General features: G+C 71.7%; 52 protein-coding genes (2 of these 52 only partly in view). 27 read left to right on the forward strand and 25 right to left on the reverse strand.

Annotated elements, in window-relative coordinates:
* The 3 genes from ACFW3L_RS13475 to ACFW3L_RS13485 form a co-directional block, all read right to left on the reverse strand.
* Positions 1-8, reverse strand: the beginning of a protein-coding gene (locus ACFW3L_RS13475; RefSeq protein ID WP_378739892.1) for a DUF4097 family beta strand repeat-containing protein. 730 nt of this gene lie to the left of the window's left edge; 8 of the gene's 738 nt are visible here — the first part of the coding sequence; the start codon lies at positions 6-8; the stop codon falls past the left edge of the window.
* Positions 5-634, reverse strand: a complete 630-nt coding sequence (locus ACFW3L_RS13480; protein WP_378739894.1) for a TetR/AcrR family transcriptional regulator — start codon at positions 632-634, stop codon at positions 5-7. The genes ACFW3L_RS13475 and ACFW3L_RS13480 overlap by 4 nt, the downstream gene beginning before the upstream one ends.
* A 73-nt stretch (positions 635-707) precedes the next feature.
* On the reverse strand, positions 708-1,592 hold the full coding sequence (locus ACFW3L_RS13485; protein WP_378739896.1) for a family 16 glycosylhydrolase: 885 nt from the start codon (positions 1,590-1,592) through the stop codon (positions 708-710).
* A gap of 471 nt (positions 1,593-2,063) precedes the next feature.
* Between ACFW3L_RS13485 and ACFW3L_RS13490 the strand changes: the two genes are divergently transcribed.
* From ACFW3L_RS13490 to ACFW3L_RS13555, 14 genes are all read left to right on the forward strand, one after another.
* On the forward strand, positions 2,064-3,062 hold the full coding sequence (locus ACFW3L_RS13490) for a substrate-binding domain-containing protein (protein ID WP_378739898.1): 999 nt from the start codon (positions 2,064-2,066) through the stop codon (positions 3,060-3,062).
* Between the two features lie 49 nt (positions 3,063-3,111).
* Positions 3,112-4,641: a sugar ABC transporter ATP-binding protein gene (locus ACFW3L_RS13495; protein WP_378739900.1), complete on the forward strand. Its 1,530-nt coding sequence runs from the start codon at positions 3,112-3,114 to the stop codon at positions 4,639-4,641.
* A gap of 14 nt (positions 4,642-4,655) precedes the next feature.
* On the forward strand, positions 4,656-5,663 hold the full coding sequence (locus ACFW3L_RS13500) for an ABC transporter permease (RefSeq protein ID WP_378739902.1): 1,008 nt from the start codon (positions 4,656-4,658) through the stop codon (positions 5,661-5,663).
* A gap of 21 nt (positions 5,664-5,684) precedes the next feature.
* Complete coding sequence (locus tag ACFW3L_RS13505; protein ID WP_378739904.1) at positions 5,685-6,776, forward strand: zinc-binding dehydrogenase; 1,092 nt, start codon at positions 5,685-5,687, stop codon at positions 6,774-6,776.
* Complete coding sequence (locus tag ACFW3L_RS13510; protein ID WP_378739906.1) at positions 6,773-7,996, forward strand: DUF4380 domain-containing protein; 1,224 nt, start codon at positions 6,773-6,775, stop codon at positions 7,994-7,996. The genes ACFW3L_RS13505 and ACFW3L_RS13510 overlap by 4 nt, the downstream gene beginning before the upstream one ends.
* 62 nt (positions 7,997-8,058) lie before the next feature.
* Complete coding sequence (locus ACFW3L_RS13515; protein ID WP_378739908.1) at positions 8,059-8,814, forward strand: SDR family NAD(P)-dependent oxidoreductase; 756 nt, start codon at positions 8,059-8,061, stop codon at positions 8,812-8,814.
* A 25-nt stretch (positions 8,815-8,839) separates the two neighbouring features.
* Positions 8,840-9,571, forward strand: coding sequence for a FadR/GntR family transcriptional regulator (locus ACFW3L_RS13520; protein WP_378740476.1), 732 nt, complete (start codon positions 8,840-8,842; stop codon positions 9,569-9,571).
* The gene (gene dgoD / locus ACFW3L_RS13525; RefSeq protein ID WP_378739910.1) at positions 9,568-10,713 is read left to right on the forward strand and encodes a galactonate dehydratase; all 1,146 of its coding nucleotides are present in this window, start codon (positions 9,568-9,570) and stop codon (positions 10,711-10,713) included. The genes ACFW3L_RS13520 and dgoD overlap by 4 nt, the downstream gene beginning before the upstream one ends.
* A gap of 17 nt (positions 10,714-10,730) precedes the next feature.
* Entirely contained in the window at positions 10,731-11,600 is an 870-nt protein-coding gene (locus tag ACFW3L_RS13530) for an SMP-30/gluconolactonase/LRE family protein (RefSeq protein WP_378739912.1), read from the forward strand.
* Entirely contained in the window at positions 11,597-12,571 is a 975-nt protein-coding gene (locus ACFW3L_RS13535; protein WP_378739914.1) for a sugar kinase, read from the forward strand. The genes ACFW3L_RS13530 and ACFW3L_RS13535 overlap by 4 nt, the downstream gene beginning before the upstream one ends.
* Positions 12,564-13,160, forward strand: coding sequence for a bifunctional 4-hydroxy-2-oxoglutarate aldolase/2-dehydro-3-deoxy-phosphogluconate aldolase (locus tag ACFW3L_RS13540; protein ID WP_378739916.1), 597 nt, complete (start codon positions 12,564-12,566; stop codon positions 13,158-13,160). Before ACFW3L_RS13535 ends, ACFW3L_RS13540 begins: the two co-directional genes overlap by 8 nt.
* A gap of 159 nt (positions 13,161-13,319) precedes the next feature.
* Entirely contained in the window at positions 13,320-14,018 is a 699-nt protein-coding gene (locus ACFW3L_RS13545; protein WP_378739919.1) for a response regulator transcription factor, read from the forward strand.
* Positions 14,015-18,037: an MMPL family transporter gene (locus ACFW3L_RS13550; RefSeq protein ID WP_378739922.1), complete on the forward strand. Its 4,023-nt coding sequence runs from the start codon at positions 14,015-14,017 to the stop codon at positions 18,035-18,037. The genes ACFW3L_RS13545 and ACFW3L_RS13550 overlap by 4 nt, the downstream gene beginning before the upstream one ends.
* A 130-nt stretch (positions 18,038-18,167) precedes the next feature.
* Positions 18,168-19,016, forward strand: a complete 849-nt coding sequence (locus tag ACFW3L_RS13555; RefSeq protein WP_378739924.1) for a transporter substrate-binding domain-containing protein — start codon at positions 18,168-18,170, stop codon at positions 19,014-19,016.
* A gap of 109 nt (positions 19,017-19,125) precedes the next feature.
* Here ACFW3L_RS13555 and ACFW3L_RS13560 read toward each other — a convergent pair whose 3' ends face one another.
* The 5 genes from ACFW3L_RS13560 to ACFW3L_RS13580 form a co-directional block, all read right to left on the reverse strand.
* Positions 19,126-20,037, reverse strand: a complete 912-nt coding sequence (locus tag ACFW3L_RS13560) for a shikimate dehydrogenase (protein ID WP_378739926.1) — start codon at positions 20,035-20,037, stop codon at positions 19,126-19,128.
* Positions 20,034-21,950, reverse strand: coding sequence for a TIM barrel protein (locus tag ACFW3L_RS13565; protein ID WP_378739928.1), 1,917 nt, complete (start codon positions 21,948-21,950; stop codon positions 20,034-20,036). The genes ACFW3L_RS13560 and ACFW3L_RS13565 overlap by 4 nt, the downstream gene beginning before the upstream one ends.
* 112 nt (positions 21,951-22,062) lie before the next feature.
* Complete coding sequence (locus ACFW3L_RS13570) at positions 22,063-23,055, reverse strand: DctP family TRAP transporter solute-binding subunit (protein WP_378739930.1); 993 nt, start codon at positions 23,053-23,055, stop codon at positions 22,063-22,065.
* Positions 23,056-23,130: 75 nt separating this feature from the next.
* Positions 23,131-24,405 carry a TRAP transporter large permease gene (locus ACFW3L_RS13575; RefSeq protein WP_378739932.1) on the reverse strand — a complete coding sequence of 425 codons (1,275 nt, stop codon included), beginning with the start codon at positions 24,403-24,405 and terminating at the stop codon, positions 23,131-23,133.
* Entirely contained in the window at positions 24,402-24,941 is a 540-nt protein-coding gene (locus tag ACFW3L_RS13580) for a TRAP transporter small permease subunit (RefSeq protein WP_352388438.1), read from the reverse strand. Before ACFW3L_RS13580 ends, ACFW3L_RS13575 begins: the two co-directional genes overlap by 4 nt.
* A gap of 152 nt (positions 24,942-25,093) precedes the next feature.
* Between ACFW3L_RS13580 and ACFW3L_RS13585 the strand changes: the two genes are divergently transcribed.
* Positions 25,094-26,095: a LacI family DNA-binding transcriptional regulator gene (locus ACFW3L_RS13585; RefSeq protein WP_378739935.1), complete on the forward strand. Its 1,002-nt coding sequence runs from the start codon at positions 25,094-25,096 to the stop codon at positions 26,093-26,095.
* Positions 26,096-26,227: 132 nt separating this feature from the next.
* Here ACFW3L_RS13585 and aztD read toward each other — a convergent pair whose 3' ends face one another.
* The 4 genes from aztD to aztB form a co-directional block, all read right to left on the reverse strand.
* Positions 26,228-27,415, reverse strand: coding sequence for a zinc metallochaperone AztD (gene aztD, locus ACFW3L_RS13590; RefSeq protein ID WP_378739937.1), 1,188 nt, complete (start codon positions 27,413-27,415; stop codon positions 26,228-26,230).
* A gap of 70 nt (positions 27,416-27,485) precedes the next feature.
* On the reverse strand, positions 27,486-28,403 hold the full coding sequence (aztC, locus tag ACFW3L_RS13595) for a zinc ABC transporter substrate-binding protein AztC (RefSeq protein WP_378739939.1): 918 nt from the start codon (positions 28,401-28,403) through the stop codon (positions 27,486-27,488).
* 5 nt (positions 28,404-28,408) lie between these two features.
* Positions 28,409-29,593, reverse strand: coding sequence for an ABC transporter (locus ACFW3L_RS13600; RefSeq protein ID WP_378739941.1), 1,185 nt, complete (start codon positions 29,591-29,593; stop codon positions 28,409-28,411).
* Positions 29,590-30,492, reverse strand: coding sequence for a zinc ABC transporter permease AztB (aztB, locus tag ACFW3L_RS13605; RefSeq protein ID WP_378739943.1), 903 nt, complete (start codon positions 30,490-30,492; stop codon positions 29,590-29,592). Before aztB ends, ACFW3L_RS13600 begins: the two co-directional genes overlap by 4 nt.
* 89 nt (positions 30,493-30,581) lie before the next feature.
* On the opposite strand from aztB, the gene aztA reads away from it, so the two are divergent.
* The 9 genes from aztA (at position 30,582) to ACFW3L_RS13650 (ending at position 39,326) form a co-directional block, all read left to right on the forward strand.
* Entirely contained in the window at positions 30,582-31,217 is a 636-nt protein-coding gene (gene aztA / locus ACFW3L_RS13610; protein WP_378739946.1) for a zinc ABC transporter ATP-binding protein AztA, read from the forward strand.
* 214 nt (positions 31,218-31,431) lie between these two features.
* Positions 31,432-32,241: a helix-turn-helix domain-containing protein gene (locus ACFW3L_RS13615; RefSeq protein ID WP_378739948.1), complete on the forward strand. Its 810-nt coding sequence runs from the start codon at positions 31,432-31,434 to the stop codon at positions 32,239-32,241.
* A gap of 130 nt (positions 32,242-32,371) precedes the next feature.
* On the forward strand, positions 32,372-33,397 hold the full coding sequence (locus tag ACFW3L_RS13620) for an iron-siderophore ABC transporter substrate-binding protein (protein ID WP_378739950.1): 1,026 nt from the start codon (positions 32,372-32,374) through the stop codon (positions 33,395-33,397).
* The gene (locus ACFW3L_RS13625; protein WP_378739952.1) at positions 33,394-34,437 is read left to right on the forward strand and encodes a FecCD family ABC transporter permease; all 1,044 of its coding nucleotides are present in this window, start codon (positions 33,394-33,396) and stop codon (positions 34,435-34,437) included. The genes ACFW3L_RS13620 and ACFW3L_RS13625 overlap by 4 nt, the downstream gene beginning before the upstream one ends.
* Positions 34,434-35,468 carry a FecCD family ABC transporter permease gene (locus ACFW3L_RS13630; RefSeq protein ID WP_378739954.1) on the forward strand — a complete coding sequence of 345 codons (1,035 nt, stop codon included), beginning with the start codon at positions 34,434-34,436 and terminating at the stop codon, positions 35,466-35,468. The genes ACFW3L_RS13625 and ACFW3L_RS13630 overlap by 4 nt, the downstream gene beginning before the upstream one ends.
* Complete coding sequence (locus tag ACFW3L_RS13635) at positions 35,465-36,277, forward strand: ABC transporter ATP-binding protein (RefSeq protein WP_378739957.1); 813 nt, start codon at positions 35,465-35,467, stop codon at positions 36,275-36,277. The genes ACFW3L_RS13630 and ACFW3L_RS13635 overlap by 4 nt, the downstream gene beginning before the upstream one ends.
* A 76-nt stretch (positions 36,278-36,353) precedes the next feature.
* On the forward strand, positions 36,354-36,929 hold the full coding sequence (locus ACFW3L_RS13640) for a TetR/AcrR family transcriptional regulator (protein ID WP_378739960.1): 576 nt from the start codon (positions 36,354-36,356) through the stop codon (positions 36,927-36,929).
* A gap of 194 nt (positions 36,930-37,123) precedes the next feature.
* Positions 37,124-37,978, forward strand: coding sequence for a cupredoxin domain-containing protein (locus ACFW3L_RS13645; RefSeq protein ID WP_378739962.1), 855 nt, complete (start codon positions 37,124-37,126; stop codon positions 37,976-37,978).
* A complete protein-coding gene (locus ACFW3L_RS13650; protein WP_378739964.1) occupies positions 37,968-39,326 on the forward strand; it encodes a multicopper oxidase family protein in 1,359 nt (452 codons plus the stop codon). Before ACFW3L_RS13645 ends, ACFW3L_RS13650 begins: the two co-directional genes overlap by 11 nt.
* 39 nt (positions 39,327-39,365) lie before the next feature.
* Here ACFW3L_RS13650 and ACFW3L_RS13655 read toward each other — a convergent pair whose 3' ends face one another.
* From ACFW3L_RS13655 to ACFW3L_RS13665, 3 genes are read right to left on the reverse strand one after another with little or no spacing between them, the layout of a single operon-like run.
* A complete protein-coding gene (locus ACFW3L_RS13655; RefSeq protein WP_378739966.1) occupies positions 39,366-41,756 on the reverse strand; it encodes an ATP-binding cassette domain-containing protein in 2,391 nt (796 codons plus the stop codon).
* A complete protein-coding gene (locus ACFW3L_RS13660; RefSeq protein ID WP_378739970.1) occupies positions 41,753-42,163 on the reverse strand; it encodes a VOC family protein in 411 nt (136 codons plus the stop codon). The genes ACFW3L_RS13655 and ACFW3L_RS13660 overlap by 4 nt, the downstream gene beginning before the upstream one ends.
* Positions 42,164-42,173: 10 nt before the next feature.
* Positions 42,174-42,626: a helix-turn-helix transcriptional regulator gene (locus ACFW3L_RS13665; RefSeq protein WP_378739972.1), complete on the reverse strand. Its 453-nt coding sequence runs from the start codon at positions 42,624-42,626 to the stop codon at positions 42,174-42,176.
* A gap of 164 nt (positions 42,627-42,790) precedes the next feature.
* Between ACFW3L_RS13665 and ACFW3L_RS13670 the strand changes: the two genes are divergently transcribed.
* Positions 42,791-43,813: an alcohol dehydrogenase catalytic domain-containing protein gene (locus ACFW3L_RS13670; protein WP_378739974.1), complete on the forward strand. Its 1,023-nt coding sequence runs from the start codon at positions 42,791-42,793 to the stop codon at positions 43,811-43,813.
* Between the two features lie 84 nt (positions 43,814-43,897).
* Here the strand turns inward: ACFW3L_RS13670 and ACFW3L_RS13675 are convergent, their stop codons facing one another.
* The 6 genes from ACFW3L_RS13675 to ACFW3L_RS13700 form a co-directional block, all read right to left on the reverse strand.
* The gene (locus tag ACFW3L_RS13675) at positions 43,898-44,908 is read right to left on the reverse strand and encodes a 4-hydroxythreonine-4-phosphate dehydrogenase PdxA (RefSeq protein WP_378739976.1); all 1,011 of its coding nucleotides are present in this window, start codon (positions 44,906-44,908) and stop codon (positions 43,898-43,900) included.
* Positions 44,905-46,527, reverse strand: coding sequence for a tripartite tricarboxylate transporter permease (locus tag ACFW3L_RS13680; protein WP_378739978.1), 1,623 nt, complete (start codon positions 46,525-46,527; stop codon positions 44,905-44,907). The genes ACFW3L_RS13675 and ACFW3L_RS13680 overlap by 4 nt, the downstream gene beginning before the upstream one ends.
* Positions 46,524-47,087 (reverse strand): tripartite tricarboxylate transporter TctB family protein, encoded by a 564-nt coding sequence (locus tag ACFW3L_RS13685; protein WP_378739980.1) that lies wholly within the window; start codon positions 47,085-47,087, stop codon positions 46,524-46,526. Before ACFW3L_RS13685 ends, ACFW3L_RS13680 begins: the two co-directional genes overlap by 4 nt.
* Positions 47,084-48,031: a tripartite tricarboxylate transporter substrate binding protein gene (locus ACFW3L_RS13690; protein ID WP_378739982.1), complete on the reverse strand. Its 948-nt coding sequence runs from the start codon at positions 48,029-48,031 to the stop codon at positions 47,084-47,086. Before ACFW3L_RS13690 ends, ACFW3L_RS13685 begins: the two co-directional genes overlap by 4 nt.
* A gap of 398 nt (positions 48,032-48,429) precedes the next feature.
* A complete protein-coding gene (locus ACFW3L_RS13695) occupies positions 48,430-49,236 on the reverse strand; it encodes a peptidoglycan recognition family protein (RefSeq protein WP_378739984.1) in 807 nt (268 codons plus the stop codon).
* 207 nt (positions 49,237-49,443) lie between these two features.
* On the reverse strand, positions 49,444-49,812 hold the full coding sequence (locus ACFW3L_RS13700) for a DUF3817 domain-containing protein (RefSeq protein ID WP_378739986.1): 369 nt from the start codon (positions 49,810-49,812) through the stop codon (positions 49,444-49,446).
* Positions 49,813-50,260: 448 nt separating this feature from the next.
* Between ACFW3L_RS13700 and ACFW3L_RS13705 the strand changes: the two genes are divergently transcribed.
* Together ACFW3L_RS13705 and ACFW3L_RS13710 are read left to right on the forward strand one after the other, a co-directional pair.
* Positions 50,261-50,653, forward strand: coding sequence for a GNAT family N-acetyltransferase (locus tag ACFW3L_RS13705; protein WP_378739989.1), 393 nt, complete (start codon positions 50,261-50,263; stop codon positions 50,651-50,653).
* A 365-nt stretch (positions 50,654-51,018) separates the two neighbouring features.
* Entirely contained in the window at positions 51,019-52,359 is a 1,341-nt protein-coding gene (locus ACFW3L_RS13710) for a DUF222 domain-containing protein (RefSeq protein WP_378739991.1), read from the forward strand.
* Between the two features lie 915 nt (positions 52,360-53,274).
* Here ACFW3L_RS13710 and ACFW3L_RS13715 read toward each other — a convergent pair.
* The 4 genes from ACFW3L_RS13715 to ACFW3L_RS13730 form a co-directional block, all read right to left on the reverse strand.
* Entirely contained in the window at positions 53,275-54,144 is an 870-nt protein-coding gene (locus tag ACFW3L_RS13715) for an aminoglycoside phosphotransferase family protein (protein ID WP_378739993.1), read from the reverse strand.
* A 53-nt stretch (positions 54,145-54,197) separates the two neighbouring features.
* The gene (locus ACFW3L_RS13720) at positions 54,198-55,664 is read right to left on the reverse strand and encodes an MDR family MFS transporter (RefSeq protein ID WP_378739995.1); all 1,467 of its coding nucleotides are present in this window, start codon (positions 55,662-55,664) and stop codon (positions 54,198-54,200) included.
* 234 nt (positions 55,665-55,898) lie between these two features.
* Positions 55,899-56,840 carry an SDR family NAD(P)-dependent oxidoreductase gene (locus tag ACFW3L_RS13725; RefSeq protein ID WP_378739997.1) on the reverse strand — a complete coding sequence of 314 codons (942 nt, stop codon included), beginning with the start codon at positions 56,838-56,840 and terminating at the stop codon, positions 55,899-55,901.
* A gap of 46 nt (positions 56,841-56,886) precedes the next feature.
* Positions 56,887-56,901, reverse strand: partial view of a TetR/AcrR family transcriptional regulator gene (locus ACFW3L_RS13730; protein ID WP_378739999.1) — the final stretch only. It continues 552 nt past the right edge of the window; 15 of the gene's 567 nt are visible here — the last part of the coding sequence; the start codon falls outside the window, past its right edge; the stop codon is at positions 56,887-56,889.

Below are 56,901 nucleotides of genomic sequence, written 5' to 3' on the forward strand. Positions count from 1 at the left end.
GGGTTCATGGGGTCTCCTCGTGTCGGGGGCGGGCCGTGAACCCGGCCAGGGCGGTGATCAGGGTGTCCTCGACGGCCCGCGCGTCCACGGCCTCGGGGTCGGCCAGGTGCTCCATGGACAGGCCGTTGGTCAGGCAGTGCAGGGTCAGGGCGACGGTCTCCGGCCCGGCGGTGAACCGGACTCCGTGCCGCTCGGTGAGTTCGGTGACCAGCGCGGTGACGGTCTCGCGCTGGGCGCGGCGGGTCCGGGTGACGGCGGCGGCCGTGGGGCCGTGCCGGGTGGCGTGCGCGGCGAACTCCAGCGCGAGACGACCGCGCTGGGTGTCCTCGGTGACGTGCAGGGCGATCCCGCGGGCGATCGCCACCACCGCGTCCTCGGGGGTGGCGGACCGTTCCAGGGCGGTGGAGGCGAACCGGTGGTCGGCGCGATCGCCGAGCACGGCGGCGAAGAGGTCCTGCTTGCCGCCGAAGTTGGAGTAGACGGCTCCCTTGGTGAACCCCGCGGCGCGTGCCACGTCGTCCAGACGGCTGTCCGCGTAGCCCCGCTCCGCGAACACGCGCGCGGCGGCGGCGAGCAGTCGGCGGCGCACCTCCGCGCGGGGCACGCGGGGCGTGGGTTCCGGTGGGCCGTCCATGCGGTGAACCTAACATGCCGACCGGTACCGGATACCCGTGGGTATCCGGCGGCCGGCCGGCGTCAGGGGAGGGTCACTCCGTGTCGTAGACGCGGACGTAGTCCACGACCATCTCCTGCGGGAGCTGGGTGGTCTCGTCCGGGTAGCCGGGCCACTCGCCGCCCACGGCGACGTTGAGGATCATGAAGAACTCCTGGTCGAACACCCAGTCGCCGCTCACGTCGGCGGGGGTGACGGTGTTGAAGGGAACGTCGTCGACCGACCAGGTGATGGACTCGGGCGTCCAGTCCACCGCGTACACGTGGAAGTCGTCCGGGAACGCACCGCCGTCCGGGTGGTCGTAGGAGGCGCCCACGCCCCCGCCGCCGGAGTAGCCGGGACCGTGCACGGTGCCGTGGACGGTGCCGGGCTCGCTGCCGATGTGCTCCATGATGTCGATCTCGCCCGAGTCCGGCCACGGGGTGTCCGGGAAGTCGGAGCCGAGCATCCAGAAGGCGGGCCAGACGCCCTGGCTGGTCGGCACCTTGATCCTGGCCTCGATGCGGCCGTAGGCGTGCTCGACGTTGTTCTGGGTGGTCAACCGCGCGGAGGTGTAGCCGCCGTCGGCCTCCTGGCGCGCGGTGATGACGAGGTTGCCCTCGCCGTCCAGGGCGGAGTTGTCCCGGCTGGTGGTGTAGTTCTGGAGCTCCTGGTTGCCCCAACCGTGGTCGCCGGTCTCGTGGTTCCAGTTCGCGGGGTCGGGGGCGTCGCCCGCCGCGCCGTCGAACTCGTCGGACCACACCAGCGCGGCCTGTGAGGCGTCGGTGGAGGTCAGTTCGCTGTTGTCGGTCACGTCGCTTCCGGTCCAGGTCAGGGCGGTGGCGGTGAGAGCGAAGGCGGCTCCGAGGCCAACGGTGGTGGTGACGGTGCGGCGCACGGTGCCGCCGCTCCGGGGTGTCGCGGTCGATCGGTGGCCCATGGTGGTCCTCCGGGGGTCGGGGGGCGGGTCCGGGCCTCGGTACGCGCGGGCCAGCGGGTCTCGCGCGGGTCCGAGGGGCCGGCGCACTCTGCTGAACGAGTGTTAAGCGACTGTACGGTCGCGCTCCGTGGTGTCACAAGGGGGTCTCGGGGGGAAATTGGGAACGCTCCCATCTCTGGGGTCTGCGCGACGGAGGTCGGGCGTCGGGCGTCGGGGGTCCGGCGGGGTCGACTGCGGGTGCGGTCGCGCGCGGAGATCGCCCGCATCCCCCGTTCCCTCCCGCCCCCGGGTCCGCCTGTCAGGCGCCCGGTCCGGTCCGGCTTCGGGGTTCCGTGGCGACCCACCGCCCTCAAAAATAATTAATTAGTATTTATTCTTGACGTTACCTGGATCACTCTGGCATTCTCGACTCCAGTCGAAGTGGCTGTTCACGCAGGTCAAACGCGTGTGCCCAACGCCAAGGAGTAGGCCATGGTCAGGCGACCACCACCCCCGAGGAGCCGAGCGCTCGTCTCCCTCGCCGCCGCCCTGTGTGTGCTGGTTCTCGCCGGATGCGGCGCGCGGCTGGGAGAGGACGGCCGTGTCGGCGTCGTCTACATGGACGCCCAGGGGTTCTACGCGGGAGTCCGGCAGGGCATGCAGAGCCACGCCGAGGACTCCGGACGCGAACTCCAGTTGCTGGAACTCAACGCTCGCGGCGACGCCTCCGAGGAGAGCACCTTCGTCGACGTGGCGGCCTCGGCGGGCGTCGACGTCCTGGTCCTGTCCCCGGTCTCGGCCACCGCCTCGATCCCCGCCCTGCGTCTGGCACACGAGAGCGGGGTGCCCGTCGTCTGCTACAACACCTGCATCGAGGACGAGGCCGCTCGCGAGTACGTGACCGCCTACATCCTCGGCGACCCCCACGAGTTCGGCCGCCAGCTCGGCGACGCCGCCGCGGACCACTTCGAGGGTGAGGGCGTGGACGACCCGCGGATCGCCGTTCTGAACTGCGAGTTCGTCGAGGTCTGCGTCCAGCGCCGCGAGGGGTTCGAGGAAGCGCTCTTCGCCCGCCTGCCCGAAGCCCGGATCGTGGCCAACCAGGAGGGGGCCACCATCGACGAGGCCGTCGACGTGGGCGAACGGCTCCTGACCGCCCACCCCGACCTGGACGCCTTCTACGGCGAGGCGGGCGGCGCCACGATGGGCGCGGTCAGAGCCGTCGGCAACCGGGGCCGCACCGGGGACGTCGTGGTCTTCGGCAGCGACATGTCCACGGACGCGGCCCGCGCCCTGGCCGACCACCGCGTCCTCAAGGCCAACGTCGACATCTCCGGCACCGCGGTCGGACTGCTCGCGGGAGAGACCGTCGAGCGCGTCATCGCGGGGGAGGAGCCCGAGGAGTTCGTCACCCCGGCACCCATCGACCTCTACACCACCCCCGAGCACGGAGAAGAGTGGCTGGAGACGCACCCGGACGGCATCCCGTGACCGCCCGCCCCTTCGCGCCAACTTCCGCCGTCCCACCTGTGGAGCACCCATGAGCGAGACCACCGCCGACGCCGCGGCTCCCGACGCCGAAGTCGTGGCCCGCGTCCGAGGCGCCACCAAGAGCTACCCCGGAGTCACCGCGCTCGACCACGCCGACTTCGAGATCCGCGCCGGAGAGGTCCGGGCGCTCCTCGGGCGGAACGGCGCGGGCAAGTCCACCCTGATCCGTCTGCTGGCCGGTGTCGAGACGCCCGACGAGGGCCGGATCGAACTCGGCGGCGTCCCGTTCGACGGCGGGGGCGTCCGGCGTGCCGCCGAACTCGGAGTCGGGACCGTCTACCAGGAGCTCAGCCTGGTGCCGGAGCTCTCGGCCGCCGAGAACCTCTACCTCGGCACCTGGCCGACGGGCCGCGGGCGCATCGACTACGCCGCGATGCGAGCGGGCGCGAAGGAGATCTTCGGCGAACTCGGCGTCGACATCGCCTCCGAGACCCGGGTCGGGGAACTTCCCCTGGCCCAGCAACAGCTCGTCGAGATCGCGCGTGCCTTCCTGACGCGGCCCCGCCTGCTGATCCTGGACGAGCCGACCAGCGCCCTGGCCGCGGCTGAGGCCGAGGCCGTCCTGGAGGCCGTCACCCGTGTGGCCTCACACGGGGTCGGGGTCATCTACGTCAGCCACCGGCTGGAGGAGATCCGCCGCGTCGCCGACTCCGTCACCGTCATGCGGGACGGCGCGGTCGTGGAGACGGTGCCCGTCCGGGGTGCCACCACCGACCGCATCGTCTCCCTGATGCTCGGGGACGGGAACGGGGACGAGCGGGCGCAGGCCCCGGTGGCGCGCGTCACGGCCGTCAAGGGTCCTCCGTTGCTGTCGGTCCGCGACCTGTCGGTCCCGCCGAAGATCGAGGACGTCTCGTTCGACCTGTGTCAGGGGGAGGTCCTCGGGCTCGGCGGGTTGATGGGGTCGGGCCGCACCGAACTCCTCCGCGCCCTGGCCGGATTCACCCCGGCCCGGGGCGTGATCGAGGTCGAGGGCACCGAGGTGGTCCGTCCGACACGGCACGCGATGCGTCGGCTGGGTGTGGGGATCACTCCCGAGGACCGCAAGGGAGAGGGCGTGGTCCCTCTCCTGGGCGTCTCGGAGAACATGGTCATGAGCTGGTTCGGCGGGGCCTCCAGAGCGGGGACCGTGCTCCCCTCCCGTGTGTCGTCCCTGGGCCGCGCGCTCATCGAGCGCCTGTCCATCAAGACGGCCGCGCCCGACACCCCGATCGTCAACCTGAGCGGCGGCAACCAGCAGAAGGCCGTCATCGGCCGGTGGCTGCACGCGGGGAGCCGCATCCTGCTCCTCGACGAACCCACCCGAGGCGTGGACGTGGAGGCCAAGGCCCAGATCTACGGCATCGTGCGCGAACTCGCCCAGCAGGGCGCGGCGGTCCTGTTCGTCTCCAGCGAGCTGGAGGAGCTGCCGCTGGTGTGCGACCGCGTCCTGGCCCTGCGCGGAGGACGCCTCGAGGGCGAGTTCTCCGGCGACGACATCACCCTGGACAACATCATGGCCGCCGCGATGGCGGCGTGAACGGCGAGGTAGGAATGACCACCACCAAGATCACCGGCGAGGCGGTCCCCGCCCGCGGGGACCTCATCGGCCGCTACGGCCACCGTCTCAACGAGATCGGCCTCCTGGCCGCGATCCTCCTGCTCTACGTCGGTCTCGGCCTCTCGGCCTCCGGCTTCCTGAGCCCGGAGAACCAGCTCGGACTCCTGCGCAACGCGGCGACCATCGGCATCGCCGCGTGGGGCGTCACCCTGGTGATCATCGCCGGGGAGATCGACATCAGCATCGGCCCGGCCGTGGCCTTCGCCTCGGTCATCGTCGCCACGGGTGCGACGGAGTGGAACCTCGGCGTGATCGGCGCCATCCTGCTCACCCTGGCCATGGGCGTGCTCTGGGGCGGTCTCGCCGGGTGGCTCAGGGCCCGGTTCAACGTGCCCTCCTTCATCACCACACTGGGCCTGTGGAGCGTGCTCGGCGGTATGGCGCTCTACATGACCGACGCGCTGCCCGTGCCCCTTCCCGAGAGCGCGCTGCTCGACGTGCTCGGCGGCTCCGTCCTGGGCGTGCCCACGGCCGCGATCGTCATGTTCGTCCTCTTCGCGGTCTTCGCGTACGTCGCCAGGTACACCGCCTACGGGCGCTCCGTCTACGCCACCGGCGGCAACGCCGCCGCCGCGCAGCTCGCGGGCATCAACGTGGCCCGGGTACGCGTCCTGCTGTTCGCCACCACCGGCCTGCTGTCCGCCATCACCGGCGTGCTGCTCGCCGCCCGGCTGGGATCGGGGAACGGCGGTGCCGCCGCAGGGCTGGAGTTCGACGTCATCGCCGCCGTGGTGATCGGTGGGACGGCGCTCGCCGGCGGGCGCGGATCTCTGGTCGGCACCCTCCTCGGGGTCGTCTTCATCACCGTCATCGCCAACGGCCTCGTGCTGCTCGGCGTCAACTCCTTCTTCCAGGACGTGGTCCGCGGCCTCATCATCGTGGGGGCCGTCCTCATCAACGTCATCATCAGCAGGCGCAGCGCCGCCAACCGGCTCGCCTAGCCCGAACAGGGGGACTCCACCATGAACGCCACCGCCCTCGGCGCACAACCGCCCACCACCATGCGCGGGGTGAGGCTTCCCGGCGACTCCACCGCGGTCGTGGACACGCTCCCCGTGCCCGAACCGGGTCCGGGCCAGGTCCTCCTGAGAGTGGGTGCCTCCGGGATCTGCGGCAGCGACATCGGGTTCATCTACCACGAGCACAGGACGCACCGGGGGATCGACGGCCCCGCCTACCGCGGGGTCGTCGCCGGACACGAGCCCTCCGGCACGGTCGTGCAGGCGGGCCCCGGCTGCCGCAGGTTCGGGCCGGGTGACCGGGTCATCGTCTACCACATCGCGGGATGCGGTCTGTGTGACAACTGCCGACGCGGTTACATGATCAGCTGCACCGACCCGGGACGGGCCTCCTACGGCTGGCAGCGCGACGGCGGCCACGCCGAGTACCTGCTGGCGGAGGAGGCCACCTGCGTCCCCCTGCCGGACGAGCTCTCCTTCGTGGACGGCGCGCTCATCGCCTGCGGCTTCGGCACGGCGTACGAGGGGCTGCGACGGATCGGTGTCAACGGAGAGGGAGACCTGCTGGTCGTGGGTCTGGGCCCGGTCGGTCTGGCGGCGGGCGTGATCGGCCGCGGCATGGGCGCGGCCCGCGTCATCGGGGTCGAACCCAACGCCAGGCGCCGGGACTGGGCCTCCACCCTGGACGTGTTCGACGCCCTGGCCTCCCCGGAGGAGGCGGCCGAGGAGATCGGCCGGGTCACCTCCGGCCGGGGCGCGGCGACGGTCATCGACTGCTCGGGGTCGCGCGCGGGACGCTCGCTGGCGCTGGAACACGCGGCGGAGTGGGGCAGGGTCTCGCTGGTCGGTGAGGGAGGCACCTTGGACACCGAGGTCTCCGACACCCTCCTGCACAAGCAGCTCACCCTGTACGCCTCCTGGGTGACCTCGCTGCCCGCCATGGCCGAACTGTCGGTGAACCTGGTCCGGTGGGGGGTCTCGCCCGAGCGCGTGGTCTCCGACCGCTTCGACCTCGCCGACGCCGACACCGCGTACCGCCTGGCCGCGGGGGAGAGCCGGGGCAAGGTGTGCCTGGTGAACCGGGAGCAGGGGTGAGTGCCCTCGTCCGCGTGCGGCGCGAGGGCTCGGGGACACACGAACTGATCCACCTCGACAACGGGGTGGTGCGGGTCGTCGCGGCGCCCGGTCTGGGCGGCCGGGTGCTGTCCGTGCGCCACCGCGACCAGGAACACCTGTACCGGAACGACCGCCTGCTGGGCGAGGACCTGCGTCCGGTGGAGGGCGTCTCGCTCGGGCCGGTGGACGGGCCGATGAGCGCGTGGAACAACGTCGGCGGGGACAAGACCTGGCCCGCGCCGCAGGGGTGGGACGGGCCCGGACAGTGGGCGGGTCCCCCCGATCCCGTCCTGGACTCGGGCGCCTACCGCGTTCGGGTGGAGGACGGCCCGGGCGGGTCCGTCGTGCTCACCCTCACCAGCGAGGACGATCCGAGGACCGGTCTGCGTCTGTCCCGCCGACTCACCATGGAACCCGGGGCCGCCGGCTACCGGCTGGACCTCGAGGCGGTCAACGCCTCCACGACGGACCGCCGGTGGGCGCTGTGGAACGTGACCCAGATCGACGGGGCCCGGTCCTCGGACGGGGCCACCGACGGTGTCTTCGTGGGGGTCAGGGGCGAGGGCCCGCACACGGTGCCCCTCGTCTCGGGCAACGGCCGCCCGCGAGTCGTGGAGCACGTGCCCTCCGTACTGCGGGTGCCGTCACAGGAGGTGGTCGGCAAGGTCGGCTTCCCCACCGCGTCCGGATGGCTGGCCAACGTGGGGGCCGCGGGCACCCTCACCCAGCGCTTCGACGTCACCGAGGGGGCCGACTACCCGGACGCCGGGTCCGTGGCCGAGGTCTGGTTGGAGACTCCGCTGAGCCGTCCACTGGAGCACCTCGGCGGGCTGTGCCCGGTGGACCGCGTGATCGAGGTCGAGGCACTCGGGCCCCTCACCGAACTGGCGCCCGGGCAACGCGTGAGCCTGGCGGTCGACTTCGGCTTCGGTTCGGGCCGGGAACCGGTCTCGGAGGTGACGGCCGACGGATTCTGGAGCGAGCGACCCCGCTGGGAGGGTCACGGGCCCGGCACGGCGCGGTTGGTCGGCTCGTTCACGTCCACACGGCACGGCGCCCTGGTCCACCGCCGATCCGGGCGCACCCTCGCACGGACCGTTCCGGGTGAACCGACCCGGTTCACCGTTCCGGTCCCGGAGGCCGACCCACGTACCGACCCCGACCCCGACCCCGACGTCGTGTTCGCGGCGCGGCCGTGAACGGGACGCCGACCGGCGCCTCCGGAGAGTCCGGGGCGCACCCACCATCCGATGGAAGAGACATGACGAACACCAGGCACGAGGGAACCACGGCCGTGGTCACCGGAGCGGCCCAGGGGATCGGTGAGGCCACCGCCCGACGCCTGGCGGCGCAGGGCGCGTCGGTGGTGCTCACCGACCTGTCACCCCGAGTCGAGGAGGCCGCCGAACGCATCCGCGCTGCGGGGGGAAGCGCCCTGGCGGTCACGGCGGACGCGAGCGACGAGGGCTCGTGGGAGCGGGTGGTGGAACGGGCCCGCACCACCTTCGGTCCCGTGGGGATCCTGGTCTCCAACGCCTACACCTTCGAGCAGGCGCCCGCCCACGAGACGACGCTCGCCTCCTGGGAGCGCCAGATCGCCGTCAACCTCACCGGCGCCTTCCTGGGGGTGCGCGCCTGTCTGGACGACCTGACCGCCGTCGGCGGCAGTGTCGTCATCGCGTCCTCGGTCCATGCCTGGTTCGGGCTTCCGGGCCGACCGGCCTACGCCACCAGCAAGGGCGGTCTGACCGCGCTGACCCGCCAGCTCGCCGTCGAGTACGGCCCGCGCGTGCGGGTCAACTGCGTGCTCCCCGGCCCCGTCCTCACCGCCGCGTGGGAGGACGTGGGCGAGGAGGACCGCCGAGCCAGCGTCGCCCAGACCGCCGCCGGGCGTTTCGGTGACCCCGACGAGGTCGCCTCCGTCATCTCCTTCCTCGCCTCCTCCGAGGCCTCCTACGTCACGGGGGCGAGTCTTCCGGTCGACGGAGGGTGGAGTATCTACAAGGCGTCGTCGTGACCGGGCGCCTGGAACGGAGGACATGATGGCCGCCTATTCGGGGCGCGGCGTGCACGGCCAGACGGTGCGACTGCTCGGGGAACGGGTTCTGGCCGGGGAGTTCGCGGAGGGCCAGACCATCGACCTGGCCGAGCTCAGCGAGGAACTCGACCTGAGCCTGACGGCCCTGCGCGAGGCGATCAAGGTGCTCGCGGCCAAGGGGCTGGTGGGCTCACGCCAGAAGAAGGGCACCTTCGTGCGCCCGCGCGGCGACTGGAACCTGCTCGACCCGGACGTGGTCCGGTGGCAGGTGGCGGCCGGGGCCGGTGACGTCTTCTTCCGTGACCTGGCCGAGCTGCGCGACGCGCTCGAACCCGCCGCCGCCCTGCTCGCGGCGCGGCGGCGTGAGGACGACGACGTCACCGAGCTGCGGGCCGCGCTCGAAGAGATCGCCGACACCGTGGACGGGCAGGCCGAGGACGCCGTCCGGGCCGACCTGCGCTGGCACCGCGCCCTGTTGGCGGCCACCCACAACGAGCTGTTCACCCGTACCGACGTCTTCTTCTCCGCCGGGCTCTCCGAACGCGACCGCCTGGTCCACGGAGGCGACCACGACGACCCGGTGCCCAGCCACGAGGCGGTCACCGAGGCCATCGCCGCCGGGGACCCCCTCGCGGCCGAGGCCGCCATGCGCTCCCTGCTGGCACAGGCCAGGCAGGACCTGCTCCGCGTCACCGAGCACGACGCGTCCGAAGACCGTTGGGAGAAGCCCGAGTGAGAATCACCCGTATTGAGACCTTCCTGGTTCCGCCCCGGTGGCTGATGTGCCGGGTGGAGACCGACGAGGGGATCGTCGGATGGGGCGAGCCGGTCGTCGAGGGGCGGGCGGAGACCGTGCGGGCGGCGGTGGAGGAGCTGTCCGAACTCCTCCTGGGACAGGACCCCGCCCCGATCGAGCACCACTGGCAGCGACTGACCAAGGGCGGCTTCTACCGTGGTGGTCCCGTGCTGTCCAGCGCGGTGGCCGGGCTCGACCAGGCCCTGTGGGACATCGCGGGCAAGAGCCTGGGCGTGCCCGTGCACCGCCTCCTCGGCGGTCCGGTCCGCGACAAGGTCAGGGTCTACGGCTGGGTCGGCGGCGACGACCCGGCCGAACTGGTCGACAGGGTCAGCGCGCGCGTGGAGACCGGTCTCACCGCGGTGAAGATGAACGGCTCCGGAGTGATGGGGCGCTCCGCGACCGTGCGCGAGATCGACGGCATCGTGGACCGTCTGGCGAGCGTGCGCGAGGTACTCGGCCCGGACCGGGACGTGGCGGTGGACTTCCACGGTCGCTTCAACGCGGCCACCGCCCGCAGGGTCCTGCCCCTGTTGGAGCCGCTGCGGCCCATGTTCGTGGAGGAACCCGTCCTCCCCGAGTACGGTCACCTGCTCCAGGACGTCGTGCGGAGCAGTCCCGTGCCCATCGCCACCGGCGAGCGCCTGTTCAGCCGGACCGACTTCCTGCCCGCCCTCCAGGCGGGCATCGCGGTGGCCCAGCCCGACCTCTCCCACGCGGGAGGGATCTCCGAGGTCCGCAGGATCGCCTCCCTGGCCGAGACCTACGACGTCCTGCTCGCCCCGCACTGCCCGCTCGGCCCGCTGGCCCTGGCCGCCAGCCTCCAGGTCGCCTTCGCCACCCCCAACTTCCTCATCCAGGAACAGAGCATCGGCATCCACTACAACCAGGACGCGGAGCTGCTGGACTACGTCCTGGACGCCGAGGTCTTCGCCTTTCCCGACGGGCACATCCACCGGACCGACGCCCCGGGGCTGGGAGTGCGGGTGGACGAGGACGCCGTGCGCCGCGCGGACCGCGGGGGCCACCGCTGGCGGTCGCCCGTGTGGAGCCATGAGGACGGGTCGTTCGCGGAGTGGTGAAGGAGAGGAGGGAGGAGATGACGCGCGTGACGAGCGAACCATGGAGCGCCGAACGCTTCGAACTGGGGGAGGGGCTGCGCCGACACGGTCGGCACCTGCTCATGGTGGACATCCTCACCGGCAGGCTCCTGCGCCTGGACCCGGGCTCGCCCGGTCCGGCCGAGGTCGTCCTGTCCCTGGACACGCCCCTGGGGGCGGTCGCCCCCGTGTCGGGCCGTCCGGGGTCCTACGTGGCGGCGGTCGGGACCGGAGTCGCCGTCGTCTCCAAGGACGGCGGAGTGGTGTGGCTGGCCAGGCCGGAGGACCACGCGGCGGTGCCGATGCGGATGAACGACGGATGCTGCGACCCCGCGGGCAGGTTCTGGGCCGGATCGATGGCCTACGACGGCACCAGGGGTGCCGGTTCCGTCTACCGCGCCGACCCCGACGGCGGATTCTCCCGCGTCCTCGAGGGCTACACCGTTCCCAACGGCCCGGCCTTCACCGAGGACGGTTCCCGCATGTACCTGGCGGACAGCGCCGACGGGCGCATCGACGTCCACGACGTGTCCCCGAGCGGAGAACCCGGGGCCCGGTCGGTCTTCGCCCGTGTCACACAGGGCAGCCCCGACGGTATGCAGGTCGACGACGAGGGGCACCTGTGGGTCGCTGTCTGGGGCGCCGGTCGGGTGCACCGCTACGATCCCGACGGAACCCTGGAGCGCGTGGTCACGGTCCCCGCCGTCCAGCCCACGAGCGTGTGCGTCACCCGTGGCCCGGTGCCACGGTTGTTCGTCACCTCCGCGACGGTCGGCCTCGACCGGCCGGGCCCCGGTGACGGTGCGGTGTTCTCGGTTCCCGTGGAGGTCGGGGGACCGCTGGTCCACCAGTTCGGGGGTGCGGTGTGAGCGCCGAGATCGTCTGCGTCGGTGAGACGATGCTGCTGCTCACCGCGGCCGACCCGACACCGCTGGACCAGGCGCCGCTCCTGACGATGGGGGTCGCTGGAGCCGAGTCCAACGTCGCCTCCGGGCTCGCCGCGCTCGGACACCGGGCCGCCTGGCTCAGTGCCGTGGGGGACGACCCCTTCGGCCGTCTGGTCACGCGCACCCTCCGCGAGAGCGGGGTGGACGTGTCCGGGGTCCGTGTCGACCGGGACCGTCCCACGGGCGTGTTCGCCAAGGATCCCTCGCCCGAGGGAAGCACCGTGCACTACTACAGGACCAGGTCCGCGGCCTCCGGGCTCGGCCCGGAGCTGGTCGGGGATCCACGGGTACGGGCCGCCGGCAGGATCCACCTGTCCGGGATCACCCCCGCGCTGTCCCCGGGTTGCGACGCCCTGACCCAGGGACTCCTGGAGGCACCCGGCCTGACGGTGAGCTTCGACGTGAACCACCGGCCCCGACTGTGGGGGCCGGAGGAGGCGGCTCCGCGTCTGCTCGCGCTGGCCCGGCTCGCCGACATCGTCTTCGTCGGCAGGGACGAGGCCGAGGAGCTGTGGGGCACCTCCACCGACCGCGACGTCCGGGCGCTCCTGCCCGACGTCGAGCGCCTCGTGGTCAAGGACGCCGAACACGGCGCCAGCGAGTTCCACGGTGGCACGCGGGTGTACGTGCCCGCGCCCACCGTGGAGGTCGTCGAGCCGGTCGGGGCGGGGGACGCCTTCGCCGCCGGATACCTGGCGGGGGACCTGCGCGGACTGGGCGGCCGGGAACGCCTGCGTCTCGGGCACCTGTGCGCCGGACGCGTCCTGCGGGTGACGGGGGACCTGGCCGACCCGCCTCCGCCGGACCAGGTGGACGAGCTCCTGGCGGTGGCCGACGAGCACTGGAACGAACGCGCGGCCGGGGCCGCGACGAGAGGAGTCAGCAGTGAGTGACGAGGGTCTGGACGGCCTGTTCGCGGAACACAGCGTGCTCGCCATCCTGAGGGGCATGCCGGTGCGCACCACGGTGGAACTGGCCGAGCGCGCCTGGGACCTGGGGGTGACCGCCATCGAGGTGCCCGCGCGCGACCCCGAGGGGCTGGAGGCGTTGCACGCCACGGTCAGGGCCGGGGCGGAGCGCGGACACCCGGTCGGCGCGGGCACGGTGATCACCCCAGAACAGGTCCGTGCGGTGTCCGAGGCGGGCGCCGCGTTCACCGTCGCGCCGGGCTTCGACGCCGAGGTCATGGCCCTGTCGGAGGCCGCCGGTATGCCCCACCTGCCCGGTGTGGCCACGCCCACCGACATCCAGGGGGTGCTGAGGGCGGGCGGCCACTGGGTGAAGGCCTTCCCCGCCTCGTCGCTCGGCACGGGGTGGTTCCGGGCGATGTCCGGACCCTTCCCGGACGTGCGGATCGTGGCGACCGGCGGCATGGACGCCCACAACGCCCGCCGGTACCTCGACGCCGGGGCACGGATGGTGGCGGTCGGATCCGCGCTGACCGACCCCGAGCAGATCCCCCTCCTGGCCGCGCTGGTCTGAGCCCGTCGCGGGGGCCGGGCGGCCGTGCGGGCGGCCGTGCGGGCGGCCGTCCGGGTGGAGCGGCGGGGTTACCATCGGGCCCGGGGACCGGGGCCAACACACCTCTGTGACCTGGGCTCTCATCGCTCTCTCATCCCTGTCGGCTGTGATGGACGGACCATGCAAGCCAAGATCCTCGTCGTCGACGACGAACCCAACATCCTCGACGTGGTCGCGACCGTGCTGGAGTTCCACGGATTCGACGTGCGCACCGCCGCCACGGCCGCCGAGGCCCACACCGCCGCGCACGCGTTCGGGCCCGACCTGGTCGTCTTGGACGTCATGCTCCCGGACGGCGACGGGTTCGACGTGTGCCGCGCGCTGCGGCGTTCGCGGCCCGACCTCGGCATCGTCTTCCTCACCGCCAAGGACGCCCACAGCGAGCGGATCGCGGGGCTCACCTACGGCGGCGACGACTACGTCACCAAACCGTTCAACACCGACGAACTGGTGGCCCGGGTGCGCGCGGTCCTGCGCAGGACGAGGCCGGGCAACGGGCCGGAAGCGGCGGACGGGATCCTGCGCTTCGCCGACGTGGAACTGGACGAGCGCGCCTGCGTGGTGCGGCGGGCCGGGAACCCGGTGCCGCTCTCGCGCACCGAGTTCGACCTCCTCCGGTACCTCATGCTCAACAGCGGGCGCGTGCTGTCCCGCCCGCAGATCATCGACGAGGTCTGGAGCGACGGCTACGCGGGCGCGTCCAACATCGTCGACACCTACGTCGGCTACCTGCGCCGCAAGCTCGGCGTTCACGGTCCCAACCTCATCGTGACCCAGCGGGGGTTCGGCTACGCGCTGCGCGAGGGCGACCCCGAATGAGGGCCCCCTGGCGCACCCTGCGCGGACGGATGGTGGTGGTCAACGCCGTCCTGATGTTCCTCGCCCTGAGCGTGGTGACGGTGGCCAGCTCCATGTTCCTCGGCACCTACCTGGTCGACCGGCTGGACGAACGCATCGAGACCAGCGCCTCGTTCGTGCGGGCCAACCAGGACGAGATCTTCGCCAAGAGCCCCGACCAGCTGGTCGAGCAGATCCGCGCCCCCAGTGAGTTCGTCGCGGAGTTCGTCACGCGGGTCCCGGGGGACAGCCACCCCAAGGTGCACCGGCTCCAGGGGTCGGGGCCCACCCTGGTCCGCGACATCGACACAGACGGCGCGCCGGAGGGCGTGTTCACGGTCGAGCACGAGGGCGCCGAGTACCGGGTCAAGGTGCTGGAGCTGCCCGAGCAGGACACCGTGGTCCTCCTCGGAGAGCCCCTGCGCCCGGTCACGGCCACCGTCCACCGGCTGATCGCCATCCAGGTCCTGGGCGGCCTGGCGATGCTCGGGATCGCGCTGGTCGCCGGAACCGCCGTCATCCGCCGGGGCCTGCGCCCCCTGGACGACGTCGTGGAGACGGCGGAGGCCATCGCCCGGGGCGACCTGGAACGCCGAGTCCCCGAACCCGCGCCGGGCGCCGCCGACGAGGTCAGCCGCCTGACCCTGTCCATCAACCGCATGCTGGCCCGCCTGCGCGGCGCCCTGCACGCGCACGAGCAGTCCGAGGAACGGCTGCGCCGCTTCGTCTCGGACGCCTCCCACGAACTGCGCACCCCGCTCACCTCGATCCGCGGCTACCTGCAACTCGTGGCCCAGGGGGTGGTCGACGTCGCCCGGCGCCCGGACGTCATCACCCGCTCCCAGCAGGAGTCCGAGCGGATGGCCGCCATCGTGGACAACCTCCTGTACCTGGCCCGCCTGGACGAACGCCCCGCGCCCCGGCACGAGGTGGTCGCCCTCCGCCGGATCGTGGCGGACAGCGTCTCCGACGCCCGCGCCGCCCAGCCCGAACGCGACTGGCGGACCGAGGTCACCGCCGACGGGCTGGTGGTCGGGGACGAACAGGAACTGCGCCAGGCCGTCTCCAACCTGCTGGCCAACGTGCGCGTGCACACTCCGGTCAGCAGCCCGGCGACCGTCCGGCTGCACCGGCGCGACGGCCGCGTGGTCCTGGAGGTCTCCGACGAGGGCCCCGGTGTGGCCGAGGAGAACGCGGCCTTCGTGTTCGAGCGCTTCTACCGGGCCTCCGCGGCGTCCGGGCGACCCGGCAGCGGCCTCGGTCTCCCCATCGTCCGGGCCGTCATGCGGGCCCACGGGGGCGAGGCGGAGTTCACCTCCACCGCCGCCGAGGGAACCCGGGTCACCCTGCGGTTCCCGTCACCGCCGGACTCCGACGCGGGCTCCCTGGCAGGTGGACGTGACGACGATCTCACCAGCGGCGCCGCGTTCTCATCGAACTCTCATGATCCTCGGCAGTTCGCCTCATCGGCGTCGTATGAGCTGGAAGGCAAGCGTAAGTCGGGGTTGAGAGGAATGAGTATGGCTGGGCTGCTCTATCGTCTGGGTGGGTTCGCCTACCGACGACGATGGCTGGTCGTGTTCTCGTGGCTGCTGGTCCTGGTGCTCGCGGGCGGTGCGGCGCTGATGTTCCGCGCCCCGCTCAACGACGCGCTCAGCATCCCCGGCACCGAGTCGGAACAGGCCACCGACCTGATGGAGGCGCGGTTCTCCACCACGGGTGAGTCCGTCACCGCCGTGCTGCGCGCCCCCGACGGCTCCGACGTCATCGAGGAGGCGCAGTACGCCGACGCCGTGCGGGCCACCGCCGACGAGCTGGCGGAGATCCCCGGGGTTGACGAGGTCTTCAGCCCGCACGGCATCCTGGAGGACGCCCGCCAGCAGTACGACGACGGGATCGCGGAGGGCGAGGAACAGGCCCTGGAGACCGCTCGTGAACAGGTCGAGGCGATGGTGCCGCCGGAGACCCCCGGTCGCGATCAGGCCGTCGAGGACCTGATGGTCGAGGCCGAGGCCCAGGCGCTCGCCGCCGTCGCCGAGCAGGCCCCCGACTTCGACGACGACGAGGTCCTCGACCAGGTCCCGCAGCTCTCCGACGACCGTGACAGCGTGATGATCCAGGTCCAGCTGGAGTTCCGTAACGGCGAGGTCCCGTCCGAGACGGTCGAGGCCATCCTCGACACGGGTGACGAGGCACGCGCCGCAGGGATGGACGTCGAGTTCAGCGGTCCCTCCATCACCCAGCAGGTGCCCGCCATCATGGGCCCGAGCGAGGTCGTCGGCCTCGTCGCCGCCCTCGTCGTCCTCATCATCAACTTCGGAGCCCTGGTCACCGCCGGTCTGCCGATCCTGCTCGCCCTGATCGGCGTGGGTGTGGGGATGCTTCTGCTCTACGCCGCGTCCAGCCTGATCGAACTCACCAGCACGGCTCCGATCCTGGCGCTCATGCTGGGGATCGCCGTGGGTATCGACTACTCGCTGTTCGTGCTCTCCCGCCACCGCAAGCAGGTGGCGCAGGGCTGGGATCCGGCGGAGTCGGCCGCCCGCGCGATCGGTACCGCCGGCAGTGCCGTGGTCTTCGCGGGGATCACGGTCGTCATCGCTCTGCTCGGGCTTTCGGTGGTCCAGATCCCTTTCCTGACCCTCATGGGCGTGGCCGCGATGGTCACGGTCGCGGTGGCGGTGCTTATCGCGATCACGCTGCTCCCCGCTCTGCTCGGGTTCATTGGCCACCGGGTCACCGCCGGTCGACTCCCGGTGCTGGGCCGCCGGGCCGAGAGGGCGATGGTCTCCGACCGCACCATGAGCGCGCGGTGGATCGGCATGGTCATCAAGCGCCCGGTCATCGCGATCGTCGGTGTGACCGCCGTCCTCGGTGCGCTCCTGCTCCCCCTGGGCAACATGCACCTGGGCCTGCCCAGCGACGAGACCAGCTCGACGGACACCACGCAGCGTCAGGCCTTCGAGATCATCAGCGAGGAGTTCGGTCCCGGACACACCGCGCAGCTCGCGGTGGTGGCCGACCTGACCGGGCTGCCGGACATGCCCGCCGCCGCCGACGAGGTGGCCGAGCGCATGGAGGACGTCGACGGGGTCGCGGAGGTGTTCCCGCCCCAGCTCAGCGACGTGCGGGACACGGCGATCATCGTGGTCATCCCCGAGACCGGGCCCTCGGACACCGCCACCGAGGACGTGCTGCACGACGTGCGCGGCCTCCAGGGCGAGATCGAGGACGAGATCGGCGCCAAGATCGTGGTGGCCGGTGCCGCCGCCATGGCCATCGACGTCTCCGAACGCCTCGCGGACGCGCTGCCGGTGTTCGCCGCCGTGGTGATCGGCCTGGCCCTGGTCCTCATGACGATCGTGTTCCGCTCGATCCTGGTGCCGGTCAAGGCGGCGCTGGGGTTCGTGCTCAGCGCGGGTGCCTCCCTGGGGCTGACTGTGGTGGTCTTCCAGTGGGGTTACGGCGCCGGGCTGTTCGGTGTGGAACCCGGTCCGCTCCTGGCGTTCATGCCGACCCTGATGATCGGCATCCTCTTCGGCCTGGCCATGGACTACGAGGTGTTCCTGGTCTCCCGCATGCGGGAGGACCACGTCCACGGCGCCGAGCCGATGGCGGCGATCTCCACCGGCTTCACCCAGGGGGCGCGCGTGGTCACCGCCGCCGCGGCCATCATGATCAGTGTCTTCGCGTCGTTCGTCTTCGGCCACGTGGAGATGTTGAAGCCGATCGCGTTCGTCCTCGCCGTGGGCATCCTCATCGACGCCTTCCTGGTCCGGATGACGCTCGGCCCGGCGATCATGGCGCTGTTCGGCCGGGCCACCTGGTGGCTGCCGAAGTGGCTGGACCGCCTGCTCCCCAACGTGGACATCGAGGGCGACCGGCTCGCCCCGGCCGGACCCGTCACGGGGGAGGCGAACGCTGAGGGCGCGGGCTCCGCGCCCGGCACGGAGGACGGTGACCCCCGGGAGGCCGGTGCCCCGGCCGGTTCGTCCCGGTAACGACCGCTCCGACGAACGGCCCCGCCACGCCCGGCGGGGCCGTTCCCGTACCCGGGACCCGGCGGCGACGGGTGCCGTGGGCCGTGGTTAGTATGACCCGGATCACTCGACAGCAGCCGGGAGTCCGCACGTGCCAGCAGCGCAAGCCAAGCCGCGTCTCGTCCTCGCCACCTCCGCCGCCTCGTTGGCCGTGCTCCTCGTCGCCGGTTGCTCGGGGACGGACTCCGAGGGCGCGGCCCACCCCGAGGCCACCGCCACGGAGGGGAGCAGGCTCGACGAGATCCTGGACCGGGGCTCGCTCCAGGTGTGCACGACCGGTGACTACCGGCCCTTCACCTTCCTCGACTCCGATCCGGACGAGTTCACCGGCATCGACGTCGACATGGCCCGTGACCTGGCCGACGACCTCGGCGTGGAGATCGAGTGGACCCGGACCACCTGGGACGACCTCATGGAGGACTTCCTCGCCGGGTGCGACGTCGCGGTCGGCGGCATCTCGGTCAACACCGAACGCGCCCAGCGGGTGTACTTCTCCGCCCCGCTCATGGAGGACGGCAAGACCCCGATCACCCTGTGCGAGAACGTGGACGACTACCGCACCATCGAGCAGATCAACCAGCCCGGGGTGCGTTCCATCATGCCCAGCGGCGGCACCAACCAGGTGTTCGCCGAGGAGCACTACCCGGACGGCGACCTCGTCACGCACGACAACAACACGATCTTCGACGAGATCGTCGCGGGCCGGGCCGATGTGATGACCACCGACGCCTCCGAGGTGCTGTGGGTGGCCAACGAGTACGAGGAGCTGTGCGCCGTCAACCCCGAGGAGCCCTTCGACTTCTTCGAGAAGGCGTTCATGCTGCCCCGGGGTGACGACGTGTTCAAGCACTACGTGGACCAGTGGCTGAACATGGCGCTCAACGACGGCACCTACGACCGCATCGTCGAGCCCTGGTTCGGGGAGGACGTCCAGCTCTGAGTCCGGAGGGCGTCGCGTCCGGGCGCGACGTCGGGGCACCCCCGCTTCCGGGGGTGCCCCGCCTCGGGAAGCCCGCATCCTCGACCGGGACGGGTCCACCGCCCCGGGTTCAGTCCCGCGCGACGGCGGCGAAGTGCGCCGCCATCCGGCCGTGGTCGGGAACCAGTCCCGTGATCAGCTCCAACGCCTGGGCGGCCTGGAACACCGCCATGCCACCGCCGTCCAGGGTGGCGCACCCGATCCGCTCGGCTCCGGCGAGGAGCTCGGTGCGCAACGGCCGGTAGACGACGTCGGCCACCCACAGGTGCGGGCGCAGGAGCTCCGGGGCCACGGGAGGGGCCGGGTGGTGGGCCATCCCGGCCGGGGTGGCGTTCACCAGCCCGTCCGCCCGGGAGAGGAGCGTGTCCACCGCCGAGGGAGGGGCCGCACTGCACCGGGCGCCCGCGAACCGGCCCCGCAGGTCCCGGGTGAGTCCCTCGGCCCGGTCCCGGTCGGTGTCCACCACCGTGAGGTCCCGCGTGCCGGAGGTCATGAGGGCGTGGGCCACCGCCGCACCGGCCCCTCCCGCGCCCAGCAACACCACCCGCTCCCTCGGCACGGTGGGCAGACCCCGTTCCAGGGAGCGGGCGAAGGCCGACCAGTCCGTGTTGTGCCCCACCGCGCGCCCGCCGTCGAACACCACCGTGTTCACCGCGCCCAGCGCGGCGGCGTCGGGGGTGAGCTCGTCCAGGTGGGGCAGGACGAGCTGTTTGCACGGGTGGGTGATGTTCAGTCCGTCGAACCCGTAACGGGGGGCGGAGCGCACGAGCTCACCGACCGACGACGCCGACAGCCCCCAGGTGTCGAGGTCGATGCGACGGTAGACCAGGCGGCGCCCGAGCTCGGCCGCCTCCGTCTCGTGCATGGCCGGGGTCAGGGAGGGACCGATCCCCGAACCGATCAGCCCCACCAGGAAGGAGGGGGCGCCGGGAGGGTGGGCCGGAGTGCGCACGGCCCCGTCGTCGCTGGTCGGGCCCCTCACGTCCACTGCTCCGCGCGGTGCTTCGCGCGGTGCGCCGCCATCCGCACCGCGGTGTTGGACGCACCGTACCCCTCATAGCCGTCCACCCGCTGCACGACTTCGAAGAACAACCGGCCGCCCAGCAGGGGTGTGTAGAGGTGCCAGAAGCCTCCCGTGCCGTCGGTGTCGTAGAGGATGCCCAGATCGCGCATGAGCGCGAGCCGTTCCGGGGACAGATCCGTTCTGGCGGCGAGGTCGTCGTAGTGGTTGTCGGGGACCCGGATCGGAGGCTCCCCGGCGGCGACCATGGCACCGGCGACCGCGACGATGTCGTCACAGGCCAGGGCGACGTGCTGGGACCCGCCGGTGGCGTCGGCCTGGGGGCCGCGCCCCAGCACGGACACGTTGAGCGCGACGCGGAGCCCCGACCCCGACCCCGTGTGTGGCCGGGTCAGGACGCGGCTCCGGACCAGTCCGTCGGGCGAGGACAGGTCGGTGTTCTCCGACGGGGAGAGCCCGAACAGGGCCCGGTAGAAGAGGGAGGCCTCGTCGAAGTGGTCGAAGGGCTGGTGCAGTCCGACGTGGTCGATGCCGGTGACCGGGGTCGACGCCCCGTCGCTCCGGTGGCCCACCGCGGGTGCGGAGAAGTCCTCCGTCCAGTCCACCCCGCCGGACGACCCCGGCGGGCACAGGAAGACGGCGGTCCCGTCGGGCGCGGCGACGGCCGGTATGCGTGCCTCCGACGGGTCCCGGCGACGGGACAGCTCCGGAGCCGAGAGCGCCTCGGCCCTGGCCGCGACCCGGGCCGGATCGGTGACCTCGATGCCCAGAGCCGTCACGGCGGCGTCGCCGGTCCAGGTGTGCCCGAGCCTCGGGTCGGCGGAGTTCAGCAGGATCCGGGTGCGCCCGTGCTCCCACAGCTCGACGGGTTTGGAGCGGTGGTCGCGGGTGTGCGCGAACCCCAGAGCGGACAGCACCGAGCGGGTGCGCCCGGCGGCCGGTTCGGCTGCCGCGACCTCGACGAACGCGAAGTCCTCGGGCGGCACGAGGTCCGGGAGCCGGGTCAGGTGGACGGCGTCCCGGTGCGGTACCGAGGACTGACGGGGGTCGACGGACCCCCGTGCCCGGGCCACGGCGTCCTCCAGGGCGGACAGCGAACGCAGGGCGTCGGCCGCCGTCCGCTCCGGGTCGGAGGCGCGGAAGACGTCGTTGAACACCTCCAGCGACAGGGGGCCCCGGTAGCCCGCGGCGATCACGTGGCCGGTGAAGGCCACCAGGTCGAAACCCCCCTGCCCGGGGAAGCAGCGGTGGTGGCGGCTCCACTGGAGCACGTCCATGTCCATGCGCGGAGCGTCGGCGAGCTGGAGGAAGAGGATGCGGTCCGAGGGGATGTCCCGGATACCCGAGGGGTCATCCCCCCTGGAGAGGATGTGGAAGCTGTCCAGGCACAGGCCCAGCGCGGGGTGGTCGGCCGCTTCCACGATCCACCACGAGTGCTCGTAGGTCGAGACGTGCCGTCCCCAGGCCAGCGCTTCGTAGGCGACGCGCACGCCGTAGGGCTCGGCCGTCTCGGCCAGGGCACGCAGCTGGGCGGCGGCCAGCGCGTCGTCGTCGATAGCCGTGGCGGTCGCGTTGGAGCAGACCAGCAGGGTGTCCACCCCGAGTTCGACCATGAGCGCGAACTTGGCCTCGGCGCGCCGCAGGTTGGCCGCGAGCCGGGTGCCGTCCACGCCCTCGAAGTCCCGGAAGGGCTGGTAGAGGTCGATGGTCAGGCCGAGCTCCCCGGCCAGGGCGCGGATCTCGCGCGGGGTCAGGGGTGAGGCGAGGAGGTCGTTCTCGAAGATCTCCACGCCGTCGAAGCCGACCTTGGCGGCCGCGCTCAGTTTCTCTTCCAGGGTTCCGCTGAGGGAGACCGTGGCGATGGATCGCCGCATGTCCTTCAGGCTCCGTTTCCGTTCTCAGGGTGCTCACGCCGCGCCGGTGTGGGCCGGTGCGGAGGTGGAGTGGGACGGGGCCGACGGTGCCGGTGACCGACGGCCCCCGCGCTCAGGCCGACTCCCGGAAGGCCTCGTAGAGCTCCAGCTCCTCGCCCTGGAGCGTGGACAGGAAGTGCTCGTGGACCTGGGCCCGGAAGGCCTCCACGTCCACGTCGTCGATGACCTCCATGGCGCCGCTGGCCTCCCACTCGGAGAGGACCTCCGCCTCCGCCTCCTCGATGCAGGCACGGTTCTCCTCCCGGACCTGGCTGACCGCCTCCTGGAGCACCTCCCGCTGCGTCGCGGAGAGCCCTTCCCAGGTCTGCCCGGAGACCACGATCATCTGGGAGCCGATCTGGTGCCCGGAGAGGCTGACGTGGGACTGCACCTCGGAGTAGTTGTCGGCGTCGACGGTCGCGATCGGGTTCTCCTGGCCGTCGACGGTTCCCTGCTGGAGGGCCATGTAGACCTCCTCGAAGGCGACCGTCGTGGGGCTGGCCCCCATCGCCTCGGCGTTGGCGAGGTAGATGGGGGAGTCGGGGAACCGCATCCGCAGGCCGGAGAGGTCGGCGGGGGTGCGGATCGGCTGGTTGGCGGTGAAGTGCCGGTCCCCGAAGTACCAGACATCGAGGATCTTCGCCCCGGTGGCCTCCTCGAAGCCCTGCTTGGTGGCCTCGGCGGCCTCCGAGTCGAAGAAGGAGAACATGTGGTCGGCGTCGTCGAAGGCGTACGCGGCGTCGAAGACCCCGATCGGCGGGTGGGCGGAGCCCAGAGCCGCCGATCCCTGCACGTCCATGTCGATGTCGCCGGACATCACGGACGCGAAGGTCTCGGTGTTGTCGCCCAGCTGGCTGCCGGGGAAGGTGTCCACGCGGAAGCCCGCGTCGGCCTCGGCCACGTGCGCGGCCACCAGGTCGATGCCGCAGCGGGTGTGCGGGTGCTCCTCCGTGTAGCTGTTGGAGAAGGTGAGGACGGGCCCGTCGGTGTCGTCGCCCGCACCGCAGGCGGTGAGGACGAGCGCCGCCGCAGGCAGGAGCGCGGCGACGCGGAGACCGGTGTTCATGGTGGGACCTTTCGGTGGGGCGCGGGGAGTGGGTGGGGTCGGGGGTCGTGGGCGGCGAGGTCCGGTGGACGGTCGCTACAGGCCGAGTCGGCCGGGGAGGAAGAGGACGAGTTCGGGGGCCACGGTGAGCAGGCCGAGCACCGCCAGGAGGGGGATCAGGAACGGCGCCGTTCCTCGGAACACCTCGTGCATGGGGGTGCGGGTGGCTGATCCCAGGACGAAGAGCACACCGCCGATGGGCGGGGTGAGCAGGCCGATCATCAGGTTCACGATGGCGATCACCCCGAAGTGGACCGGGTCGACGCCGAACTGCACGGCGATCGGCAGCAGGACGGGCACGGTGATGACCAGGGCGGCGATCGGCTCCAGGATGGTGCCGATGAGGATCAGCGCCACGTTCACCAGCAGCAGGAACACCACGGGGCTGTCCGTGAAGCCCAACAGGAACGAGGCGATCTCCTGCGGGACCCGTTCCCGGGCCAGGACCCAGCCCAACAGCCCCGACGCGGCGAGGATGAGGGTGATCGACGCCGCCGTGGTGGCGGTCTCGACGGCGATGCTCCACAGGGAGCGCGGGGTCAGGCGCCGGTAGCAGAACCCGAGGACGAGGACGTAGGCGACGCCGACGGCGGCGGCCTCGGTCGGTGTGAAGAGGCCGCTGAGGATGCCGCCGAGCAGGAGCACCGGCGCCCCGAGAGGACCGATCACGCGCAGGGCGGCGGTCCGCAACTCGCCCGGCGCCGAGCGCCGTCCGGCGAGCTGGGGCTGCCTGCGGCTCCAGACGAAGACGTACAGCGCGAGGCCACCCGCGATGAGCAGGGCCGGGACCACGGCGGCGGCGAACAGGGCGGCGGTGGAGACCGCGGCCACCGAGGCGTAGACGATCGCGGGGATGCTCGGCGGCATCACCGGGCTGATGAGGCTGGAGGAGGCGGTCAGCCCCAGGGCGAAGCGCCGGGGGTAACCCCGGCTGGTCATGGCAGGGACGAGCATCTTGCCCATGCCCGCGACGTCGGCCAGGGCCGTGCCGCTGATCCACGAGAAGCCGACGCTGACGCCGATGTTCACGTAGCCCAGACTGGCGCGCACGCGGCCGAACAGCACCTGGGCGAAGGCGAAGATGCGGTCCGCGATCCCCGTGTGGTTGGCGACCACCCCCAGCAGGACGAACAGCGGGACCGCGAGCAGTGGGAAGCTGTTGACCTCCTGGGCCGCGGTGCGCAGGCTCAGCCCCGTCGACTGGTCCGTGACGATCATGTAGAGCAGGGTCGGCCCGAGGATCGCGAAGGCCACGGGGACCCGCAGCAGCAGGAGGACGAGGATGCCGGTGACGATCAGTGCGGCGCTCATTCGGCACGCTCCTCGGGAACGCTCTCCATCGCCGGGGGAGCGGGAACCAGGGTGTTGGCCAGGGCGCGCAGCGCGGCCAGGGACAGCCCGACCATGGGGATGACGTAGGTCCAGGACAGGGGGATGTTCAGGGCGGGTGTGGTCTGTGGGGGACCGGTGAAGACGAGCGCGGCGGCCTCGAACACGAAGCCGACGGCGATCGCCGCGACGACGAGGTTGGCCAGGACCCACACCCCGCGCAGGACCCGGCCGCGGGCCACGTGGTCGACGAGTTTCAGGGTGATGTGCTCGTCCCGGCCCACCAGGTAGCCGGCCAGGGAGAAGGTCAGCCACACCAGGCCGAACCGGGCCAGTTCGCCGGTCCAGACCCAGCCCGAGACCGGCAGGTGGCGCTGGGTCGCCTGGACGAGCATGAGGACGAGGATGAGGGTGAGCAGCAGGGCGCCGACGACGAGCTCGGCCCTCTCCAGGCAGCGGACCACCGTCCGCGCGGGACCCGGCGGCCCGGTGTCGTTCGGTTCGGGGGGTTGGGTCATCCCAGTCGGCTCCAGTCGGGAGGACACGGCTTCGCGCTGATCAGCGGCCGTGGGCGTGGCGGGTGTCACATTTTCGTGAACTCTAGGTATCCGTTCACGGTCGTGGCAAGCGATTGCCAAAAGTTGTCGCGAACCGGTAGGAAGGGGGCGAGATGAACACTCCGAGGCGCACGACCATCTACGACGTCGCGACCGAGGCGGGCGTGGCGGCCTCCACGGTCTCCCGGACCTTCGGCAACCCCCGCCGGGTGAACGCGACCACGCGCGAACACGTCCTCCGGGTCGCCGAACGGCTCGGGTACCGGCCGAACCCCCTGGCCACGGCCCTCCAGTCCGGGCACAAGGCGACCATCGCCATGCTGGTCCCCGACATCACCAACCCGCACTTCTTCGGCACGATCCGGGGTGCGGAACGGCGGGCCAGCGAGGCGGGCGTCACCTTCATCCTCGGCAACACCGAGGAGTCGGCGGCCAACGAACGCAACCAGATCGAACGGCTGGACCACTCGGTGGACGGCTTCGTCCTGGCGGCCAGCCGCATGAGCGACGAGACGACCGTGGGGATCGCCCAGAGCCACAACCTGGCGCTGGTCAACCGCGAGGTCGACGGCCTCCCCGGCGTCGTGGTCGACACCGGCCCGGGGAGCTGGCAGATCGTCGAGCACCTGGCCTCGCTGGGCCACCGGTCGATCGTCTACCTCTCCGGACCGCACCAGTCCTGGCTCGCCAACGAACGCTGGAAGGCGCTCAGGGCCGCGGCGGAGCGGCGCGGGCTCTCCGTCGGCCGACTCGGCCCGTTCCCGCCCAGGGTCAGCGGGGGCGGAGCCGCCGCCGACGCCGCCCTGGTCTCCGGGGCGACCGCGCTGGTGGCGCACAACGACCTCCTGGCCATCGGTGTCCTGCGCCGCCTGTCCGAACGCGGAGTGGCGGTCCCCGGGCGGGTCAGCGTGGTCGGCTACGACGACATCTTCGGTGCCGACCTGTGTGTTCCCGCCCTGACCACCCTCGCGGGTCCGGAGGACGAGGCGGGCCGGGTGGCGGTGGAACTCCTGCTGAGGAAGGGGTCGCTCTCCACGGCGCACCCGGCCCCGCAGCGGGTGGTCCTCCCCACCCACCTGGTGATCCGCGACTCCACGGGGCCCGCGGCGCGCTGAGGCGCCAGCCGGCTCCGGTCGGGCCCCAGCGCGCCGTCCCGGACGCGGGAGCGGGGATACGGGAACGGCCCGGGCACCGGCGCGTTCGCGCCTGGGGCACCCGGGCCGTGGGGGTCCGTCCGCCGAGCGGCCCTAGTGGGCGACGCCGCTCAGCTCGTTGGGGGCCTCGTCCAGCGTCACCGAGCCGGTGACCTCACCGGAGGCCAGGTCCACCGCGTGCACCTGGTTGGTGGACGGGTCGCTCACGTAGGCGGTGCCCCCGCGCACGAAGAGCGCGGGTCGGGGATCCTGCCACTCCACCGGCTCCTCCCACGTGTCCATCAGCTCGATGCTCCGGGTGAGCTCGCCCGAGTCGGGGTCGATCTCGTGCAGCGCCCCGTCGGTGCCCAGCACCAGGGCCTCACCAGCCGGGCCCCGGCCCAGGGAACGGAAGGTGTAGCTGGAGGGCAGGTCGACCAGTTCCAGGTCGCCCGTGGCGGTGTCGACCAGGGCGACGCGCTCGGGGCGTTCCAGTTCGGCGTCCGGGTCGGTCTTGTAGTCGCCCAGGATGACCGGCGACGCGTCCGAACCGGCCTGGTTGCCGATCCGTCCGTAGTCGTCCGGGCTCTCGACCTTGGTGAACGCGCCGTCCTGGTAGATCAGCGCGCCGTCCTGGCATCCGATCGCCACGGCCCCGCCCTGGGCCGCGCTCTCACCGTGCACGCCCGGGCAGTCCTCGCTGCGGGCGATCTCCTCCCCGTCGGCGTCCAGGACCAGAGCGCCGACACGCTCCTCCTCGTCGCCGAGGGTGAGCAGCATCTCGCCGTTCTCCAGCTCGACCGCCACCCCGTGGTGGGCCTCCTCGGTGGTGTGGACGTCGGTCTCCTCGGGCAGACCCGAGCCCAGCGCGTCGGTGTCGAAGGCGGTGACCTCCCCGGTGCCGTCCGCGAACAGGACGGTCCGGCCGCCGTGGCGCACCACGTGACCGGGGGTGTCGGCTTCGAAGAGGGTGTCGGTGAGCTCCGCCCCGGCCGCGTCGAGGACCTGGAAGCCCTCGGAGGTGGAGACGAACACGTGGCGGTCGTCCCCGGCGGGGTTGACCCGGTTGAAGCCCTCCATCTCGATGTCGGCCACCACGTCGAGGGACTCCCCGTCGAGGACGTACAGGCCTCCGTCGTAGGTGGTGACGAGGGGTTCCGTGGCCACGGTCTCGGCCGGGGTCCCCTCCTCGTCGGCACTCGCGGCGCCGTCGTCGGTTGCGGTTCCGCAGGCCGTCAGGAGGAGACCGGCGGAGAGCAGGGCGGGCAGGGCCGCCGCTCGGGTGGTGCGGTGCGAACGCATGCTTCTTCTCTCTCAGGGATGGGTGGTGCGGGGTCGGGGGGTGGCTGGGGGGTGGTCCGAAGGGCGGGACTCAGTCGTCGCGGAGTCCCGCGGTGATCGCCTCGGTGTTGGCGCGCATCATCTCCAGGTAGGTCTCGGCGCCGCCGCCCTCCTGACTCAGGGACTCGGTGAAGAGCGGGACCACCTCGATCTCCACCCCGGCCTCCTCGGCCATCACGGTGGCCAGGCGGTCGGGCTGGGAGGAGTCCGCGAAGACGGCGGAGACGCCCGCTTCCGCCACGGCGTCGGAGAGGTCCTTGAGGTCGGAGGTGCTGGGCGAGGCCAGGGTGGTCCCACTGGGGATCACCGCTCCGACGACCTCGAAGTCGTAGCGGTCCGCGAGGTAGCCGAAGACGTGGTGGTTGGTGACGAGCCTGCGGTTCCCGGCGGGCAGGGCGGCGAACTCCTCGCCCATCCACGCGTCGAGCTCGTCCACCTCGGCCGCGTACGACTCGGCGTTGGCGCGCACGGTGTCCGCGTCGACCCCGTCGACCTCCCCGATCACGCGCTCCGCGATCAGGTCGACGGCCAGCCCGACCCGGCCCGGGTCGGTCCAGAAGTGCGGATCGGGCTCGCCCTCGCTCTCGTCCGAGGTGTAGGGCAGCGGGTCGACGCCCGCACCGACCTCCAGGGCGGGTACCCCGGCCTCCTCGGCGGCGGCCACGTTGCGGGCGACCCCCTCCTCCAGGCCGAGGCCGTTGTGCACGACCAGGTCGGCGTTCTCCAGGGTCGCGGCCTCACGGGCGGAGATCGCGAAGGAGTGCGGGTCGGTGTCGGGCGGCATCAGCACGGTCACCGGAGCCTGGTCACCGACGATCCGCGCGGTGACGTCACCGAGGATGTTGGTGGTCACCACGACCCCGGTGCCGTCTCCCTCCGAGGAACAGGAGACCAGGGTGAGGGTGAGCGATGAGGCCGCGAGCACGGCGAGGGGGAGTCGGGGCAGCATGGCGGTCACCGTCCGGTCTGGATCATCAGGTGCGGCGCGATCCCCGGTTCGAGGGTGCGGGCCACACGGAGGTCGTCGGCGTAGTCGATCTCGTGGACGACCCCGGCCCCGGGATCGCTGACGTAGGCGCGGGAGGTGTCGGCCACGAGTGTGGGCGGGTGCTCGGGGTCCACCGCGTCCAGCAGGGGGGTGGCCGCCTCCTCCTCGCCGGTCTCCGGATCGAGCGCGCGCAGGGTTCCGTCGTCGGCCAGGGCCAGGATCGGCCCCTCCTCACCGGTCGCCGTCGCGGCCACGGTGCCGGGCTGGTCGTGGGCGCGCCACTCGGGGACGGCCAGATCCAGGACCCACAGGGTGTCGTCGTCGGGGAGCGCGGCCAGGACGGAGGAGCCGGAGCGGTGGTGGAGGGGGCCGGCGCGTTCCTCACCGGGGTGGGGGAGGGTCGCGGCCTCCAGTTCGCCGTCCTCCTCGGTGACGTGGAGGGTCCCCTCCGCGCAACCGACCACCAGGCCCCGGCGGGTGACGGCGGCACCGTCGGGGTCGGTGCAGGTCGCGTCGGGCGAGGCGAGGGGGGTGCCGTCGCGGTCGAGCACACCGACCGTCCCCTCGGCGTCCACGGTGACCAGGGCCCCCTGGTAGGGGTGGGCCGAGGTCCCCTCGTCGAGGGAGGGCCCGGCGGTGGTGACCGACCCCTCCTCCAGTTCCGTGCGTTCCAGCAGCAGTGACGTCCCCTGCGTGGTGAGGGAGGTCAGAGCGGTGTCGGTGACCACGTGCGCAGGGCCGGGGAGGTCCAGGGAACCGACGTGCCCGGAGCCGGTCCGGTAGTAGTGGTTGTGGTCTCCGTGGTCCACGGTCCACACGCCGCTGTCGAAGACCTCGGTGGTCCCCTCATCGGATGAACTCAGGTACGCGAAGCGGCCGTCGCCCCGGACGCCGTCCACCCCGGGGACCTCGCCCAGCTCCGTGACCTCCTCGGTGAGCAGGTCCAAGAGTCGCACCCGGCCGGTGTCGGTGTCGGCCACGACCAGCCGGAGCTGGGGCTCGGCGGCCTCCTCGGCCCCCTCGACGTAACCGTGCGGCGTCTCCTCCTCCACGGGCTCGGGTTCGGCGGCGGAGTCGCCGCCGGAGCAGCCAGCCAGCAGGATGATCAGGGCGGCCGCTCCCAGGGCGGCGGTGCGGTGTCGGCGGGTCACGGTGTCAGCGTTCCTTCCAGGGTGGTGGGCGGGGGCGCGTGGTCGGCGGGGGGTTCGCCGGTCGGGGGGCGTCGTCGGGCGAATCCGCGCGAGCGCGCGCCGGAGGCCAGGGCCGAGACGAAGAAGAAGGCCACCGCCGTGGCCGCGATGCTGGCCCCGGCCGCCGTCTCCCAGTGCCAGGAGACGAGCAGTCCGACGTAGGTGGCGGCGCCGCCCAGCAGCGCGGCGGTGAGCATGATGCCCGGGATGCTCCTGGCCCAGAGCAGAGCCGTGGCGGGCGGGGCGATGAGCAGACCGAACACCAGCAGGGTGCCGACCACGTGGAACGACGCGACCACGGCGAGCGTGACCAGGCCCAGCAGAGCGGCGTGCGCGACGCGCGGCGCCAGGCCCAGGGTGTGCGCCTTGCGGTGGTCGAAGGCCAGGGCGACGAACGCCCGGTGCCCGACCACCGCGACCACCAGGGCGGCGGCGAGGGAGAGCCCCAGGTGGAGCAGGTCCCGCTCACGCACGCCCAGGACGTCGCCGAAGAGGAACGCGGTGAGGTCGACCGCGAAGGACGCCGAGTGCGAGACCAGGATCACGCCGACCGAGAGCATCCCCACGAACAACAGGCCGATGCTCGTGTCCTGCGACAGCCGGGGTGAGCGGCTCAGCGCGGTGACCCCGGCGGCCATGGCCCCGGCCGCCAGGGCGGCGCCCAGGAACAGGCTCTGTCCGAACAGCGCGGCCAGTGCCACCCCGGGCAGCATGCCGTGCGACATCGCGTCCCCGAGGAAGGCCATGCCCCGCAGGACCACCCAGGTGCCGGCGATCGCGCAGACGGCCGAGACGAGGAGCCCCGCCCAGAGCGCACGCTGGACGAACGTGACCCCGAAGGGTTCGATCAGTGCTTCCATAGTGGGAGACTCTACAACGATAATCGTTTTCGTTTTCACATCGGGTCGGATCAGACCAACCCGACACACCAGGAACGGAGGTCGCGAGGATGAGGGTCGACCACGTGTACGCGGGCTACGACGGCACGGACGTCCTGCGGGGCGTCACCGCCGAGATCCCCGAAGGGGTCGTCACCGCCCTGGTCGGAGCCAACGGCGCGGGCAAGTCCACCCTGCTCGGGGTCCTGGCGGGCACGATCACCCCTCGGAGCGGAAGGGTGGTCCCGGCGCGCGGCGGTCGCCCGGCGTTCGTCGTGCAGCGCAGCGCGGTCCCGGACGCCCTGCCCCTCACCGTGCGCGCCACCGTGGCCATGGGCCGCTGGGCGCACCGGGGGTGGTGGCGCCCGCTCACCCGGAACGACCGCCGGGTGGTCGACCGACGTATGGAACAGGCCGGGGTCGCGGACCTGGCCGACCGCAGGCTGGGGGAGCTCTCCGGGGGGCAGCGCCAACGCGCCCTCATCGCCCAGGGGCTGGCTCAGGAAGCGTACCTGCTGCTGCTGGACGAACCCTCGGCGGGGCTGGACCACCACTCCGTGAACCGTGTTCGGGAGCTGGTCGCCGAGGTCGCCGCCGAGGGCGTCACCGTGGTGCACGCCACCCACTTCGCCGAGGAGGCGCGGGGCGCGGACCACGTCCTGTCCCTGGAGTCGGGCCGCGTGGTCGTCCCCGATCCCGACCGGTGAGTCCCGTGTCGGTCGCGGGTCCGGGTCCGCTCGGTGCCCGGGGCGGTCCCGACGGGCCGGTGGACGCCGGGTCGGGGAACGGCGGAGGAGTGGACCAGGGGATCTGGAGACGGGACCGCCCGGGCGCGGATCCCGTGGTGCTCGTCACTCGCGGGTAAGGGCAGGCTCCCCTTGGTTTGGCCTTCTCGGGGTCGCCCGGCATAGCCTGTGTGACGTGGTCAGACAAGGCAGGGCGGTGCGCGAGCGATCGGGGGCGGTGGAGAACCGCAGGCTTCCCTCGTACGGCGCGGGCGAGATCGACGTCCCCTACGTGGTTCACGGCACCGACGAGGTGATCGCGCGCGACACCTACTGGGAGGAGCACTCGCACCCCACGCACGAGCTGCTCTGGAACCTGCGCGGCGCCTCCACCGCCACGACCGGCGCACGGGTGTGGACCATCACCCCGTCGGTCGGCCTGTGGATTCCGGCCGGGACGCCCCACTCCGGATGGACCCCGGCGGGGACCTGGCACCACGCGGCCCAGTTCAGTGTGCACGCGGTCCCGGCCATCGCGGACACCACCGTCGCGGTGGAGGTCACCCCGCTCCTGCGCCTGTTGCTCGAACGGCTCAACACCGACGGCCTGGACCGGGAGTCGCGTGCCAGGACCGAGGCCGTGGTGCTCGACCTGCTGGCCCCGGCGCCGGTCGAGTTGCTGCTGAGGATCCCCGAGTCCGCGCTGCTGGAGCCGATCGTCGCCGCCGTGCGCGCGGACCCGGCGGACGACACGACCCTGGCCGCGTGGGCCGCGCGGCTCGGTGTCAGCACCCGCACCATCACGCGGGCCTTCCGCGCGCAGACCGGGCTCGGGTTCAGCCAGTGGTCGACGGCCGCGCGGGTGCAGCACGCGATCACGCTGCTGTCGGTGGGGGAGGAGATCGAGGAGGTGGCCGAGCGGGTCGGCTACCACTCCGCGAGCGCGTTCGGCGCGGTCTTCCGGAGGGTGACGGGCATGAGCCCCGGGCGGTTCCGGGTCCAGTGACGGCGGAATGTCCGTTCCGCGAGGTTCGGTGTCCCTTTCGAGCGATTGCGAACCAACTGAGTGCACCCTAAATTCGGTTAGGCAAACCTAACTCCCGGTTTCCGGGGTTGGTCACCACCGGAAGGACACCATGACCCGCGCCCCACGGCTGGCCGCGATCGCCACCGCCGCACTCATCCCCCTCACCCTCGCCGCGTGCTCCTCCTCACCCTCCGGGGAGGGCGACGGCGCCTCCGGCGAGTGGACCCCCGTCACCGTCGAGCACGCCCTCGGAACGACCACCATCGACTCCGAGCCGGAACGGGTCGCCACGGTCAACTGGGCCAACCACGAGGTCCCGCTCGCCCTGGGCGTCGTCCCGGTCGGCATGGCCGCCGCCACCTTCGGTGACGACGACGACAACGGCGTGCTCCCGTGGGTCGAGGAGAAGCTCGAGGAGCTGGACGCCGAGACCCCCGTCCTCTTCGACGAGACCGACGGCATCGACTTCGAGGCCGTCGCCGACACCCGGCCCGACGTCATCCTCGCCGCGTACTCCGGCCTCACGCAGGAGGACTACGACACCCTCAGCGAGATCGCCCCCGTCGTCGCCTACCCGGAGACGGCCTGGGGCACCTCCTGGCGCGACACCATCGAGCTCAACAGCGCCGCCATCGGCAGGGCCGACGAGGGCGCCGAGCTCATCGCCGACCTGGAGGCCGAGATCGACGCCGCGGTCGCCGAGTACCCGCAGATCGAGGGCGCGGCGGCGATGTTCATGACGCACGTGGACACCACCGACCTCAGCGAGGTCAGCTTCTACACGACCCACGACACCCGGGCGCTGTTCTTCGAGGACATCGGCATGGTCACCCCCGAGAGCGTCGCCACCGCCTCCGCCGAGACCGACCAGTTCTCCCTCACCCACAGCGCCGAGCAGGCCGACGCCTTCGACGACGTCGAGATCATCGTCACCTACGGCGGCGAGGAGCTGGTCGAGGCGCTGGAGGGCGACCCGCTGCTGTCGCAGATGCCCGCCGTCGAGAACGCGGCCGTGGTGAACCTGCCCGGTGACAGCCCGCTCGGCACCGCCGCGAACCCGACCCCGCTGTCGATCTCGTGGATCCTCGACGACTACCTGTCGCTCCTGGCCGAGGCCGCTGACGGAGCGCAGTGACCACCCGAACCGCATCCCCTGAGGCGGGGGCCGCCACCGTGCGGTCCCCGCGCCGGGGCAGGCCCCTCTGGCTGCTCCTGGTCCTCGCCGTCCTGCTGGTCCTGATGTTCCTCTCCGTCTCGGTCGGATCCCGCGACGTCCAGTGGGCCGACATCGTGGCGGCCTTCGGCGGATCGGCCGAGGGCTTCGACGAGGCGGCCGTGGCCAAACGCATCCCACGGACCCTGCTCGCCGTGCTCGTGGGCGCGGCGCTCGGGGTCTCGGGCGCGGTCATGCAGGGCGTGACCCGCAACCCGCTGGCCGACCCCGGCATCCTGGGCGTGAACATGGGTGCCTCGCTGGCCGTCGTCATCGGCATGGCCCACCTCGGCCTGGCCACGGCCACCGGCTTCATCTGGGCCGGTATCGTCGGCGCGGCCGTCACGGCCCTGTTCGTGCACGTCATCGGATCCCTGGGTCGGGGAGGCGCGAGCCCGCTGAAGCTGGCGCTGGCCGGTGCGGCCACCTCCGCCGCGCTGTCCTCGTTCATCAGCGCCGTCGTGCTGCCCCGCAACGACATCGCCGACGGGGTCCGCTCCTGGCAGATCGGCGGTGTGGGCGGCGGCACGTTCGCGTCCATCTCCCACGTACTGCCCTTCCTGGTGGTCGGGTTCGTCGTGTGCCTTCTCTCCGCCCGGGGCCTCAACCTCCTGGCGCTGGGCGACGACCTCGCCGCCGGACTGGGCGAGCGCGTCGCGATCTCGCGGGTCACCGCCTCGGTCGGCTCCGTCGTGCTGTGCGGCGCCAGCACCGCCGTCACCGGCCCGATCGGGTTCGTCGGCCTCGTGATCCCGCACGTGTGCCGCCTGCTCGTGGGCGTCGACCACCGCTGGCTGCTGCCGTTCTCGGCCCTGACCGGCGCCGCGCTGCTGACCGCCGCCGACGTGGTCGGCCGCGTGGTGGCCCGCCCCGGACAGATCGATGTGGGGATCGTGACCGCGCTGGTGGGCGCCCCCTTCTTCATCTACATCGTCCGACGTCAGAAGGTTCGTTCCCTGTGAGCATCTCCACCGTCGAGACCGTCACGCGCGGTCGCGCGCGCCGGGCGCGGCGACGGCACACCGTGATCGTCGTCCTCGCCCTCCTGCTCGTGGTCGGCTTCTCCGTCACCCTCATGGTGGGACAGACCTTCTACCCGCCCGGTGACGTCGCCCGGGTGATCCTCGGCCAGGACGTCCCCGGAGCCTCCTTCACGGTCGGACGGCTCCGCCTGCCCCGCGCCGTGCTCGCGATCGCCGCCGGGGCCTGCTTCGGGCTGGCCGGAGTGACCTTCCAGACCATGCTGCGCAACCCCCTGGCCAGCCCGGACATCATCGGTATCAGTGCCGGGGCGAGCGCGGCGGCGACCTTCGCGATCGTGGTGCTCTCCCTGGACGGGGCCGGGGTGTCGGTCTTCGCGATCGTCGCCGGGCTCGGGGTGGCGCTGGTGATCTACCTGCTGTCGTACAAGGACGGGGTCTCGGGCACCCGGCTCATCCTCATCGGCATCGGCGTCGCGGCCATGCTCCACAGCATCACCTCCCACATCCTGGACCGCGCGGCCACCTGGGACCACCAGGAGGCGATGCGCTGGCTCACCGGGAGCCTCAACGGCGCCGGGTGGGGAGCGACGGTGCCGGTCGTCGTCGCGCTGGCGCTCATCACGCCGCTGCTCCTGGGCCAGTCCGGAAACCTCTCGGCCCTCCAACTGGGCGACGACACCGCCTCGGCGCTGGGCGTCCGGGTGGACCGCACCCGGCTCCTGGCGGTGGTCGGGGCGGTCGGGCTCATCGCCTTCGCCACCGCCGCGTCCGGGCCGATCGCCTTCGTGGCCTTCCTTTCCGGGCCGATCGCCGCCCGCCTGGTGGGCTCGGACGGCTCCCTGCTGGTGCCCTCCGCCCTGGTGGGCGCCCTCCTCGTCCTGGTCGCCGACTTCTGCGGTCAGTTCGCCTTCGGGACCCGGTTCCCCGTCGGGGTCGTCACCGGGGTGCTCGGCGCCCCCTACCTCGTCTACCTCATCATCCGCAGCAACCGCGTGGGAGGCTCCCTGTGACCACGGACCACTCGCTCCTCGTCGAGGACCTGACGCTCGGGTACAAGGACCGCGACGTCATCGACTCCCTGGACCTGGCCGTGCCGCCGGGACGGATCACCGCGATCGTCGGCGCCAACGCCTGCGGCAAGTCCACCCTGCTGCGCTCGATGTCGCGGCTGCTGGCGCCGCGCTCCGGCCGGGTCCTGCTGGACGGCAGGGAGGTCCACCGCACGCAGCCGAAGGAGGTCGCGCGGACCCTGGGCCTGCTCCCGCAGTCACCGGTGGCCCCGGAGGGCATCACGGTGAGCGACCTCGTGGGTCGTGGACGCCACCCCCACCAGCGGTTGTTCACCCGCTGGAGCAACGAGGACGACGAAGCGGTCGCGGAGGCCCTGGAGGCGACCGGGACGGTGGAGCTCGCGGACCGGCCCGTGGACGAGCTCTCCGGCGGGCAGCGCCAGAGGGTGTGGATCGCCATGGCGCTGGCCCAGCGCACGGACCTGCTCCTGTTGGACGAACCGACCACGTTCCTGGACGTCAGTCACCAGGTGGAGGTCCTGGACCTGCTCACCGACCTCAACGCGTCGCGCGGGACCACGGTCGTGCTGGTCCTGCACGACCTCAACCTGGCTGCGCGCTACGCCGACCACCTGATCGCGCTCGCCGGGGGCGGGCTGCACGCGGCGGGTCCACCGGAGCGGGTGCTCACCCCGGAGGCGGTGCGGGTGGTGTTCGGCATGGAGAGCCAGATCATCACCGACCCCACGTCGGGGAAGCCGTTGATGCTCCCCATCGGCCGACACCACCGGGCCGTGTCGGTGGACTGAGCGGCCCCGCGCCGTCGGAGGGCGGCGGCCGACTGTGGGGTTGACAGAACTGGATTGTGAGTGTGTACTCACACCCATGAGTCCGAAAGACGGAGGGCGTTCGACGGCGGAGGCGCGCCGGGCCCTGATCCTGAGGCACGCGGTGTCCGCCTTCGCGAAGGGCGGGTACCACGCGACCCCGGTGACCGACATCGCTGACGCCGCCGGGATCTCCCAGGCCTACGTCTTCCGACTGTTCGGGAGCAAGCTGGGGCTGTTCACGGCGACGCTGGAACTGTGCTTCGAGCGCGTGGAACAGGCCCTGCGGGAAGGGGCGGAGGGCTCCCTCGGGGGTTCGGCCGCCCAGGTCCTGGAGGGGATGGGCGACGCCTACGCGGCGCTGATCGCCGACCGGGACCTGCTCATGCTCCAGGTGCACGCCCAGAGCGCCACCGACGTCCCCGAGATCCGCGAGGCGTTCAGGAAGGGCTACGCCTCGGCGGTCACCCTGGCGCACTCGCTCTCGGGGGGTACCCGCGACCAGGTCCAGTACTTCTTCGCCATGGGCCTGATGTGCCACCTGATCACCGCCCTCGACCTGGACGAGGTGGACGCCCCGTGGGCGCGCACCCTGGCCAACGGCATGACCCACCACCCCCGATCCACGGGGTGACGCGGCCGGAGCGGTCCGTCCCCTGACGTCCGCCCGAGTCGCCCCCTCCTCGTTCGTGCCCGCTGAGAGGCGGGCACTTATTCGACCCACGCCTGTGAGTGAGTGCTCACACAATGGCTGTTTTCGACACCGTCGCCTCGCCCCGCAGCGGTCCGCAACCCCGCGAACGACCCCCGACCCTGAGAGGCGACGCCATGACAACGACCCCCGAGACCCGCGCCGACGCACCCGGCGGGACCGGACCCACCACGGGGACGGCCCTCGTCTCCACCCTGGTGCTGACCACCGCGACCCTCGTCGCCGCCCTGGTCATCTCCGGGGGAGTCAACCCGGTGCAGGTCTCGCTGGCCCTCCTGCCCCTGGTCGCCGCCCTGGGCTACTGGCGAGGTGCCCGCTGGGCCCCGGTCACGGCGGTCCTGTCCGTCCTCCTCCTGCTCCCCATGCGCGTGGTGGAGCTCTCCTTCGACCTCTCCCGGCCCGGGGACGCCGTCCCCTTCGCGGTGGCCGTGTTGACCGTCCTCGCCGCCGGAACCGTCCTGACCACCGCCGTGCTGGACCGGTCCGCACGGAGGAGGCCCTCGCCCCGCCGCGCCGTGACCGGTGCCGTCCTCGGCGCGGCACTGGGCGCCGTGCTCGGACTCGGTCTGGTCCTCGCCAGCCCGCAGCCCGACGACACCGGCGGCCTCAGCGACGAGGAGATCGCCGCTCTGCCCACCGTGGACATGGTCAACTTCCGCTTCGAACCCGGCCAGCTCCGGGTGGCGGAGGGCCAGCCCATGGCCTTTCGGTTCACCAACCACACCGACAGGTCGCACAGCTTCGCCGTCGAGGCGCTGGGTATCGACACCACCGTCCCCAGCGGCCGGACCCGCACGGTGGTCGTCGAGGCCGACGCCGGGACCTACCCGTTCGTCTGCACCGTCGGCGACCACGAGGGGAGCGGGATGGTCGGGAGCCTGGTCGTGGTCGGTGACGGACGCGCGGACGCCACCGGTGGTGAGGACACGGCGGACACCGAGCGCACCCCGGGGACCGGCCATGACCACTGACCCCCGGCTCCTGCGGCGCAGGGCCTTCCTCACCGCCGCCGGTGCGGCGGTCGCCGGGGCGGCCGCCCTGCCCGTCCTGCTCCGCGCGGGCGGCCCGGACCTGCCCACCGACCGCCCCGAGCTGCCGGACCTGCCCGAGATTCCCCTGACCACCGACGCCGACGGGGTCCGTGTCGCCCGCCTGGTCGCGGAGTCGACCGGCACCGGGCTGGCCTACAACGGCACGAGCCCGGGCCCCCTGCTGAGGGTGCGCGAGGGCGACACCGTCCGGGTGGAGTTCACCAACACCGTCGACGCGCCCAGCAGCCTGCACCTGCACGGACTTCCCCTCACCCCCGAGGTCGACCAGCCGCTGCACCACGTGTCGCCGGGGGAGTCCCACACCCAGGAGTTCCCGGTCGCGGAGGGCTGCGCGGGCACCCACTGGTACCACCCGCACGCCCACGGGGACGTGGAACGCCAGCTCCTGGCCGGGCTGGCCGGGCCGATCGTCGTGGAGGGGCCCCTCGACCGGGAGGTCCCCGCGCTGGCGGCGGCCGACGACCGGCTGGTGATGTTCACCCGCGCGGGCCGCGACGTCGTGGCCAACGGGGTGGACCAGCCCCGGATCACCGCGCGCTCAGGGCTCACCCGGCTGCGGCTGCTCAACTCCACCGCTGGAGACCACCTGCTCCTGGGATGCCTGCGCGAGGACGGCTCGGCGGTCCCGACGCACCTGGTCACCACCGACGTCGGCCCGGTCGAACACCCCAGGGAGGTCGAGGAGGTCCTGCTCGCCCCCGGTGAGCGGGCCGAGGTCCTCGTGGAGACCGTGGAGGCGGGGCGCCTCGCCCTCGTCCGCCTCCCCTACTCGGTCTACGGGCCCGGTGGGGAGACCAACGAGGAGAGGACCCTGGCGGTCGTGGAGGTGCCCGCGGGGCACGCCCCCATGCCCCCGCCCGACCGTCTGCTGCCGGTCGAGGAGCTGGACCCCGCGGACGCGGTCAGGACCAGGCAGGTGGTCTTCGGCGCCACCCCCGACGGGTCCTTCACGATCGACGGACGGATCTTCGACATGGACCGGGTGGACGCGGAGGCGCGGCTGGACACCCTGGAGATCTGGGAGGTGGTCAACGAGCACGGCAGCGACCACCCCTTCCACCTGCACAGCTACCCGGTGCAGGTGCTGGACCGGGACGGGGTGCCCGAGCCCTACCGGGCCTGGCGGGACACCGTGAACGTCCCGGCCGGGTCGACCGTGCGCCTGCTCGTGCCCTTCCGGCACGGCGCGGGCCGGACCGTCTACCACTGCCACATCCTCAACCACGAGGACCTGGGCATGATGGGCGTCCTGGAGGTCACCGGGTGAGGTCGGGGACCGGCGCGCCGCCGGTCCCCGACCCCGCCGTCAGCCCCCGACGAAGTCCGCCAGGTGCTGACCGGTGAGCGTGGAGCGGTCCGCGACGATCTGCGCCGGGGTGCCCTCGAAGACCACCCGGCCACCGTCCTGGCCCGCCCCCGGGCCGAGGTCGATGATCCAGTCGGCGTGCGCCATCACCGACTGGTGGTGCTCGATCACGATCACCGACTTCCCGGAGTCCACCAGCCGGTCCAGCAGGCGCAGCAGGTGGTCGACGTCGGCCAGGTGCAGGCCGGTGGTCGGCTCGTCCAGGACGTACACGCCGCCCTCCTCGGCCATGTGGACGGCCAGCTTGAGCCGCTGCCGCTCACCGCCGGACAGCGTGGTGAGCGGCTGACCCAGGCGCAGGTAGCCCAGTCCCACGTCGGCCAGCCGGTCCAGGACCCTCCGCGCGGCGGGGGTCCGTGCCTCACCCTCCCCGAAGAACCCGGCCGCCTCGGTCACCGACATCGCGAGTACCTCGCTGATGTCGCGTCCGCCCAGGCGGTACTCCAGCACCGAGGGGTCGAACCGCCTGCCGTCGCACTCCTCGCAGGTGGAGGCGATGCTGGCCATGAACCCGAGGTCGGTGTAGACGACGCCGACACCCTTGCAGACCGGGCAGGCACCCTCGGAGTTCGCGCTGAACAGCGCGGGCTTGACCCCGTTGGCCTTGGCGAACGCCTTGCGGACCGGTTCGAGCAGCCCGGTGTAGGTCGCCGGGTTGCTGCGCCGCGAGCCACGGATGGGGCTCTGGTCGACGGCCACCACCCCCGCCTCCGCGGCCGAGGCCCCCTCGACCAGCGACCCCCGCACGAGGGAGCTCTTGCCCGACCCGGCCACCCCGGTGACCACCGTGAGCACCCCCAGCGGGATGTCCACGTCCACGTCGCGCAGGTTGTGCGTGTCCGCGCCGCGGACCTCGAAGCGGCCGGTGGGGACGCGCACCTCCTCCTTGAGGGCGGCCCGGTCGTCGAGGTGGCGCCCGGTGGTGGTGCCGCTGCTCCGCAACCCCTCGACCGTGCCCTCGAAGCACACGGTGCCGCCCTCCGCGCCGGCGCCCGGACCCAGGTCCACGACGTGGTCCGCGATCGCGATGGTGTCCGGTTCGTGTTCCACCACCAGCACCGTGTTGCCCTTGTCGCGCAGCCGCAGCAGCAGCCGGTTCATCCGCTCCACGTCGTGCGGGTGCAGCCCGGCGGTGGGCTCGTCGAAGACGTACGTGGTGTCGGTGAGCGAGGACCCCAGGTGGCGGATCATCTTCGTACGCTGGGCCTCACCGCCCGACAGCGTCCCGGCCGCCCGGTCGAGCGAGAGGTAGCCCAGCCCGATCTCCACGAACGAGTCCAGGGTGCGGCGCAGCGCCTCCAGCAGGGGAGCGGCGGACGGCTCGTCCAGGTCCCGCACCCACGCGGCGAGGTCGCTGATCTGCATCGCGCACACCTCGGCGATGTTCACCCCGCCGATCCGCGACGACCGGGCCGCCTCGCTGAGCCGCGTCCCGCCGCAGACGGGACAGTCGGTGAAGGTCACCGCGCGCTCCACGAACGCCCGGATGTGCGGCTGCATCGCCTCCTTGTCCTTGGACAGGAACGACTTGCGGAGTTTGGGGATCAGACCCTCGAAGGTCAGGTTCGACTTCTCGACCTTCACCTTGACCGGCTCGTGGTGGAGGAAGTCCCGCATCTCCTGCTCGGTGTACTCGCGGATCGGCTTGTCGGGATCGAAGAAGCCCGACGCCTTGTAGGTCCGCACGGTCCACCAGTCGTCCGACTTCCAGCCGGGGATGGTGAACGCCCCCTCCGACAGCGACTTGGAGTCGTCGTAGAGCTCACGCAGGTCGAAGTCGGTGACCTTGCCCCGGCCCTCGCAGTTGACGCACATGCCGCCGGTACGGGTGAAGGTCTGCCGCACCGTCTTCTGGTCGCCGCGCTCCACCGTGATGGCGCCACTGGCCCGGACCGAGGCGACGTTGAAGGAGAACGCCTGCGGGGAGCCGACGTGCGGCTGTCCCAGGCGGCTGAAGAGGATGCGCAGCATCGCGTTGGCGTCGGTGGCGGTGCCCACCGTGGAGCGCGGGTCGGCGCCCAGACGTTCCTGGTCGACGATGATCGCGGTGGTCAGCCCGTCGAGCACGTCCACGTCAGGGCGGGGCATGGACGGCATGAACCCCTGCGCGAAGCTGCTGTAGGTCTCGTTGATCATCCGCTGCGACTCGGCGGCGATCGTGCTGAACACGAGCGAGCTCTTGCCCGACCCGGAGACTCCGGTGAACACCGTCAGACGGCGTTTGGGGATCTCGATGCCGACGTCCCGGAGGTTGTTCTCCCGGGCCCCGTGCACCCGGATCAGTTCGTGGACGTCCGCCGGATGCGGCGCGGTCGGCTCCCCGACGGTCAACGGTCCTCCTTGATCCGGACCAGGTTGCCGGCCGGGTCGCGGAAGGCGCAGTCACGGACGCCGTAGGGCTGTTCGGTGGGTTCCTGGACGACCTCGGCGCCCTTCGCCACCATCTCCTCGAAGGTGGAGTCCAGGTCCGGGGTGGCCAGGTTCAGGAAGGCGTAGGTCCCCTTGGCCATCATCTCGGTGATGACCCGGCGCTCCTCGTCGGTGACCCCGGGATCGGCCACCGGGGGCTCCAGGACCACGGAGGTGTCGGGCTGCCCCACCGGCCCCACCGTGATCCAGCGCATCCCCTCGTACCCGACGTCGAGGCGGACCTCGAACCCGAGGACGTCCCGGTAGAAAGCCAGCGAGGCCTCCGGGTCGGTGTGCGGCAGGAAACTGGCGTTGATCTTGATGTCCATGCTGGTCACACTACGACTGGCCGGGACGCCGCGCTTCTTGATTCCTGATCGGTCTGGTGACCTGTCGGACCACGCACGAGGGCATGCCCTCCGCCTCGCCCACGGCCTGTCGGCGGTAGGTGCTGGGAGGCACCCCGACCAGCTCGGTGAAACGGGTGCTGAAGGTGCCCAGGGAGGAGCAGCCGACCTCGAAGCACACGTCGGTGACGCTGAGGTCGCCACGGCGCAGCAGCGCCATGGCGCGCTCGATGCGCCGGGTCATGAGGTACGAGTACGGCGATTCGCCGTAGGCCCGCCTGAACTCGCGACTGAGGTGCCCCGCCGACATGTGGGCGTCCCTGGCGAGCTGTTCGACGTTCAGGGGCAGCGCGTACTCCCGGTCGATCCGGTCGCGGACGCGCCGCAGACGCGTGAGGTCACTCAGGTGCCTGTCGGAGGCGGATCCACTGGTCACGGGACTCATCGTGCCACGGGGTGACGACGGACTCCAGACGACCCGACGGAGGGGGCTTCCGGTCCCCGTGGAACCCGCCACGGGGCGGGGCCCGACACGCTATCTTGCCAGTCGTAACCAATGGATCACGTTCGGTCACGGGCAGCCGGGCCGGACCCCGAAGGAGGCAACCGATGCGAGCGGCCCTGATGTACGGCGCCGGTGACGTACGGGTGGAGAACGTGCCCGATCCGGAGCTCGTCGATCCCGCCGACGCCCTGGTGCGCGTGGTGCGCACGTGCGTGTGCGGCAGCGACCTGCACGCCTACCGGGGCATGCCCGCCTCCGAGGAGGGGGTCCGTGCCGGGCACGAGTTCGTCGGCGTCGTGGAGGAGACCGGACCCGAGGTCACCTGGGTCCGGCCCGGAGACCTCGTGGTGTCCCCGTTCTCCTACGCCGACCACACCTGCGGACTGTGCCGGGAGGGACTCCACACCTCCTGCGCGAACGGGGGGCTGCTCAGCGGCGCCCAGGCCGAGGTGGTCCGCGTCCCCCAGGCCCAGGGCACGCTGGTCCGGCTGCCCGTGCGGGAGGAGTCCGCTCTGCTGCCCTCGCTCCTGACCCTGGCCGACGTCTACCCCACCGGTCACCACGCCGCCGTGACCGCCGGGGTCGGACCCGGCACCTCGGTCACCGTCGTCGGGGACGGTGCTGTGGGCCTGCTGTCCGTGCTCGCCGCCAGGAGGAGGGGCGCCGAGGAGATCATCCTCATGGGCCGCCACAAGGACCGCACCGACCTGGGCCGGGAGTTCGGGGCCGTCGAGGTGGTCGCGGAGCGCGGTGAGGAGGGCGTGGAGCGGGTCCGGGAACTGACCCGGGGCGAGGGCACCCACACGGTGATCGAGGCCGTCGGCCAGCTGGACGCCTACGAGACGGCTCTGGGCGTGGCCCGCGTCGGCGGCACCGTCAGCCGCGTGGGCCTGCCCCAGTACGAGCGGGGACCGATCGGGATCTCGGCGATGTTCGCCGCGAACGTCACCCTCACCGGCGGCCCCGCCCCCGCGCGCGCCTACATCGAGGAACTGCTCCCCGACGTCCTGGAGGGGAACGTCCACCCGGGCCTGGTCTTCGACCACGCCTCCGACCTCGACGGCGTCTCGGAGGCCTACCGGCTGATGGACCAGCGCGAGGTCCTCAAGGTCCTCGTCCAGCCCTGACACGACGGGACCCGAGGGGGCGCGCCGAGTCCCCTCGGGCCGGTGCCCCGGGGAGGTTCACCTCCGGGGCACCGGCGGCCGGGGTCAGGCGTCGACGGACCGCCGATCGCCGATGCTCACGGCCAGGTCGAACGCGTTCTGCACCGACCCGGTGTTGGCCACGCCCCGCCCGACCACGTCGAAGGCGGTGCCGTGGGCGGGTGTGCAGATCGGGACCGGGAGCCCGCCCGCGATGGTGACCCCTCCGTCGAACCCCATCAGCTTCATGGCGATCTGGCCCTGGTCGTGGTACATGGTCAGGACACCGTCGAACTCACCGCTCCTGGCGCGCAGGAAGATGGTGTCCGAGGGGAACGGACCCTTGACGTCCAGCCCCTGACCCGCGAGATCGGCGACGGCGGGACCGATGACGTCGATCTCGTGGCGGCCGAACCTGCCGCTCTCCCCGGCGTGCGGGTTGAGCGCGCACACGCCGATCCTCGGGGAGTCCAGCCCGGAGCCGCGCAGTACCTGGTCGAGCAGGAGACCGGCCTCCACCACGTTGTCGCGTGTGATGCCCGAGTGCACGTCCGCGATGGACACGTGTGAGGTCACGCGCGCGGTCCACAGGCCGGGCAGGACGTTGAGCTCGGAGGTGAAGGATTCGACTCCCAGCACCTCCTCGAACCAGCGCAGCTCGTCGTTCTCCGTCATTCCGGCCAGGTGCAGGGACGACTTGTTGAGCGGCGCGAAGAGGATGGCGTCCACCCGGCCGTCCTTGGCCATGTCGAGGGCGACGGCGAGGTTGGCCAGTGCCCATCTGCCACCCGCCTCGGTCGCCGCGCGGCGCTCGAAGCCGCCCTCGCTCCCGGCGGGGCGGGCGGCCCCGTTGTCGTACAGGACCGGAAGCCCGCTTCCGGCGTCGCCGTACTCGATCGCGACCCCGGCGTCCTCGCCCGCCGACCGCAGCTCCTCAGGGTCGGAGACGAGCACGATGTCGGCGGCCCCGGTGTTCTCGGGGCGGGAGAGCAGCTTCGCGATCAGTTCGGGTCCGACCCCCGCCGGGTCCCCCAGGGTGATCGCGACGCGGGGGCGGGGCTGCGAAGAAGTGGTCATGACTGCCTTTCTGGCGGTGGGGGCTGGTGAGCGGTGTCGGCGCCGTCGTTCGCGGCGTGGCCGTCGGTGGAGCCCGAGGTCTCCGCCTCGGTGATCCCGGTGGTGTCGGTGTCGTCGTGGCCGTTGGCACCGCCGTCTCCCCGGCGCGCGGACCGGAGCGCCCTCACGGCCGCCGGGCCGACGATCAGCAGCAGGGCCACCCCGAGGATGGCGAGCGCGGTGCCGCTGGAGGCGAGCAGGGGCAGGACCGAGCCCTCGCCCAGCGCCGAGGTCTGCACCAGCGCGGTCTCGAAGAGAGGGCCGATGACCAGGCCGAGCACGAGGGGCGCCACGGGGAGGTTGAGCCGCTTCATCGCGTAGCCCACGAAGCCGAACACGATGACGATCCACACGCTCAGCATGCTGTTCTTGATCGAGTAGGCGCCGACCAGGCTCGTGACGATGATCAGCGGGTAGAGGATCGAGTACCTGATCCGCAGGAGCTGGGCGAAGACCGGTGCCAGCGGCAGGTTCAGCAGGAGCAGGATGGCGTTGCCGATGAAGAACGAGGCCAGCAGGCCCCAGACGAGCGTGGGCTGGTTCTCGAAGAGCAGCGGCCCGGGTTGGATGCCGTACACCAGGAAGGCGCCGAGGAGGACGGCGGTGGTGGCGCCACCGGGGACCCCCAGGACCAGCGTCGGGATGAAGTTGGCGTTGGACCCCGAGCTGGTGGCCGCGTCGGGGGCGACCACACCCTCGATCGCTCCCGTTCCGAGCTGGGCGCGGTTCCGGGAGAACCGCTTCTCGACTCCGTAGGCCATGAAGGAGGCGAGGGTGGTCCCCGCTCCGGGCAGGCAGCCGAGGACGAACCCGACGAGGGTGCCGCGTGCCGTGGCCGGGGCCGAGCGGCGGAGGTCCTCCCGGGTGAGGAGCAGGTCGCGGAAACGCGCGCGGATGGGGGTGGCCATGCCCCGGTGGAGCTGGTTGAGGAGCTCCCCGATGGCGAAGAGCCCGATCATCACCTCGACGTAGGGCAGACCGCCGAACAGGCCCACCTGGTCGAAGGTGTACCGGGGTGTCCCCGAGCCGACGTCGACCCCCACGCTGGAGATCAGGACCCCGACCAGGCCCAGGGCGGCGCCCATCAGGAGGTTGCCCCCGGAGAAGACCACGATCGTGCAGAGACCGAGGGCCATCACGGCGAGGATCTCGGGCGGGCCGAAGCCGAGGGCGATGTCGGCGAAGATCGGTGCCAGCGTGGTCAGGGCGATCAGCGCGACGAACGCCGCCGTGAACGAACCGATCGCGGAGATGGCCAGGGCGGGTCCCGCCCGTCCGGCGCGCGCCATGCGGTAGCCGTCGAAGGTCGAGACCACTGAGGACGCCTCGCCGGGTGTGGCGACCAGGATGGCGGTGGTCGTGGCTCCGAACTGCGAGCCGTGGTAGATGCCCGCGAGCATGATGAGCGCGGTGAGCGGGTCGAAGGTGAGGGTGACCGGGATCAGGATGGCCACGCCCGTGGCTGACCCGAGGCCGGGCAGGATGCCGATGACCGTGCCGAGAAGGACGCCCACGAAGCACCAGAAGAGGTTCTCCGGAGTGAGCGCGGCGCTGAAACCGACGACGAGGTTGTCGATCACGGGGCGCTCCACAGGGTCGGGTCGAAGACGCCGAGGGGAAGGGGGACCCTCAGGAGTACGACGAACAGCAGGTAGCACACGACCAGGACGCCGACGGACGCGGTGAGCGCGACGGGCCAGCGCAGGCGTTCGACGCCGATGGTCAGGAACAGGGTCAGGACGGCCAGTGCGGGCAGGATGCCCAGGAAGGGGATGAGCGCACCGGTGCAGACCAGGGCCGCCGAGACGACGGCCAGCTTGCGGCGGATCGCCCGCAGTTCCTCGGCGGAGTGCCCGGAGTCCTCCTCCACGTGGCCGTCGCCCCGCAGGACCGTCCCGGTGCGCGCCTCCCGGTACAGGAGCACGACCCCGATGACGGCCAGGGCCAGACCGGCCACGCGGGGCAGCGCCCCCGGACCGACGGTCCCGTCCTCAGCGGTGAAGGGGTAGGCGAACGAGCCGAGGAGGAAGAGCGCGCCGAGGACCGACAGCGCGGCGTGCGCGGCGAGGACCGAGGGCCGGGCCCTGGTCGCGCCGCCGGTCCCCGCACTCGCGGGGAGGGGTGTGGCGTCGCCGCTCACTGGAACACCTCCGCCATCTGCTCGTCGTGTTCCGCCAGGTACTCCTCGAACTCCTCACCGGCGAGGACGGCCGGGATGAGGAGGTCGTCCCTGATGTAGTCGTGGTAGGTGTCGGACTCCATGGCCTCGAGGATCGAGTCGATCCAGTAGTCCCGCTGGACCGGGGCGATCCCGTCGGGGGCCAGGACACCGCGCCAGATGGTGACCTCGGCGTCCAGGCCCTGTTCGACGGCGGTGGGCACGTCGCCCAGCACGGGGTCGTCGTACCGCTCCTCGCTGAGCGTGCACAGCGCCTTGAAGTCGCCGCTCTCCACGTAGGGCTTGGCGGAGGCGGCGCTGGCCGGAGCCACCTCGATCTGGCCGCCGAGCAGTCCGGTGAGGACTTCGCCGGTGGATCCGTAGGGCACGACGGAGAACTGTCCGCCGCTCCGCTCGAACTCCGCCGTGACCAGGGAGTCGGCGCCGGTCCGGCCGCTCGACCCGGTCTTGACCGTCTGGTCCTGGCTGGCCTCGATCAGTTCGGCGCAGGTCTCGTAGGGGGCGTCACTGGAGGCGACGACCATCCGTGAGTCCTGGGCGAACATGACCAGAGGGGTGAAGTCGCGGTAGGTGAAGGGCACGTCGTAGACGAGGGGCAGGGTGTTGAGGGCGCTCTCGGCCACGAGCAGCGCGTTGCCGTTGCCCTGCTCGGACATGAAGGTGGCCCAGCCGACCGCGCCGGAGCCCCCCTCCCTGTTCTCCACGTTGACGTTGAACCCGGCGTCGAGGTCGTTGAGTGCCTCGGCCACGACGCGGGCGGAGCGGTCACTGCCGCCGCCGGGGGCGAAGGCGACGAGTGCGGAGACCGAACCCCGGGGGGTCCAGTCGTCGGGGGGAGCGGGGCTGGCGTTCAACACCGTGCATCCCGCGAGCAGGATGCAGGCGCTTGGCGCTGCCAGTGCCATGCGCGGTGATGGCTTCATGTCAGGCCCTCTTGCGTCCGGGGGGTGGAGGAGCTCTCTGACGCGCAACCAGCACGACATCAAAGATCCTATTGGATATCGGACCAAGCTAGGTGTCTGACACAGGAATGACAAGGGGGCGAAACAAAATCGAACGAACACGGGACGGCGGTGGGGGGCCCCCCCCGGGGGGGGGGGCCCCCCCCCCCCGCCCCCCCGGGGGGGCGCCCCACACCCCCGCCCCCCCCCGCCCCCGCTCAACCGCGCGGGGTGGGGGGCGCCGCCGGCGGGGGCGCGGGGCGGGGTCGGGCGGGCGGCCCGCCCGCCGCGCGCGGCCCCCCCCCGCCCCTCGCTGACCGCTCCTGAGTGACGCCGAACGGGGAGACGTCCTCGCGGCTCGGTCAGCGGGTGAAGTCGTCCGCGCCGCGCCCGGGACCGTGGTCGAACTCGCGCGAGGGCTCGTCCGCGGGCACCGGCGGGTAGGTGGGGCGGTCCTGGACGGGCACCGTGCGCGTGCCGATCTCCAGGCCCCGGGACAGCATCACTCCCGTGACCGCGTTGCGCAGGTCGGGGAGCATCGCGTACAGCACGTCACCGGGGCACGCGGTCGCGTTGAAGTCCCGGTGCCCGAGGATCGCCTCCTGCGGGTTGAGGCCGTAGGCGCCGCACAGCCAGGCCAGGGTGGCCACCAGGGAGTCGGTCAGGGCCTGGGTGGGGCCCTCGTCCATGTAGGTGCCCTCGTTCTCGATACCGACGCACGTGCTGTTGTTGTTGGCCACGTGCGCGCCCACACAGTGCTGGCCCTCGCGCACGGCCGGGACGGCGCGGTCGCGGCCCTCCATGATGTGGCCGCCGCGGCTGATGGTGAACTGCTGGCCCGCGTCGGACCAGCCGTTGCTGTCCATGTGGAAGTTCTGGATGGACCGGGACAGGGCCAGCGCGTGCGCCTCCGAGTGGTCGGCGCTGTTGGGGGTCGCGGTGTGGTGCACGACCACGAAGCTGGGCGGTTCGGCCAGGACCTGGATCGGGCTCGACGGGGGCCGGGCGCCCCAGTCGGCCCGGAAGTACATCGCCGGTTCGGCCGCGGCCGAGGAGGTGTCGGCGTGTGCGGTGGAGACGCCGAACGCGCCTCCGGCCAACGCCGCGCCGGAGGCGACGGCCGCGCCTCGAAGGACCGCGCGCCGGTCGGGTCCGTGTCGCTGTGGCATGGGGGAAACCCTTCTGCGTGGGAGCCGGTTACTTGCCAGTTCACAACTGAACATGGACGGCTCGCCGTGCGCCAAGGGGGCACATCAGAGAAATCGCTGTCCGATTTCGGACAAAATGTAAACCCCTTACCCCTCTGTTCAGAAAGAGAACTCCGGGATAAGGGGTGAGCCTGGACACTGGTGTGATTCGTGGGTCCCAGGAGGTGGTCAGGCGACCTTCGCGGGCTCCCCGGCGCCGGTCCCCCGCGCCCCGTCCGCGCGCTCGGCGGGATCGGTCAGTCGGCCGGTCCGGTGCAGCCACCAGTCGGCGGGAAGCGTGCCCAGGGGAGGGATGGACGCGGCCAGCGCGACCAGGGTCGGCCACACGCCCCAGCGCAGGCGGTACGCGGCGAACAGGGTCACCGCCACGTAGACCATGAACGCGCCGCCGTGCACGGGGCCGAAGATCTGCACGCCCAGTTCGCTGCCGTTGCCGAGGTACTTGACGTACATGCCGACGAGGAGTCCGGCCCAGGTGAAGGCCTCGAAGACGGCCACCACGCGGAAGGTTCGGGCGGTCAGGGTCGTGATGCTCAACGGGGTTCCTCGGGCTCGTCGCTGTGCGGGGAGGGTCCCGGGGTGCCCCGGGCCGCAACCAGGCTAGGTCACCCCTGGCGGAACCCGGTTTCGCCCCCCACCGTCGACGCCTCGGCTAGCCTTGTTCTTGCTCCGCAGGGCGCACCCGCTACGGGCTCGCGGGGCGATCAACGCGGAGAAGGGCGACCGGCTCGGGCTGACGAGGACACCGGAGATCACCTGGCTCCACCGGGGCGGGGCCGAGCCCGGCAGCACCGATCTGCTGTTTCGTGCCCCCTGGACCTCCCCGAGGGGGACGGCTTCGTCCACGCGGCGGGGGAGGCGGGCACCCTCAGGCCCGTCGGGGGCTCCTGAAGGAGCGCGGCCTCGTGCGCGACGAGCGACGGCTCCTGGCGTCGCGGCACCTCCCACCTCGACCGCCACGAGGACGACGAGTAAGGTCGAACCCGTGCGTATCCAGGTGCGTTGCCCCGTGGACGACGAACGGCTCTCCCACCTGCACGCCGAGGCGTTCGGGCAGGAGTTCTCCCTGATGCCCTGGTCCGCACGGCTCGAACGGCACAGCCGCTCCTGGGTCGGAGCCTTCGACGACGGGCTACTGGTGGGCTTCGTCCACGCGGTGTGGGACGGGGGAGCGCACGCCTTTCTCCTGGACACCGCCGTCGTTCCCGCCCACCAGCGTCGCGGAGTTGGTGGTCGCGTCGTCGGGGCGCTCATCAGTGACCTGCGAGAGTCGGGCATCGAGTGGCTGCACGTCGACTACGAACCCCATCTTGAGGGCTTCTACGAGGCCTGCGGTTTCCGTCGTACCCGCGCCGGGCTGCTCCGGCTCTCGAAGTGAGGGCGCTGGCTGGTTCTCTTCGTTGTAGTCAGCAGAGGAGAGAAGCTGGGTTCTCTCCCCTGGGATGAGGGCGGGGTGGTCAGCTGGGCCGCACTCGCCGGGCTCTGCGTCGATCGTCTTGCGTGTCGCGGCTGTTCAATGCCACGAACGAAATGCGGCGGCGAGGGAAACAGCACCCCAGGCCCGCGCTCATCGGGACCCGTGTCGCGGCCGGTCAATCACCCGAACGCACATTACATAACACACCCACGCGGATTTTGAGGGTTATCCACAGCCCCTTTTCTGGAAAAGAAACCTGGCATTCCAGGTCGCATTCTCCCTTCCCTTCCATTCCCCTCTCTCCAATTCACGCATACAATGGAAGCATGACTTTCTCTCCTTTGTGCGGCGCGGTCACGGCGGGACGCTCTCCCGCCGTGGTCGCGATGCGCCACGCGAGGGAAGAGCTCACCCGCACCCTGGCCGACACCCCTCCGGCCGGTGCGGTCGCTGGAGTATTGGACGACATCTGTCACCTCTGGCAGGACATGGACCAGGCCAAACTCGCGATGCTGCTGCGCCTGGCCCAGATCCAGGCCACCGGCAACCTCCTCGAAGTCGGCGGACAGCGCACCCTGGCCGGATGGATCACCCAAGCCCTGGGCACCAATCCAGCCGAAGCTCGTTCCCTGGCCCGAGTGGCCGAGGCCCTGTTCAACGAACAGCTTCCCGAAACCCGTAAAGCCCTGGACGAGGGTGTGCTTTCCCTGGGGGAAGCGGCTGCGATCGCCAAGGTCGTGGAAGCGTCCACCGCCACCCGGAACACAACCGAGTTCCCCGATGCGGACGAATTCCGGGCGTTGATGGATGCCGGGCTCATGGCCGCCAAAGCCGACAACCCCGCCCTGTCCGCTGCCCAACTCACCCAACTCGGCAAGCGCGTCTCCATCCGACTTCACCCCGCCTTGGCGGAGGATGAGTACAAGAAGGCCTACGATGCCCGCCGCCTGGACGTGGTGCGTAGCTTCGAGGGTTCCTTCTACCTCCAGGCCTGGGGCCCCGAGGTGGACGCCGAACTGCTGGAGAAAGCGGTGGGGGCGTTCACCACACCCCACAATCCCGGGCACCCGGAGCAGTCCAGGGCCGAACGTTCCTACGACGCGTTCATGCGCATGGTCAGGTCCGCGCTGGGTCACCAGAACTGCACCAAGCCTCCGGGGCCGCTCGCGATGATCAACGTCACCGTGCCCTTGGACGTCTACACCGGCCGACGCACCAACCTCGCTCCTGGCCAGCCCACCGGTAACACGGGTGGCGCCTCGACGCAGGACGGGATGGTGCTGGCCATGGAAGCCGTGCACACCATGGCCCCGGGCAGTGTGCTGCGGCGAGTGATCACTGACCCCGCCACCGGCAAGCCCCTGGACGTGGGACGGGGGATGCGCAACGCTCCCGAGCAGATCCGCGCCGTCGCCCACCATGGGCGCACCACCTGCGCCTGGCCCCAGGGGTGCGACGTCCCGATCAGCGCTACTGAGGCCGATCACATCACCAGCTACTCCCGGGGCGGTCAAACCAGCGCCGGGAACATCCAGCCGCTGTGCTCGACCCACAACCGGCTCAAATGGCGCCGGGAGAACAACCCCCACCGAGCCACCTGGAAGGGCCGCCCGGCCCATCAGCCACCAGACCCGCCACCGAAACCAGAACCACCCCCACGCGAATGAAGGACCAAGGCCCTACTCCCGCACGCCCAGACCCCAGCACCAAGACACCCGTATGCCCTGCCCCCCTCTCGCTCCACCAGTCACACACCCACACCACAGAGAAGAAGGCCGACCATGAATCACCCTTCCCCACCGCGCAGAAGCTCTCGCTGGCCCTGCCATCGCTGCTGTCGGAACGTGGTCGGCCTCCATCCCCACCCACCCCGCGGAGACCACATACCCAGTACCCAACCCGCCCTCGCCGCCGTAGTTCCGATGGCAGGCGTGACCAGCCGCGATCTCGCCCCGATCACCAGAGGCCTGGGGTCCTGCCCTCCTTTGCCGCCGCTGTTGCGCTGGCACGCGCGACCAGCCGCGACACGAATCCCGGCAGGCACAGGCGTGGAGGAACGCATCGCACTCGCATTAGGCTCACACGTGACAGCTACCGTAATGAGTGGTGCCGGATTTGTCTGTTTCTCGACAAGTTGGAAAAACGAGCACTTGCCGCCGGTAAGTTCGCAGGTCAAAAAGTCTGCTCCCCGCGCACGCGGGGATGGACCCGCCGGGACGGTGGGGACCTCACGGCCTCCGGAGTCTGCTCCCCGCGCACGCGGGGATGGACCCAGCCGGGGCCATGCGCTCACTACTCATCCAGTCTGCTCCCCGCGCACGCGGGGATGGACCCCCGTGGATGGCGGCCAGCATCGAGAACGGCGGCTGCTCCCCGCGCACGCGGGGATGGACCCACGACGAACCGGTAGCGGCGGCGCTTGTCCACCTGCCTCCCCGCGCACGCGGGGATGGACCCGCGCCCCTGCGCGACTACGGGGTTCGGCCCCGCTGCTCCCCGCGCACGCGGGGATGGACCCGCCAGAGCAGGCCCTGACCCGAATACCTGAGCGCTGCTCTCCGCGCACACGGATAGTGGATTGGTTAGGGGAATGGCGCAAGTACTCGGGATAGGGCCTTCTCGCCTGCGGGTTTCCAGGTGGGCTTGCCACCGGGGAGGCCCTGGTCCCCGGCGCGGCCGATCTGGATGAGGACGAGACTCCGGAGGAGGGCCCAGCCCCGGGCGCGGAGGACGGTGGCCTCGTCGGCGGGATACTCCGCGAAGAACGCGTCGGCCGAGCCGTCGGGGAGCAGGACCCACGCGGCGGCGAGGTCGGTGGCCGGGTCTCCCGCACAGAGCTCACCGAAGTCCAGGACCCCGGCGAGGGCCCCCTCCCTGTTGACGACGTTGGCCGGGTGCAGGTCCGCGTGCAGCCACACCGGGGGCAGGTGCCAGGCCGGTGCGTCCGCCACCGCCTGCCAGACCTCCAGAATCCCGTCCATGTGCGCGGGATCCGCGATCCCCCGTGCGTACTCCTCGAGGTCCTCGACGGCCTCGCGCGGGTGCCCCCCGCGCAAGGGGTTGAGCGGGACCTCCTCCGGGGCGGTCCGGTGGAGCTCGGTCAGGAACGCGGCCAGGGCCCGGGTCCCTCGGGTGACGGGGGCGAGGTCGGCCGGGTGTCCGCTCACCCAGGTGGTGACCGACCAGAGGTTCGGGAAGCGCGCGGAGGGGGCGCCGAGGCGCATCGGAACGGGCACGGGCAGCGGCAGGCGCGGGGCCAGGTCGGGCAACCACCGGTGTTCCGCGCGCAGGAGCTCGGGCGCGCGCGGCGAGCGGGGCATCCGGACCGCGAGGTCCTCTCCCAGGCGCCACATCCGGTTGTCCCAACCGCCCTCCACCTCGCGCAGGGCGAGCCCAGAGAGATCCGGGTGCTGCTCTTCGAGCAGGGTTCGCACGAGTGCCTTCTCGTCCACGGTGGACCTCCTCGGGACCACTGTAGGGGGCGGCTGCCGCCGCCCCCCGGACATCAGTGGACGGGGACGGCCCCGGGCTCCACACCGGCCTCGGACCGGCGCACCAGGAAGGTCGCGAAGAACGCCAGGGTGGCGATGACCGCGCCCAGCATGAACGCCGTGTGGATCCCGCCCGCCTCGGCGACGACGGCGTCCGCCCCGTCGCCCAGCTGGCTGGCGGCGACGGCGGACATCACGGCGATGAACGTCGCGGTGCCTGCGGCGCCCGCCACCTGCTGCACGGTGCCCACCACGGCGCTGCCGTACGAGTACAGCGAGGGCCGCAGGGAGCCGAGCGCACCGGTGAGCAGCGGGGTGAACATGAGTCCGAGCCCGACGCTGAGCGCCATGTGCGCGGCGACGACGTAGCCGAGCGGGGTCTCCGTGCCGAAGAGGGTCATGCTCCACATCACCAGGGCGACCACGCCCGCGCCCGGGGTGACCAGGGGGCGCGGTCCGAAGCGGTCGTAGAGGCGACCCACGAACGGGGCCAGCAGCCCCATCACCAGGCCGCCGGGCAGCAGGGTGAGTCCGGTCGCGAGCGTGTCGTGGCCGAGCACGTTCTGCATGTAGAGCGGCAGCAGGATGATCGTGCCGAACAGCGCCATGAAGCTGACGAGGACCAGCGCGATGGAGATCGAGAACTGGCGGGACTGGAACACCCGCAGGTCGAGCAGGGCCCGCTCCTCCCTCTGGAGCCCGATCTGGCGCCACACGAACAGCACGAGTGCCACGGAGCCCACGAGGAGCGCCGCCCACGGCGGGACGGCCGCGTCGGCGTCGGCGGCCTTGCCCAGGCTGGAGAAGCCGTAGACCAGACCACCGAAGGCGAACGCGGAGACGATCACCGAGAGCACGTCGATCCGGGCGGCGCGCGGCTCGGTGACGTTGCGGATGAAGGCCGCGCCCAGGCCGAGCGCGAGAAGGGCGATCGGCAGCACGAGACCGAACAGCCAGCGCCAGTCCAGCACGCTCAGGATGAGGCCGGACAGGGTCGGGCCGACGGCGGGGGCCACCGCCATGACGATGGAGATGTTGCCCATCACGCGTCCCCGGCGGTCGGACGGGACCGTGTTGAGGATGGTCGTCATGAGCAGGGGCATCATGATCGCGGTTCCGCTGGCCTGCACGATCCGGCCGAGCAGGAGGACCGTGAAGTTCGGGGCGAGGAAGCAGATCAGGGTGCCGAGGCTGAACAGGGTCATCGCGGCGATGAACACCTGCCGCAGGTGGAACCTCTGCAGCAGGAACCCGGTCACGGGGATGATCACGGCCATCACGAGCATGAAGGCCGAGGTCAGCCACTGCCCGGTGGAGACCGAGATGCCGAGGTCGCGGTTGAGCGCGGGCAGGGCCACGCCCATGATCGTCTCGTTGAGGATGACGACGAACGCCGAGACCAGGAGGAGCGGGATGACGAGTCGGGTCGCGCGCTGGTCCGCGACCTCGTCGGAGTGTGTCACGTCGGGTTGCCTGGTCACGTACTTCCTTGCGCGCTTGGGATGGCCTGGATCCGGGGGATGAGCGGGGGTGCGGGCTGTTCCGTCGAACGGTCAACCCCGCTGGTCACGGGAGTATTCCGGTGGAGAGGGGATATTCCGCCGCGAACGCCACTGTGGCTTCCAGGTTAGGCGACGGAACGTCCCGTCTCGCCCCATTTTTGCGCGCTGTGCAACCGCGGGGCCGACTCGGCGGTGTGCCCTTCCCCACAGCGGTCAGGCCAGTCCGCAGGCCCGCGTCGCGAACGACCACACGGCCGCGCCCACCACCGGGTCGACGCTCCTGCGGCCCGGGCCGCCGGTGCCGTGCGACCCCGCGCCCTCCACTCCGGCGACCCCGCCGGACAGGGCCGGTTCACCGCGCAGTCCACCGCGGGGGCCGTGGAACTGGCCGCTCAGGGCCTCGGGGGCGGTGGCCGCGTACACGGCGGGCAGCGCGCCGCGGTCGATCCCCTGGGCCCACGGGTACTGGAGCCGGTCCAGGGCCGTGGGCCGGGGCGGGGTGAAGAGCGTTCCGGCGCTCGGTGCGAGCGCCGGCAGGGAGTAGCCGGGGTGCGCGACCAGGCTCCGTACCGTCGACCCGCGTGCGGCCAGTCGTCGGTGCAGTTCGAACCCGAGCGCGTGGGTGACGAGTTTGGACTGCGCGTAGGCCCGCCACGGTGAGTACCCGTGCTCCAGTTCGAGGTCGTCGGGGGCGGGGCGCACCAGTTTGGCGCTCATCGATCCCATCCAGACGACGCGACCGGAGGACCGCTCCAGCGACTCCAGCACCTCGTGGGTGAGCGCGAGGTGGCCGAGCGCGTTGGTGGCCAGGGTCAGTTCGTGCCCGTCCGCGCTGACCTCGCGCCGGGCCGGTCCGCCCACGAGTCCGGCGTTGTTGACCAGGGCGTCCAGCCGTGGGAGTCGGGCGAGCACGGCACCGGCCTCCCTGGCGCTGGTCAGGTCGGAGGTGTCGATCCGCACCACCCGTGTGCTGGCCCCCCGGACCTCGTCACGCAGGGCGGTCGCGACCCGCTCACCGCGTCGGGTGTCGCGGCAGAGCAGTACGACGTCGGCTCCGGCCCGGGCGAGGAACAGGGTGATCCACAGTCCGATCCCCGAGCTCGCCCCCGTCACCGCGATCGTGCGTCCGTCCATGTTCGGTGCCTGCCAGCCCATGTGCTCGTTCTCCTTCCGTGGGGGATTCTCGGCTCCCGGCAGGATGTCAGGTCAGAAGCCG

The organism is Nocardiopsis sp. NPDC058789, from assembly GCF_042745575.1.
Taxonomy (GTDB): Bacteria; Actinomycetota; Actinomycetes; order Streptosporangiales; family Streptosporangiaceae; genus Nocardiopsis; species Nocardiopsis eucommiae.

What these genes read in the sequence shown, in the direction of transcription:
- ACFW3L_RS13480 (WP_378739894.1), bottom strand. Translation starts at nt 634, where the DNA reads ATGGACGGCCCACCGGAACCCACGCCCCGCGTGCCCCGCGCGGAGGTG.
- ACFW3L_RS13485 (WP_378739896.1), bottom strand. Translation starts at nt 1,592, where the DNA reads ATGGGCCACCGATCGACCGCGACACCCCGGAGCGGCGGCACCGTGCGC.
- ACFW3L_RS13490 (WP_378739898.1), top strand. Translation starts at nt 2,064, where the DNA reads ATGGTCAGGCGACCACCACCCCCGAGGAGCCGAGCGCTCGTCTCCCTC.
- ACFW3L_RS13495 (WP_378739900.1), top strand. Translation starts at nt 3,112, where the DNA reads ATGAGCGAGACCACCGCCGACGCCGCGGCTCCCGACGCCGAAGTCGTG.
- ACFW3L_RS13500 (WP_378739902.1), top strand. Translation starts at nt 4,656, where the DNA reads ATGACCACCACCAAGATCACCGGCGAGGCGGTCCCCGCCCGCGGGGAC.
- ACFW3L_RS13505 (WP_378739904.1), top strand. Translation starts at nt 5,685, where the DNA reads ATGAACGCCACCGCCCTCGGCGCACAACCGCCCACCACCATGCGCGGG.
- ACFW3L_RS13515 (WP_378739908.1), top strand. Translation starts at nt 8,059, where the DNA reads ATGACGAACACCAGGCACGAGGGAACCACGGCCGTGGTCACCGGAGCG.
- ACFW3L_RS13520 (WP_378740476.1), top strand. Translation starts at nt 8,840, where the DNA reads ATGGCCGCCTATTCGGGGCGCGGCGTGCACGGCCAGACGGTGCGACTG.
- ACFW3L_RS13530 (WP_378739912.1), top strand. Translation starts at nt 10,731, where the DNA reads ATGACGCGCGTGACGAGCGAACCATGGAGCGCCGAACGCTTCGAACTG.
- ACFW3L_RS13545 (WP_378739919.1), top strand. Translation starts at nt 13,320, where the DNA reads ATGCAAGCCAAGATCCTCGTCGTCGACGACGAACCCAACATCCTCGAC.
- ACFW3L_RS13550 (WP_378739922.1), top strand. Translation starts at nt 14,015, where the DNA reads ATGAGGGCCCCCTGGCGCACCCTGCGCGGACGGATGGTGGTGGTCAAC.
- ACFW3L_RS13565 (WP_378739928.1), bottom strand. Translation starts at nt 21,950, where the DNA reads ATGCGGCGATCCATCGCCACGGTCTCCCTCAGCGGAACCCTGGAAGAG.
- ACFW3L_RS13570 (WP_378739930.1), bottom strand. Translation starts at nt 23,055, where the DNA reads ATGAACACCGGTCTCCGCGTCGCCGCGCTCCTGCCTGCGGCGGCGCTC.
- ACFW3L_RS13575 (WP_378739932.1), bottom strand. Translation starts at nt 24,405, where the DNA reads ATGAGCGCCGCACTGATCGTCACCGGCATCCTCGTCCTCCTGCTGCTG.
- ACFW3L_RS13580 (WP_352388438.1), bottom strand. Translation starts at nt 24,941, where the DNA reads ATGACCCAACCCCCCGAACCGAACGACACCGGGCCGCCGGGTCCCGCG.
- ACFW3L_RS13585 (WP_378739935.1), top strand. Translation starts at nt 25,094, where the DNA reads ATGAACACTCCGAGGCGCACGACCATCTACGACGTCGCGACCGAGGCG.
- aztD (WP_378739937.1), bottom strand. Translation starts at nt 27,415, where the DNA reads ATGCGTTCGCACCGCACCACCCGAGCGGCGGCCCTGCCCGCCCTGCTC.
- aztC (WP_378739939.1), bottom strand. Translation starts at nt 28,403, where the DNA reads ATGCTGCCCCGACTCCCCCTCGCCGTGCTCGCGGCCTCATCGCTCACC.
- aztB (WP_378739943.1), bottom strand. Translation starts at nt 30,492, where the DNA reads ATGGAAGCACTGATCGAACCCTTCGGGGTCACGTTCGTCCAGCGTGCG.
- aztA (WP_378739946.1), top strand. Translation starts at nt 30,582, where the DNA reads ATGAGGGTCGACCACGTGTACGCGGGCTACGACGGCACGGACGTCCTG.
- ACFW3L_RS13620 (WP_378739950.1), top strand. Translation starts at nt 32,372, where the DNA reads ATGACCCGCGCCCCACGGCTGGCCGCGATCGCCACCGCCGCACTCATC.
- ACFW3L_RS13640 (WP_378739960.1), top strand. Translation starts at nt 36,354, where the DNA reads ATGAGTCCGAAAGACGGAGGGCGTTCGACGGCGGAGGCGCGCCGGGCC.
- ACFW3L_RS13645 (WP_378739962.1), top strand. Translation starts at nt 37,124, where the DNA reads ATGACAACGACCCCCGAGACCCGCGCCGACGCACCCGGCGGGACCGGA.
- ACFW3L_RS13650 (WP_378739964.1), top strand. Translation starts at nt 37,968, where the DNA reads ATGACCACTGACCCCCGGCTCCTGCGGCGCAGGGCCTTCCTCACCGCC.
- ACFW3L_RS13660 (WP_378739970.1), bottom strand. Translation starts at nt 42,163, where the DNA reads ATGGACATCAAGATCAACGCCAGTTTCCTGCCGCACACCGACCCGGAG.
- ACFW3L_RS13665 (WP_378739972.1), bottom strand. Translation starts at nt 42,626, where the DNA reads ATGAGTCCCGTGACCAGTGGATCCGCCTCCGACAGGCACCTGAGTGAC.
- ACFW3L_RS13670 (WP_378739974.1), top strand. Translation starts at nt 42,791, where the DNA reads ATGCGAGCGGCCCTGATGTACGGCGCCGGTGACGTACGGGTGGAGAAC.
- ACFW3L_RS13675 (WP_378739976.1), bottom strand. Translation starts at nt 44,908, where the DNA reads ATGACCACTTCTTCGCAGCCCCGCCCCCGCGTCGCGATCACCCTGGGG.
- ACFW3L_RS13690 (WP_378739982.1), bottom strand. Translation starts at nt 48,031, where the DNA reads ATGGCACTGGCAGCGCCAAGCGCCTGCATCCTGCTCGCGGGATGCACG.
- ACFW3L_RS13695 (WP_378739984.1), bottom strand. Translation starts at nt 49,236, where the DNA reads ATGCCACAGCGACACGGACCCGACCGGCGCGCGGTCCTTCGAGGCGCG.
- ACFW3L_RS13710 (WP_378739991.1), top strand. Translation starts at nt 51,019, where the DNA reads ATGACTTTCTCTCCTTTGTGCGGCGCGGTCACGGCGGGACGCTCTCCC.
- ACFW3L_RS13725 (WP_378739997.1), bottom strand. Translation starts at nt 56,840, where the DNA reads ATGGGCTGGCAGGCACCGAACATGGACGGACGCACGATCGCGGTGACG.